Consider the following 47,961-nt stretch of genomic DNA (forward strand, 5'->3'; position numbering starts at 1 on the left):
TGGTCAAGCGGCTCTGGGGCTTTGCCAAGGTGCGCTACCGAGGCCTTGCCAAGAACGCCACGCGTTCGTTCGTGGTGCTGGGTCTGGCCAATATCTACCTGGCGCGAAAGCGCCTCGCGGCATGAGTACGCCCGCTGCGCACTCCAAGTGCGAAAGCACGGCCAGTAGGGCCGGCGAACGCGGTCAAATCGCGCTGCTTCCCAACGTCAGCGACCTCTTGCGCAGAAGCCCACTCAATTCGGCTACTTGTTCAGCGTAGCCTTAGGTCAGTACCAAGATGGAGCGGCTCCACCGCAGGAGTGCGCCAGCATCTCCCGCAAAGGCAGGCCTGCGGGCAACCGCAGCCCATTGGTCCACAACCACCTGCCCAGTTGGAACAGGCCGATGTGCGCGCCGAACGTGTGGGCGATCAGCATGAATTGCCGGCTATCAAGGTGCGCATGGGCGGGTACAGTCCAATGTAGCGATGACGCTGCCGATGAATTCCGGATTGCCCACATGACCCCGCCTGCCCCGAAACCCGACGCTGCTTGGCATGCCCTGGACGCCATGCAGGTGCTGGAGCGCCTGCAAACCGATGCGACGGCCGGGCTGGCGGCAGCCGCCGTGGCGCGCCGCCGGGCCGAGCACGGGCCCAACCGCCTGGCCGAGGTGAAACCGACCCACCCCATGTGGCGCCTGGCACTGCAGTTCCACAACCTGCTGATCTACCTGCTGCTGGGCGCAGCCAGCATTACCGCCTTGCTGGGGCATTGGGTCGACACCGGGGTCATAGTCGCAGTGGTGGTGCTCAACGCCGTGATCGGCTTCGTGCAGGAAGGCAAGGCCGAACGCGCGCTGCAAGCCATCCGCCGCATGCTCTCGCCGCGCGCACTGGTGCTGCGCGACGGCGCGCAGCACGACATCGACGCCACCGACCTGGTGCCCGGGGACATCGTTCTGCTCGCCTCGGGCGACCGCGTGCCGGCCGACCTGCGGCTGCTGCAGGCGCGCAACCTGCGCATCGACGAGGCAGCGCTGACGGGCGAGTCGGTGCCCGTGGACAAGGACATCGCTGCGGTGGACGAGGCGGCGCCCATCGGCGATCGCCTGGGCATGGCCTACGCCGCGACCATGGTCACCCAGGGCCAGGCCCGCGCCGTGGTGGTGGCCACCGGTGCGCGCACCGAGATCGGCCGTATCGGGCGCCTGCTGGAGGAGGTGCAGGCCGTCACCACCCCGCTGCTGCGCAAGATGAGCGATTTCGGCCGCGTGCTGAGCTTGGTGATCATGGCGACGGCGGCGCTGTTGTTCGGCTTTGGCACGCTGGTGCGCGACTACGCCGCCATCGACATGTTCATGGCTGCGGTGGGTCTGGCGGTGGCCGCCATACCCGAGGGACTGCCCGCAATCATGACGATCACGCTGGCCATCGGCGTGCAGCGAATGGCCAGGCGCCATGCGGTGATCCGCCGCCTGCCGGCCGTCGAGACGCTGGGCTCGGTGACCGTGATCTGCTCGGACAAGACCGGCACCCTCACCCGCAATGAGATGACGGTGCAGCAGGTAGTGCTGGCCGAGGGCTGCTTCACCGTGCAGGGCGCAGGCTATGCCCCGCACGGCGGGCTGGAGACGGCCGACGGCCCGTGCGTCGACTGGCCGCCTGCGGTGCGCGACCTGGCGCAGGCCGGCGCGCTGTGCAACGACGCAAGCTTGCGCGAGCAGGCCGGCGCCGCTGGCGGTGCCGGGCAGTGGAGCGTGACCGGCGACCCCACCGAAGGCGCGCTGCTGACGCTGGCGCGCAAGGCCGGCTTCGACCTCGCCGCGCTGGCGGCGCAGCAGCCGCGGCTGGACGTGATCCCGTTCGAGTCGGAGCACCGCTACATGGCCACGCTGCATGCCCCAGGTACAACCCCGGGTACAGGCAACGTGGTGTTCGTCAAGGGGGCCCCCGAACGGGTGTTCACCATGTGCGCGGCGCAGTTCGATGACCAGGGCCGCGAACAAGCCTTCGACGCCGCCGCCTGGCACACCCGGGTCGATGAGCAAGCCGCTGCGGGCCGGCGCGTGCTGGCGCTGGCGCGGCGCGTTCTGCCGTCGGGCCACGCACGCCTGGTGCTTGGCGACGTGCAACAGGGGCTGACCCTGCTCGGCCTGGTGGGCATCATCGATCCGCCGCGCGACGAGGCGATCCGCGCCGTGGCGCAGTGCCGCGCCGCCGGCATCGAGGTGAAGATGATCACCGGCGACCACGCCGTGACGGCCAGCGCGATCGCGCGCCAGATCGGCCTGGGCGGCGGCGACGTGAAAGCCGCCACCGGCGCCGAGGTCGAGGCATGCGACGACCTGGCGCTGCGCCGCTTGGCGATCGAGACGACCGTCTTCGCCCGTGCCAGCCCCGAGCACAAGCTGCGCCTGGTGCGTGCCCTGCAGGCCGAGGGCCAGGTGGTGGCCATGACTGGCGACGGCGTCAACGACGCTCCGGCGCTGAAGCAAGCCGATGTCGGCGTGGCGATGGGCATGAAGGGCACCGAGGCCGCCAAGCAGGCAGGCTCCATCGTGCTGGCCGACGACAACTTCGCCTCCATCGCGCATGCGGTCGAAGAAGGCCGCACCGTCTACACCAACCTGCGCAAGACGGTGACCTTCCTGCTGCCCGTCAACGGCGGCGAGTCGCTGACACTGCTGCTGGCCGTGCTGCTGGGCATCGCCCTGCCAATCCTGCCAGCGCAGATCCTGTGGGTGAACATGGTCAGCTCGATCGGCCTGGCCATGGTGCTGGCCTTCGAACCGACCGAGGCCGACGTGATGACGCGGCCGCCGCGCCGGCCCGACGAGCCCATGCTGTCGGGCTTCGTGATCTGGCGCATCGTGTTCGTCTCGACGCTGTTCATGCTGGGCATCTTCGGCATGTTCGAGCTGGCGCTGGCGCGCGGCGCGGCCATCGAGGAAGCCCGCACCGTGGCCGTCAACACCCTGGTGGCGATGGAGGTGTTTTACCTGTTCAGCGTGCGCTACCTGAAGTCGCCGTCGTTCACCTGGACCGGCGTGCAGGGCACGCCACGAGTGCTGGCCGCCGTATTCGGCGTCTTCCTGCTACAACTCGTGTTCACCTACGCACCGTTCATGCAGACCCTGTTCAACACCAGCGCGCTGTCGCTCCAGGTGGGCGCGCAGATCATCGCCGTCGGTGCCCTGGTGCTCCTGGTGCTCGAGGTGGAGAAACTGGTCGTGCGCCGCCTCGGCCTGGACGAGTGAAGTTGAAGTCGCCGACGAGCGCATGTGCCTGGACATGGCCATGTATACCTACCGCGCACGCAAGTACCTCGGGGCCTACCTCGCAGTTGTCGGGCATCGGGCCCCTCGTCGACAGCCTGCTTCAGGCGGCGCCCGCGCTGGCCAACGGTTTGACGGCGGGACCTGGGTGGTCTGGGGCATCGGGCGCGTCTTGCTCGTGGCGCTGGGTGCCTCGCCCACCTTCTCATCGCGGTGTGGCACCGTCGCGGCGGCGGCTCGGGCTCGCAGCCTGACCAGGTGCAATCGGCCGGCTGAGTGGCACTTCCCGCATTGCGCAGCGCCCATCCCGATCGCGGGCCTCGTCCATGGACACAAGCACCCTCCTCTTCGCCATGGCCGCGACTCTCGCCGGGGTGGCTTTGCACGCCCGGCACCTGAGCATCGAGAAGCGCGAAGGCGTGCTTCTCAGAGTCTTCACCGGTCTGTGCGGCGCACGCGCTGCGGTCACGGCGATTCTCAAACGTAGCACGCTGATCAACTTGCTCGTTGCCGACTGACGTCCCCAGGACTCGTGCAGCCCGAAGCTGGCACAATGTTTGCGCGACTCTGATCGTGAAGTCCGCTTGACTTGCGGCAGACTCGTCCCGTGCATGGTTCGGGGCTGAAGCACATGGATCGACAGGGCGCTGATTACGCCCCCTGGCCCGCCTCCTCGATAACTGCCGACGCTACACGATGTCCAGCCCGACCCTCGAAAAACTGTTCGCTGCAATTCCCGGTCAATGGGAAAAGGTCATTGCCACCGCCATCCTGATCGGCCTCGGGCTGGCGCTGTCTCACCTCTGGGCCCGCTATCTAGCGCGCGGCGAAATCTCCGCCGAGAAGCGGCGCATGCACCTGGTGTGGGCACGCAACGTCATCTGGTTCCTGGTGCTGCTGATCATCGTCTCGGTCTGGGCGTCGACGATCGCCGGCTTCGCTTTGTCGGTGGCGGCCGTCGCCGGTGCGCTGCTGATCGTCAGCAAGGACCTGGTGATGTGCGTGCTGGGCTACTTGTACGTCACCCTGGTTCAACCCTTCAAGGTCGGCGATCTCATCGAGTTCAACCAGCTGCACGGACGGGTCGTCGACATCGACATGTTTGCCACCACCCTGGTCGAGCTGGACCACGCCGGGCAGGTCACGGGCAAGACGGCCGAGTTTCCGAACGGGCTGCTGCTGACCATTCCCCTCAAGAACAACTCACCCACCGGCGAGTACGCCCTGCACCTCATCCGCATGCCCATTCCCAGAGGCAGCGGGTCCGACCTGGACCGGATCGAAGAGGCTGCCCTGGCGGCAGCCGATCAGGCCACCAGCGCCTGGCGCGACGAAGCCTTGGCCCACTTCCGCAAGATCTCTGCCGAGAGTTTCATCGCCTACCCTTCGGGCCGGAACAGGGTCTCCTGGGACTTCTCCGATCCGAGGCAGTTGGTTCTCGTCGTGCGCGTCACCTGCCCAGGCGCGGAACGTGCCAAGGTCGAACAAGCGGTCTTCAAGGACATCTGGCGCGTGCTCAGGCCAGCGCCGGGCCGCTCCCAAGCGTCGGCCTGAGCCTCCCCACGGGGGAGTGCCCGCGCAGCGGGGAGGGGTGGTCGATTTCACACCGACCAGTCCAGGGTAACGAAGTGCACCGGCCATTCTGGCGTAGGGTCGATGCCGACCAGCGCGGCCGCCTCGTCGTCGTAGAAGGTGCCCACTGCACACACGCCCAGCCCGAGCGCGCCAGCCTTCAGGTACAGGCGCTCGCCGATCATCCCGACCTCCAGGAACGTGTGGCAGTAGCCGCGCGCGGCACCGGCGGGGTCTTGGGTGAAGCCAGCGCGTGCGATGGTCAGCACGAACACCGTCGCGCAGCGCGCTGCGGCGGACGCGGGCGTCACGCGGTAGGGGCTCGTCCGACCAACCTGGCAATGCAGCGCGCGCGATCTCCATTGCGTCCGACAAGGGTTCCATGCTGGAGGCATTCTGCGGCCAGGCTCGCTTGGCCCCAGTCGGTCGCTCCCGACCCTTGCGGCGCGGAGTCGACATGGTGCCGTGCTATTCTTAGTTGAACTTGCGGAACCGAAGGTACTTCGCCGTTGGTGTCAACGTGTCGGCCCGTCGTACCTGTGACGCGGGGAGCGGGCTGATTGATCCCGCCCGGGCGCGAACCCGAACCCAGCCACGGGACGCAAGAACAACACATGCACGCATCCTCTAACCTCAGCGCCGATCCGGCGACGGCCGCATCGGCGCGGCCTAGCCAATGGATCGGGCGCCTCGCTGCTCTGGCGCTGCTCTGGTGGGTCGTGGCGGGCGGCACGGCGTCGTCCTGGATCGTCGGTGTTCCGACGATCGTGGCAGCGGCATTGCTTACGCCCCTGGCCCCGCGAGGGCCATGGGGCCTGAGCCTGTCGGGTGCGCTGCGCTTCGCGGCCTTCTTCCTGCGCGAGTCACTGCGCGGTGGTGTGGACGTGGCGCGGCGCGTCAGCGCGTCGCACCCGCGCGTCGCACCGGGCCTGGTGCAGTACCTAGGGCGGCTGCCCGAGGACGGACCGGCACGCTCGCTATTCGCGCTCTGCGTGAGCCTGCTGCCGGGCACGCTGGTGGCAAACGTCGGTGGGCGGGATCTGCTGATTCACGCCCTCGACACCGGCGCGCCGGTGGCCGCCGAACTGGCAGCGCTCGAAGATGCCGTCGCCGGCCTGTTCTCGCTCGCACTGCCCGCTGTGGCGCCCGGAGCGCCCGGTCAGGGCTGAGCGGATGGCCGCCGCACTGTGGATCTTGGCCGCGCTGGTGCTGGCGACGATCGCGCTCGGCCTCCTGCGCGTGGAACGTGGCCCGTCCAACGGCGACCGCATGCTGGCCGCGCAGTTGCTGGGCACCGGCGTCGTGGCCGTGCTGCTGCTGCTGGCGCGCGCGACGGACGCCCCCGCCCTGCTCGACGTGGCCCTGGTGTTGGCGCTGCTGGCCAGCGTGGCCAGTGCGGTGTTCGTGCGGCGCATTGGCGTGTCGCCACCCGAGGCGATACCGGCGTCGCCACCAGACACCGGCCCGACCCCGGTCAACGGGCCGGTACAGGGGCCGCAAGCATGACCGGCATCCCCTGGCGTGAAGGACTGTCGCTGACGCTGATCGGCGCCGGCGCACTGTTTTTCATGGCCGGCAGCGTTGGCGTGCTGCGGCTGCCCGACCTGCTGTCGCGGCTGCATGCGCTGACCAAAGCCGATAACCTCGGCCTGGGTCTCGTCGTGGCCGGCCTGATGCTGCAGGCGGCCAACGTGCAGGAAGTGCTCAAGCTGCTGCTGGTCTGGCTGCTGGTGTTGTTCGCCAGTTCGGTGGCCTGCTACCTGGTCGCACGCTCGGCCACAGCCTCGGTGGTGCGCGCGGACGACGGCTCGCCAATGCAGCCGACACGGCCGGCGCCCCCAGGCGAGCCGGCCGCAGGAGGCGACGATGGCCGCTGAGGTGCAGGTCTTCGACGCCGTGCTCGTGCTACTGCTGCTCTGGTTGGGCTGGCGTGCGCTGGCCAGCGCCGACCTGTTCAAGGCCGTCGTGCAGTTCATTGTCTTCGGGCTGCTGCTGTCGCTGGCCTGGGTGCGGCTGGGCGCGCCCGATGTCGCGCTGGCCGAGGCCGCGATCGGCGCCGGCTTGGCGGGCGCGCTGCTGCTCGACACGCTGGCGCGCCTGGGCCGCTCGGGCGCCGCTGACGAGCCGCGGCCGCTCGGCCTGACGCCGGCGCGCACCGGCATCGCGCTGGCGGCACTCGGCTTGGCCGCGCTCCTGGTCGCCTCGGCGCTGGCCCTGCCCGAGCGCTGGCCGGGCCTGGCCGAGCCGGCGCTGCAGCAGTTGCAGGCCAGCGGCGTCAGCAATCCGGTGACGGCCACCCTGCTCAACTACCGCGGCTACGACACGCTGCTCGAGATCGGCGTGTTGATGCTGGCGGTGCTGGGCGTATGGATCCTCGATGCCGAGCCGGCGCTGCCCCGCCCTGTGGCGGACCCGATGCTCGGGCTGCTGCTGCGCGTGCTGCTGCCGCTGGCGGTGATCGTGGCCGGCTACCTGTTGTGGGTCGGTGCGCACGCACCGGGTGGCGCCTTCCAGGGCGCGGCGCTGCTGGCCGCCGGCGGCGTGCTGTGGCACCTGGCGCGGCCGCTCTCGCTCGGTCCGAGCCTCGTGGTGCGGGCGATCGTCGTGCTCGGCTTCGCGGTTTTTCTGGCGGCCGGCGTGACAACGGCCCTGCTCGGCGGCGGCTTCCTGACCTTCCCGCCCGCGCACGCCGGCGCCATCATCCTGGCGATCGAGGCGGCCGCCATGCTGTCGATTGCGCTGATCATGGTGGCGCTGTTCGTCGGCCGCGAACGCACGGTGAGTGACTCGCTGGCCGCGAGCCCCACGACAGGCGCTCAGGACACGGGGGCGGTACCGTGAGCCTGGCGCTGCTGTACGGCCTGGCCGGCATCGCGCTGGTGGCCATGGGGCTGTATGCGGCGCTGGCGGCGCGGCATGTGCTGCGCCGCCTGCTAGGCCTGAACGTGCTGGGCTCGGGCGTGTTCATGATGCTGGTCGCGCTGGCCTCGCGCACGACCGACAGCGCCGCCCGCCCCGACCCGGTGCCTCACGCGATGGTGCTGACCGGCATCGTCGTCGCCGTCAGCGCCACCGCGCTGGCGCTGGCGCTGCTGCGGCGCATGCATGTGCACGAGGGCAGCCCGCGCCTGCCCGAAGACCGCGACGACGCTTCGCCATGACCGGCAGCGCAGCGCTCGTGACAGTGCTCGTGGTGCCGTTGGCCGGTGCGGTGGCGGCGCTGCTGGCCGGCCGGCGTGGCGCCGCGGCCGCCAGCCTGCTGACGAGCGCGCTCGGTGTCGCGGCAGCGTTCGCACTGGCGGCGGAGGTGATGACGGGTGGCATGCAGCGGGTCGCGGTCGGCGGCTGGGCAGTGCCGCTGGGGATCGAGTTGCGTGCCGACGGTCTGGCCGCAGCGATGCTGCTGATAACCGCGGTGATCGGCGCGGGCATCTCGGTCTACGCGTGGCGCTACTTCGGTGCCGCTGGCCACCACGCCCACCACGACCCAAACGCCCTCGCCGCCGGCCCGCCCGGGCCGGCCGGCGAAGTCGCGCCGCCAGCGCCGGCCTCGACCCAGTGGCTGTTCTGGCCGGTGTGGCTGCTGGCCTGGGGCGCGCTCAACGCGCTGTACCTGTCGGGCGACCTGTTCAACCTCTACGTCACGCTGGAACTGCTCGGGCTGGCCGCGGTGGCACTGGTGGCGCTGGCCGGCGCGGGTGCGGCCGCCGCCGCACTGCGCTACCTGCTGTTCGCGCTGCTGGGCTCCATGCTCTACATTCTCGGCGTCGAGCTGTTGTACGCGGCGCACCAGACGATGGACCTGCTGCAGCTGCGCCAGAGCCTGCAGCCCGGCCTGTCGGTGTGGCTGGCCGCGGCGCTGATGACCGCCGGGTTACTCGTCAAGACCGCGATCTTCCCGCTTCACTTCTGGCTGCCGCCGGCGCACGGCTCGGCGCCGGCGCCGGTGTCGGCAGCGTTGTCGGCCCTGGTCGTCAAGGCCGGCTTCTACCTGCTCGCGCGGCTGTGGCTGGACCTGTTCGGTCCCCTGCCGGGCGCTGGCGTGGTGCCCGCGTTGCTGGGTGCGCTGGGCGCGCTCGCCGTGCTTTGGGGCGGCGTGCAGGCGCTGCGCCAGGCGCGCCTCAAGGCCATGATCGCCTACTCCACCGTGGCTCAACTGGGCTACTTGATGATCGCGCTGCCGTTGGCGGTGGCGGGGGGCTCGGCAGGTGGGGCGATGCATGCCGCCGTGCTGCTCGCGGCCAGCCATGCGGCGGCCAAGGCCTCAATGTTCATGTGCGCCGGCTCGCTGCTGGCCGCCTACGGGCATGACCGCATCGACGCGATGGCAGGCTTCGGCTCGCGGCTGCCGATCACCGCCACCGCCTTCGCACTGGCCGCGCTCAGCTTGGTCGGTCTGCCGCCCACGGGCGGCTTCGTCGGCAAGTTCGCGCTGGTCGAAGCCGCGGTGCGCGCCGGCGCCTGGTGGGCCGTGGCGGTGGTGCTGGCCGGCAGCCTGCTGTCGGCCGCGTTCCTGTTCCACGCCCTGTCTCGGGCCTTCGCCGATGCCCCCGCCGACAAGGCCTCGGCAGAGGTGCCGGCGGCCCCGCAACTGGCGGCCCTGGCCCTGGCTCTGGTGGCCGTGGCCCTGGTTGCCGCAGGCGAACCACTGCGCCGCCTGCTCGCGGTCGGGGCCCTGCCGTGAGCGCGCAGGCCTGGGTGCCGCTGGCGGTGGTGGCGAGTTCGCTGCTGCCCGGGCTGGTCATCTTCCTGCTGCCCGAAGACCGGCGCGGGCTGCGCGCCACGCTGAACCTGGCAGGCGCCTTCGCCAAGCTGGGCCTGGTCGGCATGATGCTCTGGAACATCGGCCGCTTCCACGAGTACGAAGCGCGCATGACGGTGTTGCCCGGGCTGGACCTGGTGCTGCGCGCCGACGAACTGAGCCTGCTGTTCATGACCCTATCGGCCCTGCTGTGGCTGCTGACCACGGTCTATGCGATCGGCTACCTCGAAGATTCGCCGCACCGCAGCCGCTTCTTCGGCTTCTTCAGCCTGTGCGTCTCGGCCACCGCGGGCATCGCGTTAGCAGGCAACCTGTTCACGCTGTTCGTGTTCTACGAGATCCTCACGCTGGTGACCTATCCGCTGGTCATCCACCGCGGCACGCCGGCTGCGCTGGCGGCCGGGCGCACCTACCTCTTCTACACCGTGCCGGCCGGCGCGCTGCTGCTGCTGGCGGTAGCCGCCAGCCAGGTGCTGACCGGGCCGCAGGACTTCGTCGGCGGGGGTTACCTGAAACCTTTCGGCGCCGACCATGCCACGGCCCTGGTGCTGCTCTTTGCCGCCCTGGTGACCGGCTTCGGCGTCAAGGCCGCGCTGGTGCCGCTGCACGGCTGGTTGCCGCAGGCAATGGTCGCGCCGGCGCCGGTGTCGGCCCTGCTGCACGCGGTGGCGGTGGTCAAGGCGGGGGCCTTCGCCATCGTGCGCGTGGTCTACGAGATGTTCGGCATCGAATTCGCCGCGACACTCGGTGTGCTGACGCCGCTGGCCATGGTGGCCGCAGTGACGATCGTCTACGGATCGCTGCGCGCGCTGATGCAGGACGAGTTGAAGAAACGCCTGGCCTACTCCACCGTGAGCCAAGTCTCCTACATCGTGCTCGGCACGGCGCTGCTCGGGCCGGTGGCGACGACAGGCGCGCTGGTGCACTTGGTGCACCAGGGGCTGATGAAGATCACCCTGTTCTTCAGCGCAGGCAACTATGCCGAGACGCTCGGCGTGCACCACGTCAGCGAGATGGACGGCATCGGCCGGCGCATGCCGCTGACCACCGCCGCCTTCACAGTCGGCGCGCTCGGCATGATCGGTGTGCCGCCGGTGGCCGGCTTCGTCAGCAAGCTCTACCTTGGCGCCGGCGCGGCGCAGGCGGGCCAATGGTGGGTGATCGCGGTGCTCGCCGTCTCGAGCCTGCTCAATGCGATGTACTTCCTGCCGGTGTTGCACCGCGCCTGGTTCCGCCCCCAGAACGGCCCCTGGCCGCACGAGGACGGTCGCGGCCGCGACGCCAAGCCGATGCTGCTGGTGCCGGTGCTGCTGACGGCGCTGTTCTCGGTGGGCGTGGGCGTGCTGGCGGCGACGCCGTGGAGCCCGCTCGACTGGGCGTATCTGATCATTCGCCGGGAGTACGGCGGTGGCTGACGCGATGGCGTCTGACGCCTTCATCGCTGCGGCCGGCGGTGCGCTGACCTGGCTGGCCCCGGCGCTCGTGCCGCTGGCCGCCATGCTGCTCCTGCTGCCGGCGCTGCGCCGGCTGAACCGCCTGCGCCTGCTGCTGCCGCTGGCGGCGCTGCCCGCCCTGGGCGTGGCGCTGTTCGCAGCGCCGGGTGCCGTCGACCTGCCGTGGCTGTTCCTCGGTGCGCGCTTCGGGCTGGACGGCACCGGGCGCATCTTCCTGCTCTTCACCGCGGCGCTGTGGCTGGCCGGCGGCGTCCATGCACTGGGTTATCTGCACGACGACCCAAGGCGCAACAGCTTCTGGCTGTTCTGGTGCGCGGCGATGGCAGGTAACCTCGGCCTCGTGCTGGCGCAGGACGCGGCGAGCTTCTATGTCTTCTTCGCCCTGATGAGCTTCGCTTCCTACGGGCTGGTGGTGCACTCGCGCACGCCCGAGGCCCTGCATGCGGGCCGCGTCTACCTGGCGCTGGTGGTGCTGGGCGAACTGGCGCTGTTCGCCGCCATCGCGCTGGCCTGGCAAGCTGCGGGCAGCCTGAACTTCGCAGACATCGGCCCAGCGCTAGCGGTGTCGCCGTGGCGCGATGCGGTGATCGGCCTCACGCTTGTGGGCTTCGGGATCAAGGTCGGTGCGCTGCCGCTGCACGTGTGGCTGCCGCTGGCGCACCCGGTGGCGCCGACGCCGGCCAGCGCCGTGCTGTCGGGCGCGATGATCAAGGCCGGCCTGCTGGGCTGGCTGCGCCTGCTGCCACTGGGCGTGCCGGGCAGCGCCGCGCTGGCGGCGCCGGCCTGGGGCGAGGCGCTGGTCGTGCTCGGCCTGGTGGCCGCGTTCGCCGCGGCGCTGGTGGGCGCGATGCAGCAACACGCCAAGGCGGCGCTGGCCTATTCGAGCATCAGCCAGATGGGCTTCGTCACGGTGGCCGTCGGTGTGGCGCTGGCCGTGCCTGCTGCGGCCCCGGCGGCAGTGGCCGCGGCCACGCTGTATGCGTTTCACCACGCTTTTGCGAAGGCGGCGCTGTTCCTGGGCGTCAGCCTGGTTGGCGCAGCGACGGCGCGCGCACGTGCGCTGTGGATGCTGGGCTTGGCGCTGCCGGCGCTGGCCCTGGCCGGCGCGCCGCTGACCAGCGGCTACGCGGCCAAGGCGGCGCTCAAGGCTGCGCTGCCCGAGACCTGGGCCTGGCTCGGCATGGCCTTGAGCCTGGCCGCTGCCGGCACGACCCTGGTGATGCTGCGCACGGTCTGGCTGTTGAAGCGCGACGCTGGAAACCACGCCGCGCACCCGCCGAACCTTGCCATGTGGGCCGGTTGGGCGCTGCTGGTGGCCGCCAGCGCGGCCGGATGATTGGTGATCGGAGAAACGCGCGAACTGCTGCCCGCCACGGCCGGCGGCTGGGCGGCCGCGAGCTGGCCAATCGTGCTGGGCGGCATCCTGGCGCTGCTGGTCTCGGCATGGCGCCGCAGAAGCCCAGGCGCCGATCCGTTCACGGTACCGCCGGGGGACCTGGTGGTGCCGCTGCTGGCGCTGGCCAGAGCCCTCGCCGGGTCGAAGCAGGACGGGCATGGGGCGGCGGCGGGGCACGCCGAGCACGGCGCCGAGCCCGTGGCGCACGCCACCGTGCCGTCATGGCCATGGCTGGCCCGCGCCGAATCTGCGCTGGCTGGCGGCAGCGGCCTCGCGCTGGCCCTTCTCGGCGCCGCCATGGTCGTGCTGTTGATCGCGTCGGCGTAGGGCACCGGCGCGGCGCAGCGGCACGAAGCCGGCCTTCCGACGCGCTCGCCGCTTCGGTCAGCGCGTGCCCGCCAGCGCCGGCTGCACGCGCCGGCGCCACACGCCGACGGCCACGCTGAGCGCGACGCCGGCCAACACCAACAGCACCGCGCCGCCCCCCCAAAAGACGAGCACCAGCGTCGGCAGCCAGGCCATCAGCGCAGGTGCGCTGGCCACCGCCCACTCGATCATCGGCGCTGACGCCGCGAGCATCGCCTTGACCGCTTCCAGCGACTGCGCGGGCAGCCAGGGTGCCAGCCAGGCCGGCAGTTCGAGGGCGCCGATCCAAACCTGCCAGCCAGCGGTACCTGCGCCACCCCCCGTGGCCCAGGCCGACCACCCGGACCAGCCTGCCAGGGCATGGGCCGCCCAGGCCAGCAGCGACCACAGCAGGAGCAGCAGCAACATGGACAGCCAGACGAGGACGTGCGGCCAGGGGCTGCGACGGGGGACTACGGCGCGATCGGGGGATTCGGTGGGCATGATGGCTTGCTTTCGAATTGTGGAGTCGATGGGAACGCTCAGTTGAGTATGCGCGCACCGACGGCGTCGCCGGCGCGCTGCAGCGGACCCAGCGGATTGACCTGCCGCTCGGTGCGGTCGATGCGCGCCTCGCCGCCGAAGTTGCGGAACACGACCAGATCGCCGCGCACCACGACCAGTCCGTCGAAACGCCAGCCGGCCACGGCCGTGGTGCGCTTGAAGTTGAAGAAGTCGAGCCAGAACGAGCCCTCGCGGCGCTGCGTCTGCCCGCCCAGGTGGAAGACATAGGCCCGGCATTGCGCCTGCGCGACCACGCAGGCGCGCACACCTTCGTCCAGCGCCTCCAGCGGCACGCCGGGATGCGGCGCGAGCCGCGTCACCACCTCCGGGTACGGTACCCGCGTGACGTTGCGTCCGCCCTCCGGGTCGAAGCCCAGCCCCGCGAGTTCGGCGACCGTGGTGCGAAACGGCAGCACCTGCTCGAGCGCGTGCTGCGCCGCCTCGAAACTGTCAAAGCCCGAGGGCTGTTCACTCGAGCCCCGAGGCAGCAACGACGCACAGCCGGCCAGCCCAACACACAACAGCGCCGCCGCCGCTGCAAGCACCAGACGAGCAAGGACAATCGGCAGCCGGTGCCCGGGCGTATTTCCAGCGCAGGCGGTCATGGCGTGATGGCCACCTTGAGCACACCGTCACGCTGGTGCCCGAACAAATCGTAGGCGCGCTCGATGTCGTCGAGCTTGAAGCGGTGCGTCACCATCGGGCCAAGGTCCACCCGGCCGGCCTGGATCACCGCCATCAGGCGGCGCATGCGTTCCTTGCCGCCGGGGCACAGCGTGGTCACGATCTGGTGGTCGCCCAGCCCGGCGGCAAACGCGCCCAGCGGAATCGTCAGGTCACCCGAATAGACGCCCAGACTGGACAGCGTGCCGCCCGGGCGCAACACGCGCAGGCAGGCCTCGAAGGTGGCCTGGATGCCCAGTGCCTCGATCGCGACATCGACACCGCGCCCGCCAGTCAGGCGCAGGATTTCTTCGACCGGATCGACGCGGCTGCTGTCGATGACGTGGTCGGCGCCCATGCGGCGCGCGATCTCCAGCCGCGAGGCCAGGCGGTCGACACCGATCACCATCGTCGCGCCGCTCAGCTTGGCGCCGGCGGTGGCGCACAGCCCGATCGGCCCCTGCGCGAATACCGCCACCGTGTCTCCGATGCGGATGCCGCCGCGTTCGGCGCCGCCGAAGCCGGTGGACATGATGTCGGGGCACATCAGCACCTGCTCGTCGCTGAGTTCGTCGGGCACGGGCGCGAGGTTGACCATGGCGTCAGGCACCAGCACGTATTCGGCCTGGCAGCCGTCGATGGTGTTGCCCAGGCGCCAGCCGCCCAGCGGCTTCCAGCCATGCGCGGTGCCGGCGCCGTCTTGCGAGCCGCTGCCGCACAGGCAGGCATTGCTCCAGCCGCTGGGGGTGATGGCGCCGGCGATCACGCGCTGGCCCTCGCGGTAGCCCTTGACCGCCGAGCCGAGTTTCTCGATCACTCCCACCGGCTCGTGGCCCACGGTCAGGCCGCGCGCCACCGGGTACTCCCCCTTGAGGATGTGCACGTCGGTGCCGCAGATCGTGGTCGTGGTCACGCGCATCAGCGCGTCCAGCGGCCCCACGTCGGGGATCGGCTTGTCGTCGAGCACGATGCGGCCGGGTTCGACGAACACCGCCGCTTTCATCTTCATTGCCATGGGAACCTCCTGCCCTGTTGCGAGGGCGTTAGCTTGTGGGGAGTTCCCATCCTAGACGGCCCATCGGATCGCAGATTGACACTCGTCAACAAGCGAGCTGAAGATGTCAGCGCCACTGCCGCGTCGACCCAGACTCGCCCATGTGATTTCGACTGACGCAGATGCGTACGCCTCCCGATACCGCCCAAGCGCCGGGTAGCGAATCGTGACGCGCATGCGTTCGGTGATCCCCGCGTTGGCAACCGCCGGCTTGTTTGGCGTTGCGCCCGGCGCCACAGCCATAGAAACGACAGCCGATACCGTCACCGTGCTCGTGGTCTCGCACGGCTGCCAGAGCGGCCTCGTGATACCGGCCACCGTGATCGACAACGCATGGCCGGCTCGGCGCGACTTCCCCGATGCCGAGCACTTCGAGGCCTGCTGGGACGGGCTTATCACTAGGCCAGTGATCCGTGGCTTTGTGCCGGCCTGCTCGCGTCGTTATGGCCCAGCCCCGGCGCGCCGCGCAGTGCAACGATGTGCAGCACGCCGGCGCAACAACTCACCAACGCCGATGTCGACCCTGCACATCAGCCGCGATGGCGCGCGGCGCATCACCGCTGCCTTAGCTGCCAGCCACGCGCGCGACGCCGAAGGGCTGCCGAAGCCCTCGCTGTACGGCCGGGGGCGCTTTTATGGCTCGGTTGAGCGCTTCCACCTCTTCGTGACCTGCAACGTATGGATCGCGGCACGGCTGCGCGATACCGGCGTCGCGGTGCGCCTGGCGCTGGCGCTCACCGCCGGCACGCCCGTCGGAAGTCGGCGGCGAGGACACCCACACCACGCAGGACGACACGGCGCAGCACCTGCTGCACAAGGTGGACCGGGTGGCCGCCGAACTGCGGCAGGCGTCACGTCGCGCGGCCGCACCGGGCCTGGACAACTCGTTCGAGCGAGAATGGGGGCTAGGTGGCCTCGCGGCCTTCGGGCTGATCGGGCTCTTTGTCGGGCCGGTGATCCTGGCCATCCTGCATGCGGGCGCGATAGGGCGGCCGACGGCGAGGCCCGGCCGACTCGTCTGCAGGACTGACGCACATGATCGGTTAAAGTCCTTTCAAACCATAGCGTCGCCGCTGTCCGCCCTGCCATAGCTTGGTATGGTCAGAAGCAACGAACGTGCGGTGAACAACGACAGGAGTGGAAATGCAGTTCTTGATGTTCGCGGGTGGCCTGCTCGCTCTGGTCGTCGGCGCCGGCCTTCTGGTGCGCGGCGCGTCGAAGCTGGCGTTGTCGTTCGGCATCTCGCCACTCGTCGTCGGGCTGACGGTCGTGGCCTTCGGCACCAGCGCCCCGGAGATGGCCGTGTCGGTGGGGGCCGTGCTGGATGGGCGGGTCGACATCGCGATCGGCAATGTCGTCGGCAGCAACATTTTCAACGTCCTGTTCATTCTCGGTGTCAGCGCGCTGATCGTGCCGCTGGTCGTGAACCTCCAGCTCATTCGCCAGGAGGTGCCGATCATGATCGGTGCCTCGCTGCTGCTGCTGCTGCTGTCGCTCGACGGGCGGATCGGACTGCTGGATGCGGCGCTGCTGCTGGCGCTGCTCATCGGCTACACCGTCTTCCTGGTGGTGCAGTCGCGGCGCCAGACCCGCGCCGCGCAGGATGAATACACCGAAGCGCTTGGGCCTGCAGTGACAGCCGCCTGGGACCGTTCGCCGCTCGTGCAGATCGGGCTCGTGGTCGCGGGCCTCGCCGCTCTGGTGCTGGGGTCGCAATGGCTGGTCGAGGCCGCGGTGACGTTCGCCAAGGCGCTGGGCGTCAGCGACCTCGTGATCGGGCTGACCATCGTGGCCGCCGGCACCTCGCTGCCGGAAGTAGCTGCCTCGATCACCGCTGCGATCAAGGGCGAGCGCGACATTGCGGTCGGCAACGTCATCGGCAGCAACCTCTTCAACATCCTGGGCTGCCTGGGCGTCGCGGGGCTGGCCGCGGGCGACGCCGGACTGATCGTGCCACCTTCGGTGCAGGCCTTCGACATCTGGGTCATGCTGGCCGTGGCGCTGGCCTGCGTGCCGGTGTTCCTGACCGGCCGGGAGATCGCGCGCTGGGAGGGCGCGGTCTTCGTGCTGTACTACGTCGGCTACGTGGGCTATCTAATCCTGGCCGCGCAGCAGCACGACGCGTTGCGCACCTACACGCTGGCAATGACCGGCTTCGTGCTGCCGCTGACGGTGATCACGCTGGTGGCGGTGCTGCTGCGCCGCAGGACACCGGCCCACTGAAGCCGGGGCGGACCGCGGCGCCCCGGCCTGGAGAGCCCCATGAGAAACAAGTTCCTCGGCACGGGCGAGCCCGGCTATCACCCGCTGCGCAAGGTTGCCGTGGTCCTCGCCGGCCTGCGCTACGCCGCCCTGCACGACTTCAGCGTGCTCTACAAGGTCGTGTTGTCGGTGCTGGTGTTGGGGCTGGCACTGTGGCTGCGCGCCTGGGTGGACGCCGCGGTCATCCTGTTGGCCACTGGCGTCGTGCTGGCGGCGGAACTCTTCAACACGGCGATCGAGGCGCTGTGCGACTTCGTCGAAACGCGCCACAACGACAGGATCGGCATCATCAAGGACGTCGCGGCTGCCGCCACCGGGGTCGCAATCCTGGCCTGGGCCATCGTGCTCGTGGTGGAACTGATGGAACTGTGGCCTCGCCTGGCGGCCCTGCGGGCCGGCTGAAGCGAGGCCGCCGGGCAGCTCCGCCGAAGTCGCGACATCAGCGCCGACGTCTCGCCCACGCCCGAGCGGCCAGCGCGATGGCGACGGCGGCGAGGAGTGGCCACAGGGTCTGAGTGCTGAACAGATCGGCTACGCGACCGGCAGCCAGTGCCGCGTCGATGGCTCGGCTGTACAGCCAGGCCTTGAGGGCAGCCAATCACCGTCGAGACCAGGAATGGCGCCAGCGGCAGCCGCAACGCGCCCGCGCCGTAGTTGAGCACCGAGTACGGAAACCCGGGCGCAAGGCGCAAGGCGCATTGAAGCAGGAAGCCTCCTTCGCGCTGCATCAGCCGGTCACCTCGGCTGGTCTGCAGCCGTGCCATCGCCGTCCAGGTGAGGCGGCTCGCGAACGCATACGCACCGAGCGCGCCGATACAGCCTCCAGCCTTCAGGATCGCCGCAGCCGCGATGGGCGCATTCAGCGGCGCGACCAGCCAGAGCACGGCCGAGCCGGGCAGCGCAAACGTGGACAGCACGACCTGCAGCAGCACCAGCGCCACGGCGAGCCACCAGTGCGCCGCCAGGCCACGCGCCCAGTCCAGCAGTGCACTGGCGTCGACGAGCTCGAACGCCTGCACGGCGATGCCGGTTACGGCCAGCGCCACGAGCAGCGCCACCGGCTACAGGGGGGGCGACGGGGCGAACCGGCATCTCTGGCGGGCTCATGACAGGGTCAGCCCGGATGAACGGCGCAAAGCGCCGCAGCGGCAGCCGGTGCCGCGCGGATCATCACGCCGGGGCGACATTCGAGGCCCCGGCACATCAGTCGATCAGCGCGCTGCCGGCGAAGACTGCCGCGAGCACCGCCGGCACGACCCATCGCAGCATCCCGCGCCAGGTCATCCGAACGCCACGCTGGCGACGCCGGCAATGACGGCGATGCATGCCAGGTTCAGCACCAGACCGCAGCGCATCATCGTCGCCTGCGGCACCTGGTCGGTGGCGAAGACGATGGCGTTCGGCGGTGTCGCCACCGGCAGCATGAAGGCGCACGAGGCGGCCACGGCGATGGCCGAGGCCAGCAGCGCGCCCGGCAGCCCGAGCGCCTCGCCGACGACGAGGAAGACCGGCACGAGCAACGCCGCCACCGCGGTGTTGCTCACCAGCTCGGTCAGGAAGACGACGAAGGCCACCACGCCCAGCAACACCAGCAACGGCGGCGCGCCGTGCAACGCCTGCACCAGCACATCGGCGAGAAATCGGCTGGCGCCACTGGCTTCCATCACGCGGCCCAGCGCCAGCCCGCCACCGAAGAGCAGCAGCACGCCCCAGTGCACGCGGCGTTCGAGCTGCGGCCAGTCGATCGCACCGCCGGCCACCAGTGCCACCACGGCGGCCAGCGCGACGATGCTGTCGATGTCGGTGGTGATGCCCGACGCGCGCGCCAGTGGCCCGGCGAAGACCCATCCGGCGCCGGCGAACGCGAACACGCCGACGGTCAGGCGCCGACCGCGCGTCCAGACCAGCGGCTCGTCGCGCAGCACCGTACGGCCAATGAGGCGCGGGCGCAGCAGCAGGTACAGCACGCCGATCATCAGCGGCAGCAGCAGTGCGACGGCCGGCAATCCGATGCGCATCCACTGCGCGAACGAGATGCCGGCGTGCGCCGCCGCAATGGCATTGGGCGGGCTGCCGACCAGCGTGCCGATGCCGCCGATGCTGGCGCTGTAAGCCACGCCCAGCAGCACGAAGGCGCGCTCTCGCGGCCCGAGGTCGGCGCCCTCGCCGCCGCCATCAGGGCCGTCACCACGCAACAGACCGAGCGCCAGCGGCACCATCATCGCCGCGGTGGCCGTGTTGCTGATCCACATCGAGAGCCCGGCCGTCAGGACGAAGAGCAGCAGCACCGCCACGGTGCGGCGCCCGCCTGCCCGCCGCAGCACCGCGGCAGCGAGCGCCCGATCCAACCCCTGCTGCTGCAACGCCGCCGCCAGCGCAAACCCGCCCAGGAACAGGAAGATCACCGGATGCGCGAACGAGGCCAGCGCGGCGGGCACGGTCGACAATCCGGCCAGCACCGTCAGCAGCGGCACAAGCAGCGCAGTGGCGCTCAGGTGCAGCGCCTGCGTCATCCACAGCGAGCCGATCAGCGCAAACAGCGCCAGCCCGGCACGCAGGGTGTCGGGGGGCGGCGCGACGGCGTACACAGCAGCCCCCAGCGCGAGGCAGCCCAGCGTGCGCGCGGCCGATCCAGGCGCCGCATTCACGCGTCGCGCACGGTCGACATCAGCACATCGCCGGCTGACTCCGCGAGCACATGCTTGGTCACGCTGCCGAGCAGGAAGTCCACGCCGACGCTCTGTCCGTGTTTGCCGATGACGATCAGGTCGCAGTCGGCCTCCTGCTCCTGCTCGACGATGGCCAGCGAGGCATCCTGCATCACGAGACAGGGTTGCCAATCCCCCGGCCGCAGCCCAGCGGCCGCCGCGGTCTCGTGCAGCCGCTGGTGCGCCAGCTGCCGTGCCTGCGCGCGGTACTGCTCGAGGCGCTTCGCATCGACACCAGCCAGTTGCATGCGGCTCTCGAAAGGCACCTCCCAGGCGTGCAGCAGCACCAGGTGAGCATCGGGCGCGACGCGCCGCGCCAGCGCCAGCGCCTGTGCCGACGAGGCAGAGAAGTCCACCGGCACGAGCACGCGCCGGTACCGTTCGTGGGCCTTCTGCTTGACCACCAGCAGCGGCCGCTGCGTGGTGCGCAGCAGCCGCTCGGAGGTGGTGCCCAGCGCGATGCGCCGCACGAAGCCTGCGCCGCGCGCGCCGAGCACGACCAGATCGGCCGCGATCGCGTCGCCCTGCGCGCCCACCTCGGTCAGCACCGAACCGTTGCGCAGGCTGGTCTCGATCTCGGGTCCGCGCTCGTCGTGCAGGTCGGCCGCCAGCGCCTCGAGCTGCCGGTTGGCATCGAGGATCAGCTCGGCCTCCACGCCGACGTCCGCGCCCAGCAGGCCGCGCAGGCGGTCGAGCGCACCGGCGTGTATGACGTGGATCAGTTGCAGCCGCGCCCCATGCTCGCGCGCCAGTCGCGCCGCACGCTCGGCGGCGTGGCGCGAGGGCGCGGAGAAGTCGGTCGGGGCCAGGATCGTGGTCAAGGCTTGCATGGCTCGTCTTCCCTTGTTGCTCTCTGCGAGACCAGTATAACGGTGCCGCAGCGACTTGCCTTGTCGCCGGTCAGCCGCGGTGCCGGCCGACCGGACTCAGCGATCCGGTCCGGGTTCGACGACCGGTCGGTAGTCCCAGTCCCTCACGCCCTGGACGACCTGCTCGATGGCGTCGGGCGCCACGCGCAACATCTGCAGCGCGGTCGCACCGAGGCGCAGGCTGGCCTCGATCGCCTCGGGATGGGCCTCGGCCGCACCGGCCTCGATCAATTCGCAGCTCTCGTCCAGAGTCCGCGCACGCGCGATCACCGGCACCTGCGGGCAGGCCTTGCGCAGCAGCGTCACGGCCTTGAGCGCCGTGGCCGCCACGTCGACGGTGAGGATCACCAGCGCCGCGCGCTCGACGTGGATCGCCGCCAGCAGCTCCGGGTCGGCGATGTCGCCGTAGCCCACCGCGTGCCCGTCGGCGCGGCCCTGCGCGACACGCTTCGGGTCGGTATCGAAGGCGACGAAGGGCACGCCGCTGGCCTGCAGCAGCACCGCCACGGTGTGCCCGACACGGCCGTAGCCGCCGATCACCACGGGCGCGGACGCGTCGGCAGCCCCGGGCAAGGGCAACTCGGCCTGCGGCGCGCCGGGCGCTGCTTGCGCCGGCCCTGCCGCCCCCGCGAGAAGGCCCGCGATCACCGCGTTGAAGCGGATCAGCACAGCACCGGCCACCATCGCCAGCAGGATGGCGCTGATCGCGATCTGGCCCATCCGCGCGTCGATGGCCCGCGCGTCCAGCGCGATGGCCAGCAGCGCCAGCCCGAACTCGCCGCCCACCGCCAGCAGCAGGCCGGTGCGCCAGGCCAGGCGCGGTTCCAGCCCGATGCGGTGCATCATGGCCGCGACGATGAGCGTCTTGGCGAGCAGGATCACCAACGCGCCCAGCAGCGCCCAGTGCAGCACCGGCCAGACCGCCACAGGGTCGAAGCGCATGCCGATGCCGACGAAGAACAGGCCCAGCAGCACGTCGCGGAAAGGCCGGATCGCCGCCTCGACCTGATGCCGAAACTCGGTCTCGCCCAGGATCATGCCGGCCAGGAAACCGCCGAACGCGAGCGACAGGCCCAGGCCGTCGGTCGCCCAGGCCGCCAGCAGCGCGATCAGCAGCACGGTCAGCGTGAACATCTCGGCCGAGCGCCGCTCGGCCACGTGGTGCATCAGCGGCCGCAGCAGCCAGCGGCCGGCGAGGAAGACCAGCGCAAACGCCAGCGCACCCTTGGCCAGCGCCCAGAGCAATTCGAGTGCGAGCGCATCGGCGGCCACCGCCACCCCCAGCGCCGGGATGATCACCAGGAACGGCACCGCGGTGACGTCCTGGAACACCGACATCGCCAGCCCGAGGCGGCCGTGCGGCGCGTTGTCCTCGCCGCGCTCCTTGAGCAGACTGGCGATGATGGTCGTCGACGACTGCGCGAAGGCCGCGCCGATGACGAAGGCCGCCGCGCCGGACACGCCGGCCAGCCAGGTCGCGATGCCCACCGCCGCCGTGGTCAGCGCCACCTGCCCGGTGCCCAGGCCCAGCACCTGGTGGCGCAGCGCGCTCAGCTGTGGCAGCGAGTAGTTCAGGCCGATCGTGAACAACAGGAACACCACGCCGAACTCGGCCAGCGCCTCGAACTCCGGCGCGTGCACGGTCGGCCCTGCGGTGTGCGGCCCGAGGATGAGACCCACGAGCAGGTAACCCAGGCTGGAGGGAATGCGCAGTCGCTGGCAGGCCAGCACCACGGCCACGGCCACGGCCAGCAGCAACAGAATCTGTGTCAGGTGCGCCATGGCGGGTCGGGTTCCACGCTGAACAGACTGGCGCGCGCGTCAGGCCGACTTCAGATCGGTGGTCAGGCTGCGGATCGCCGACTCGTCCAGCGTTTCCTGCTCCAGCAGCGCGCGCGCGCCGCCTTCGAGCACCTCGCGGTTGAGCTCGAGGATCGCGGTGGCGCGAGCGAAGGCGTCCATCACGAGGGCACGGATCGCCTCGTCGATGCGCCGGCGCGTGTCTTCCGAGAGGGGCGGGCCGCTCTGGCCGAACGCGGCCGGCAGGTCGAGCATGGTCGCGCGCTGCGCCTCCAGCGCGACATAACCCAGGCCCTCGTCCATGCCGTAGCGGCTGACCATGTCACGCGCGATGTTGCTGGCCTTGGCCAGATCATCGGCGGCGCCGGTGGACAGCTCGCCGAACACCAGCTTCTCGGCCGCGCGGCCGCCCAGCAGCACGGCGATCTTGTGCTCGAGCTCGCGCCGCGTCATCAGGTAGCGGTCTTCGGTGGGACGCTGGATGGTGTAGCCGAGCGCGCCGATGCCGCGCGGAATGATCGACACCTTGTGCACCGCGTCGCTGCCCGGCAGCGCCAGCGCCACCAGCGCGTGGCCCATCTCGTGGTAGGCGACGGTCTTGCGCTCCGCGGGGTTGAGCACGCGGTTGCGGCGCTCCAGGCCGGCGACGATACGCTCGACCGCGAGCGTGAAGTCGGCCAGCGTCACCAGGTCGACCTTGCGCCGCGTGGCCGCCAGCGTGGCCTCGTTGACGAGGTTGGCGAGGTCGGCGCCGGTGAAGCCCGGCGTCAGCGCAGCCACTTCGTCCAGGCGCAGCCCCGGGTCGAGCGTCACCTTGCGCACATGCACGCGCAGGATGTCCAGCCGCCCGATCTTGTCGGGCCGGTCGACGAGCACCTGGCGGTCGAAACGCCCGGCGCGCAGCAGCGCCGGGTCGAGGATCTCGGGTCGGTTGGTCGCCGAGAGGATGATCAGGCCGACCGACGCGTCGAAGCCGTCCATCTCGACCAGCAGCTGGTTCAGCGTCTGCTCCTTCTCGTCGTGGCCGCCCATGCCAGGAAAAGCACCGCGCGCGCGGCCCAGCGCATCCAGCTCGTCGATGAAGATGATCGCCGGCGCCTTGGCGCGCGCCTGCTCGAACAGGTCGCGCACGCGCGCCGCGCCGACGCCGACGAACATCTCGACGAACTCGCTGCCCGAAATCGAAAAGAACGGCACCTTGGCCTCGCCGGCCACCGCCTTGGCCAGCAGCGTCTTGCCCGTGCCCGGCGGGCCGACCAGCAGCACGCCCTTGGGAATGTGCGCCCCCAGACGGCCGTACTCCTGCGGGTGGCGCAGAAAGTCGACCACCTCCTCGAGCTCCTGGCGCGCCTCGTCAACGCCGGCCACGTCGGCGAAGGTGACGCCGGTGTCGGTCTGGATGTAGACCTTGGCCTTGCTCTTGCCGATCGACATGAAGCTGCCCATGCCCTGCTTGTCGGCGAAACGGCGCATGAGGAAGATCCACAGGCCGAAGAAGACCAGCGCCGGAATCACCCACGACATCAGGTCGCGCAGCAGCGTGCTCTCGACGACGCGGCTGAACGGCACGCCGTGGCGCTCCAGCCGCTCGGCCAGCGCGGGCTCCACGCGGTTGGCCACCAGCGTGGTCTTGCGGCCCTCCGCCTGCTTCAGCTGGCCGGTGATGCGGTTGTCGGAGATCGTCACCTTGGCGATGCGGCCTTCCTCGAGTGCCTTCTCGAATTCGCTGTAGGGCAGCACCTCGACTTGCGTGGCCGACTGCCAGACGTCCTGCAGGCTGACGAGCAGCATCAGGGCGATGGCCCAGTAGACGATGTTCCAGGTTTGTTTCTTTTCCATGGTGGGATCAAAGACGGATGCAATGGTCGCCAGTGTGCCAGCCGCCAGGACGCTGGCGGACGTTTGCGCCGTCAACGGACTGACGGCGAACAAACTGAGATGAGGGCCGGCACGACAGGCGGGGACGACGGCTCGCCTCGATGCAACGGTTTTTCCGGATGGTTGCGCAGAAACAATCTACCTTACTCGCTCTCGCCAAGCCGGAAAATACCGGGTGTGTTCGATGCAAAGAGGTCATCTTGCTTCGCTTTGACATCCCGCTAGTCTGGTCCAACGTCGTTCGCCTCGAGGCCTTGGTCAGTACGCTCGTCTCGCCGTGGCTGCTGGGAATCCTGGTCCTGCAAGGCGCCGTGCGCGGGTTCATCGGGCATCACCGCTGCCCGTCTCACCTGCTGTGGAGGACCGCGCACGCCCGTGTCGGGTGTTCCGGACGGAAGGAAGATGCGGGCGCCAAGATGTTCGCCAACAAGATGCTGTTCTTCGCCAGCTCGATCTCGTTGGGCCTCTATGCGGCGGGCAGCGACCTCTGGGTCGTGCCTTGCACCGCGTTGATCACGTTCGCCACGGCGGAGTGGGCTTTTTCCTTTTGTGCCGCCTGCTGGGTCTACGGGGCCTGGTATCGCAGGTTCCCGCCGGCCGGAGCGTGAGCTTGTGTCGGCAGCGCCATCGCCTCCCGCACTGGCTGGAGGCCTCGGAACGCACCGTCTCGCGCGTTGATTTGGTGGCTGCACTGCGCGACTGCGTTGGCGATGTTGCGAGAGGAGGCGACGGCGACCGTGTCCTGCCACCCCGCTGAATCAACCGCCAGTGAACGCACGATGACGGCTGGCCTGTCAGCCTACACCCTCTATCCGGGCCGACGCGCCGCACTGCTCTCGCAGCACGGCAAAGAACGGGTGATCGCGCCAGAGATCGAGCCGGCCCTCGGCTGTCTCGCGGAACGGGTCCGTGGATACGATACCGATCGGCTCGGCACGTTCACGCGCAGCATCCCCCGCCCCGGAACCTAGCTCGACGCCGCGCGCAAGAAGGCCCACATCGGGATGGAGCTGGCCGGCCTGCCGCTCGGCCTCGCTCTTGGAGAGCGACCTGCGGGCGCGCGCCAATCCCACACGCATGGACATGATCCAACTCGCCGCGCGCGCCCTGGCCACCATAGTTCAGTCCCGTTGCCCGTCCAGCGGAGCCCCCGGGTTTTGGCTCGTCGAACGCATCGCTGGCCTGCCGTGCCGCGACTGAGGCGCTCCAACCCGCCAGACCCGAGCCGACGGGTCGGTTGTGTGAGGTGCGTCCATCGCTCGGTCCGCGAGCGCCCCGATGCCCTGTCCGCCGATCCCCAGCGCTGCGACGAGTGCAATCCGTGATCGGTGCTCACAACCCCGTGCTGTTCGATCGGCTGCGGCCGCGCGCGTCAGCCTGGGCAGATCAGTCGGCAGACGCCTCCAGGCGATAGCCGAGCCCGCGTTGCGTGTGGATCAGCGGCCTGCAGCCGCCGATGTCGATCTTGGCGCGCAGGCGTCCCACGTAGACGTCCACGACGTTCGTCAGCGGATCCTCGTTCACGCCCCAGGCGCCAGCCAGAATGCGCTCGCGGCTGAACAGCCGTCCTGGCGCCGACATCAACAGCTCCAGCAGCGCGAGCTCGCGCGCCGTCAGCTCGATGACGTTGCCGCCGCGGCTGACCTTCTTCGAGTCGCGGTCGAACACGAGATCGTCGACGACGAGTTGCGACGCCCGCTCGCTGGGCAGCGTGCGCGCGCGCCGCGCGAGTGCGTCGATGCGCGCCAGCAACTCGTCGAAGTCGAAGGGCTTGGGCAGGTAGTCGTCGGCGCCGGCTCGCAGGCCGGTCACACGCTCGTCGACCTCGCCCAGCGCCGTTAGCATCAGGATCGGCAAGGGATTGTTCTCAGCCCGCAGGGTGCGGCAGACCTCCACCCCATCCAGGCCCGGCAGCATCACATCCAAAAGCACGATGCATGAGGGGCCGCCCTGGCGCAGCTCGCGCGCGGCGTCACGGGCCAGGGCCAGGCCGCCCGGGCCGTCGTAAGCCACCTGCACGGCGTGGCCCTCCGCACGCAGGCCGCGTTGCAGGAAGCTGACGATGCGCGCGTCGTCTTCGATCAACAGGATGTTCATGACGTGATCGGGCTCGCCAGCGACTCGCCCAGCCACTGCGGCAGCCGAAAGCGGGCCGTGGTTCCACCGCCTGGCGTGCTCTCGAGCGTGAGCTCACCGCCGTGCGCGCGCGCCAGGGCGGCGGCGATGGACAGGCCAAGGCCGCAGCCGCCCGCGAAATGGCGCCGCGCCTGCGCACCCCGGAAGTGGCGTTCGAACACTTGCGGCAGCTCGTCGGCAGCGATACCGATGCCGCGGTCCTCGACCCGCACGTCCCACTGCGGCAGCTCACCTTGCGGCTGCAGCGGATCGACGCACAGCCGCACCAGGCCGCCGGGCCTCGAGTAGCGCACCGCATTGTCCAGCAGCACGGCGAGCAGTTGCCGCAGGCGCGGCGTGTCGCCCAGCACGGGCATGGCATGCGCCGGCAGAGGCGCCGATTCCACTCGCACCTGCTGCGCGCCCGCCAGCCCACGCGCCTGCTCCAGCGCCGCAGCGATGGCGTCGCGCAGGTCGATGGGCTCGCGCTGGACAGCGAGCGCGTCGATGTCCTCCCGCGCGACGACCAGCAGGTCGTCGATCACCTGGCCCAACTGTGCGGCGGTGTCGGCGACGCGGCGCAACGAGTCCTTGTACTCCTCGACCGGCTTGTCGCGGCCACGCAAGGCCACCTGGGCCTCGCCGCGGATGGCCGTGGCCGGCGTGCGCAGCTCGTGGCTGACGTCGGCGAACAAGCGCCGCCGGCGCTCGTCCACCTGCTGCAACGACGCCAGCGCTGCACTCAGCTCGACGGTGCGCGACCGCACCAGCTGCTCGAGGTGCTGCCGGGCCTGCGTTTCGCGCTCGCGATGCTGCAACAACTCTGCGGCCATGGCGTTCATGCTGCGGGCCACATCACCGAACTCATCCCGGCTGTCGATGTCGATGCGGTGCGTCAGATTGCCCCGGTGCAGCGCGTCCACGCCGTCGCGCAAGGCTGCCAGCGGCTGTCGCAGGGCCCGCGCGAAGTAGCCGGCCAGCACGAGCGCGGCCAGGCAGAGTACGGCCGCGGCACCCGACCACAGCAGACGCGCTTGTTCGAGCGAGGCATCGGCAGCCTTGCGTTCGCGTGCCACCGCGGCGGCCTCGCGCCGCATGCTGTCGTTCAGCAATGCGCGCAGGTCGTGCCCGTCCGGTCGGTCGAAACGATCGGACAGCGTCTGCCACGCCGGACGTGCATCGGCGTCCGCGGCCAGCGGCTGGACGTTGCGGCTCGCCAGGTCGAGCGAGTTCACGCTGCGCGCGAGCGTGGTCAGCACGCCAGCCCGCTGCGCTGCTTCGGTGCCCGCGACCACGCCGGACGCCGACCCCGGCGCCTGCAGTGCGAGCTTTTCGAGCTCGACGAGCGCACGGCGCATGTCGGCCACCAAGGCCTCGCGCTCGGCCGGTTCGGCACCCGCGTCGGCCTGCCGCTGCGCGGCCCAGGAACGCAGCCGCTGCTTGGCCACCGACAACTCGACGAAGGTGACGTGGATGTCGCTGGCCACGCGCCCGCGCAGCACCTGGCGGTCGGCTTCGCTGAGGCGCCAGAGCGCCGCCGCGCCCTGCAGGGCGGCCGCCAGTCCGAGCCCGGCCAGGGCCAGCGTGAGCTTGGTTCTGAACATGCGCCATTGTCGCTGTCGATTGCGGACATGCGACCCACAAAAGGCGCGACCGGGCCTGAATTCATGCACCGTTCATGCGCCGTTCAGCAGCCCGTCATCTGGGGTTCAGCCCGGGTTCACGGCAGCGCGGTGCAATGACTACTCTCACAACAACGCACTGGAGTGCAATATCATGAAGTTACGTTCCGCCGCCCTCGCCTCCGCCCTCATCGTGGCACTCGGCACCGCCGCCGCGCAGGCCCCCGTAATCAACAAGGCGATCACCGAAACCGAAGTGCTGGCTGCGCAGCGCGCCTGGGGTGATGCCCTGGTGGCCATCAGCACCGCGCACGAGCGCCAGGGCGCTGTGGCCGCACGCCGGCTGGCCGGGGAGGTGATCGACGGCGCCTATGGCTACCAGTTCGGCCCGGTGCTGTTCAAGCCCACGCTGACCGAGGCGCCGCAGACCTTCCGCACCACGCGCGCCGGGGCGCTGGCCTACTTCGTCGGCGGCGACCCCAGCTTCCCCAAGGACACCGGCTTCGCCCTCAAGGGCTGGCGAAAGGTGGACGTGAACAACGCGGCGATCTTCATCGCCGGCGACGTCGCCACCTCGATGGGCAACGTGTCGATCACCGACAAGGACGGCAAGGTCACCACCGTGGACAAGACCTGGAAGTTCCTCAAAGACGACAGCGGCAAGCTGCGCATCGTCGTGCACCACTCGTCGCTGCCGTACCGCGCCAACTGAGTGCGCTCCGGGCCGGGCTTTGCACCCGGCCCTGCCGCGCTACTTCTCGCGCACCAGCAGTAGCGCCGTGCGGCAGCGCGAGGCGACTCGCGCGGCCACTGAGCCCATGGCCGTGTGCCGGCTGGCGCCGAACCCCAGCGAGCCCATGACCAGCAGGTCCAGCCGGCTCTTCGTGGCGTGCGCCGCGATCTCGTCGCCGGGCACACGGCCGATGAGCCGGACTTCCTTCGATGCCAGTCCGGCGCCGTCCAGTACTTCGCGCACCGGCGCGAACACGCTTTCGAAGGCGGCCTTGTGCATCGCCTCGATCTGTTCCGGCTTGATGCCGGTCTCGACCTCGCGCTCCAACCAGCCCGGCACAACGATCTTCGTCAGTTCAGGGGCCATGTGGATCAGCGAGATCGCGGGAGCCGGGCCGAACAGCTTGCGGTGTCTGGCCACGAAACGCGCTGCCGCCAGCCCATACGGGCTGCCATCGAGCGCGATGCCGAGCTTGAGCGAATCCTTGCGCGGTACGGCACCCTCCCGCACTATAAGCAGCGGCTTGGTACTTGAGACAGCCACAGTGCTGGCAACAGAGCCGAGCAGCAGCAGCTTCAGGCCGGTGGCGCCGTGAGAGCCCATCACGATCAGGTCAGCCGGATCGTTGGCGACGATCGCCGCCAGTTTATGGGCCACGTTGCCGACGACGTACCGTGCCGTCGTTGTCGCCCCTGCACGCTTGAGCGCGGCTGTAGCGGATTTTAAAGCCCGGGCCGCCTCCGTCTCATAGTAGTTCCGCACCACCTCCTTGCTCAAGGCACGGGAAACGCGCAATGGGACGTGGTACTGGATGTTGACCAGTTCCACGTCGGTCGGCTCCTCGAAGAGAGTGGAGCGCGAGGTGACGAAAGCGACGGCGGCCTTGCTGAAGCTGCTGGCGTCGACGGGCATGAGGATGCGCATGGGGATTCTCCGTTGTAGGTGGTTTGGGTGGTTTGGGTGGTTTGGGATCGTTCAGTCGGCAGCATCATCCGCCCGTCCGCCACATCGGTGGGTATCGAAGAAATCGCACAGCGAAACCGACGACAGGAAACGCACCGCCGACTGCTCGAATTCGTACCAGCAGACGCCATGCGCACGCCACCGGGCTGCTTGCCTTTCTCCGCGCCATCGCGCGTTGGCTCGTCGCCCGCGTGCACCGCAGCGTCCACCTCCTGCACGGTGATCTGTTCCGGCGAGGCAATCGACGCCCCCGGGCCTCGTGTGCTGCGAACCAACCCGCCTCGCCGCAGCCGCGACAACAGGAATTCGAGACAGGACACGGACACACGCAAGCGTGCACTGATCATGGGCAATGGTTGATGGCCCGGCTCCTGCGCCAGCTCGAGCAGCGCGGCGACGGCCAGTCGGGCCTTCCCGGCGATGGGCATAGTGGGCTTTCGGAACATGTTGGGTCAGAATTTCTCCGGCCGCAGCACCTCGACATCGGCCACGAACAGGACCATCGAGTAGTTGTCGTAGTAGCGCTCGCGCAACGCCTTGCAGATGGCGCTGGCGGTCTGCGCGTTGCACAGCACCTCAATCCGGATGTTGGCGTGCGGGCCCCAGGTGGCGTCACGCCGACCTCGGCTGCCCTTGCCGCGCGCGTCGGTCACCGTGTAGCCACGCGCATCCAGCGACTCGAGGTCGCGCAGAAGCGTGGTCTCAAGCGCGGCCTCGCATACAACGGTCAGCAGTTTGATCATGCCTGTTTCCGGTAATTGCATTACATACTCACTGTACGACTTGCTGCGCGAGCCGGTGATACAGCGGGATGCCGACCAGCAGGTTGAACGGAAAAGTGATGCCCAGCGCCGCGCCGATCGACAGGGCCGGATTGGCTTGTGGAACTGCCAGCCGCATGGCCGCAGGCGCTGCGATGTAGGACGCACTGGCGTACAGCGTGGCCAAGAGCGTCACGCCACCGACGGACAGACCCAGCAACGCGCCGGTGGCCAGGCCCAGGCCGGCGGAGAAGAGCGGCATGACGGTAGCGAAGACGAGCAGGAATGGCCCGGCGCGGCGCAGTTCGCCGAAGCGGCTCGCCGCCACCAGGCCCATTTCGAGAAGGAAAAACGCGAGCACGCCCTTGAACAGGTCGAAGAACAGGCGATCCAGTGGCTCGATGCCGCCGGGGCCTGCGAACCAGCCGATGGCCAGTCCTCCCAACAGCAGCACGATGCTCTTGCCAGCGAGCACCTCATGAAGCACCTTTCCCCAAGGTGTGCCGGGCTCGCCGCGCCGTGCCAGCAGGACGCCGATCACCAGCGCCGGGAACTCAAGCAGCACGAGCATCACCGTCATGTAACCTTCGCCCTCATGGCCGAGGCGAGCCAAGTAGGTTGTTCCAACCGCGAAAGTGACCACGCTCACCGATCCGTAGTGGCCGGCGATCGACCCCGCATCGGCTCGCGGCAAACGGCCGAAGCGGCGCAGCACCGGGTAAGCCACCAGCGGGATCAGCGCCCCTACGGCAACCACCACCAGCGCGGGAAGCGCGACGGTGGCAAGCGGGTAGCGCGCCAGTTCCACCCCGCCCTTCAGGCCGATGGCCAGCAGCAGGAAGATGCTCAATGACTCGTAGAGGACACCTGGAATGCGCAGGTCCGAACGCAAAAAACCGGCCAGCGCGCCCAGCAGGAAGAACAGGATAACGGGCTCGAAGTGCGGCATCGTGCGGCGATCAGTCCGGGCCGGCTCAGCGAACGATCAGTACCGGCACCTTGGCGAGGTGCACGACCTTGTAGGCCACCGAGCCGAGCAAGAGCGACTCGGTGGCAGTCAAGCCGTGCGAGCCGATGGCAATACCCTGGCTGCCGAGTTCCTGCGCCAACGCGCCGACCTCCTCGGCCGCATCCCCCATGCGTGCGTGCAGCCGCCACGCAATGCCCATCTCATCCATGAGAGCGCGCGCGGCGGCGGAGGCGTGCCAGCAGCGCCGCGCGAGCTCCGCCTCGGCAGCTTCCTTGACCAGCCAGGGATGGACGTGCACCAGGTCGACCTCGGCGCGCGCTTCAGCGGCAATCAGCCGCGCCGCCATCGATGCGGCGCGCAAGGATCCTTCCGAGCCGTCAACGGCGACGAGCCAGCGGCCGGCATGAGCCTGCGGGGCTGTGCCCCAACTGGCGTACACCAGGCGGCCGTGTTCGTCACGGGCCATTCGGTCCGGGGCGGGGATCGCAGTGGGCGTGGTGTTTGTCATGTCGCAGGGCGGTCGGATTTACGGGCAGAGAATTTGAGGCTGAGCAGAATGGAGACCAGAATCACCGAGCCGACGATGGCCAGCGACCACTGCACCGGCATGTGGAACCAGGGGGCCGCCAGCATCTTGCCACCGATGAAGACCAGGACCAGCGCCAGGCCGTACTTGAGCAGGTGAAAGCGCTCGGCTATGTCGGCGAGCAGGAAGTACAGCGCCCGCAACCCCATGATGGCGAAGATGTTGGACGTGAAGACGATGAACGGGTCGGTGGTGACCGCGAAGATGGCCGGGATGCTGTCAACGGCAAACACCAGATCGCTGACCTCGATCATCATCAGCACCAGAAACATGGGGGTGGCCCAGCGCACACCGTTGATGTGCACGAAGAACTTTTCGCCGTGGAACACCGGCGTGATGCGCATGTGAGCGCGCAGCCAGCGCAGCAGTGGGTTCTTTTCCAGGTCGGGCTGCTTATCGGCGAAAACCAGCATTTTGATACCGGTCACGATCAAGAACACACCGAACACGTAAAGGATCCAAGCGAACTCGCTCACCAGCCAGACGCCGGCCAGGATCATGCCGGCGCGCATGACGATCGCACCCAGCACGCCGTACAGCAGAACGCGCCGCTGCAACTCCGGCGGCACGGCGAAGTAGCTGAAGATCATCACGAAGACGAACATGTTGTCGACTGACAGCGTCTGTTCGATCAGGTAGCCGGTGATGAACTCGAGCGTCTTGCGGTCGGCCATCTCGCGGCCAACGTTGGCGTCCAGGTACCACCACATCAGCGCCGCAAACGTGAAGGCCAGCGTGACCCAGGCCGCTACCCAACTGCCGGCCTCCTTGACGGAGACCCGGTGCGCCTTGTTGCCGCCGAGGACGAACAGGTCCAGCGCCAGCATCGCGAGCACGAAGACAATGAAACCGGCCCACATCGGGCCAGTGGCGAAGGAGTCTATGTTCATGGCAAGGCGGGAACGCGGTGCAGCCTTGCAGCGTCGGCGCTCCGTTTCGCTGGGGGTTGGGATGTTACGGGGGAACGCCACGCGCCCTGCAGCGCGGCGACGCCGATGATGTCCATGGGGCAACCGGTCACTGCCGGGCCTCCGCGCGCTGCCAACGCCGCGATGGGCCGTCTCACCGTCTCGCGCTCTACGCTTACCAGCGGTGCAATAGCGCGTCGGCGCATCGCGAGCTTGATCTGGACGCTCGAATGACCGTTGATCGACGTACAGTGCGACCATCGCCACAGGGAGCGAGTGCGCCTGAACTCGACTGCTACGCTCGCCGGCTCATGTGTTGCCGCCCCCGACGCGTACCTGCCCAGGCGGAGAGGACCGTAGCCGAGCACGCGTTCACCGCCGTCGGCGTAGGTTCGGTAGGATTTCAAAATGGCAGTGGGCATGACGTGGAGCGGCGCCAGCCCTGGCATGCCTTCATCAAAGAACATCGCCCCCGCCGGCGGGCGGCGAAACTGCAAGCTAACCGCGCTTGCGAGTGCCTTTTCACTGTCGGGCGAGCCCAATAGAACCGGTGCGCTGCTATGTCGGCGGTCTACCGGCGCAGATGGGATCCGCACGCGATACGGCGGCGCTTGGGGACAGGATGTCACGATGGGTTCTCGTCCGATCTTCATTCTCGAGGAGCAGTGGTCTCAGGGTGAGCGCGCGAATGCACCTGGAAGTCCGAGCCGTACAACATGGGTTCGAGCAGATCGTGGTCGTCGGGATGCAGACTCCAACGATCGATCGCGGCCATCAGCACGAATCGCTCGCCATCGTCAATCTGGCAGTCGGCTTGAGCGACGGCTGTACACAGGCGCAGCACGAGGCGCCGCATTCCGTCGTCGACGACTTCGTCCAGCATGCGGTCCAGCAGTTCGCTTGGGAAGCGTACTTTGTTGCCGCAGCGGGTCGGACCCAGCAAGTCCGCGCACAGGTCGTGGATCACGCCATGCCACTGCTGCCGGGTCAGGCCGAGCCGTTCACGGGCCTTGAGCGCGTCAAGCGCCGCAGTCTCGACCGTCTCTATGCGGCCGTTGGCGATCAGCGCGAGCGCAACGATCCGTGCCGCGGCCTCGGCACTGTTGAGGGGATACGCGCGGAGCAGCGGGTTGGGGGCGTTCATGTTGGCGCTCCGTTCGGAGGGGCAGCCAGGGTGCCGCCAGAGGCAGCTATCCCAGCACCAGAAGCTGGACGTCGAAATCCGGACGTGTGCGGGCACGGGTTCTCATGGGAGGGTTCGCGCAGAGAGATTGCGGAAGAATCAATAAAAAAAGACCCGTGGCGCGGAATGTAGGGCGTCGCTGGCAACGTCGGCGTGTAGCACTGTCGCCCACCCCCGGCGCCGGCGGTCACTGTGGGTGGTGGAACAGTGCCAAGCAAGCGGCGCGGCAACAGGGCCGAAGCGACCGGGGCCGCTGGGATACGGCGCTGCGCGCTCATGGCCCGCTCACCCATAACAAAGCCATGCCAACCCCCAAGCTGGCCGGGATGCCGACCCGCGCGAGCACGCCGGCCGGGGCGCCGACGATCACCTCGATCGGCACTGAGCAGTGGTCGAGCAGCCGGTTGGTGAGTGAATTCTCGACGGCGCGCACGAGCACGCTTTTGCGCGCCGTGCCGATCACAATACGGTCGCAGCGCAGTAAGCGTGCCGCGTCAGCGATACAGCGCGCCTTGTCGCCAACCTCCACATGCACGCGGTAGGCAATACCAGTTGCGTCGAGCAGTTGCCGCGCCTCGGTGAGCGCTTTGGCGGCGTCTTCGCGGTGAAAATCGGCGCGCAGTTCCCGGCTGACGTAACGCGCCACATAAGCTGAAAAGGGCGGCTGCACATTCAGCAGGTGAACCAGTTGCACGTCGCCGCGGTGAAACCTGTCGATGGCGTGCCGCACCGCCAGCAGAGCGTTGGTCGAACCGTCGCAGGGCAGTAGGAGTGTGATCATGTTGATGACTCCAGAAAGGGTTGAAAAGTGCCCGGACTTGACCGATGGCGGCAGTCCATGCGGGCGGGATACTCACTGTGTAAAAATCGACTTCGCCAGCGGCATTCGGTCTCGGGACGGCCCGGCTCGCTCATGCGGTGTCTTCGCGGGAAGGGGTGGGTGCGATCGAGGTGCTTGACGGCCAGCCGGCCGACGCGGTCTGCGGCACGGTCGATGGCGACGTACATATCGGCGCCGACGCTCTCGACCACGGCGTCGGACGCTTCGAGCAGGTGGAACTGGATGCGGCAGTGCATGTCCACCCCGCCGCACGACCCCTTCTCGTCACCGATACGGACCGAGACCGGCCGGATGCGGTCGCCGTTGTGGCTGAGGACGAAGCCCAGCTGACTTCGGACGTGCCCGCCCAGCGCCTGCGTCACTGTGAACCCTTGACCGTGAATGTCGACAACCACTGTGCACCTTTTGTTTCGCCGTCAGTGGCGATACACAGAATCTAGGGCCGGACGTCGTCCGCGAAAAGCAGATTGTTCTACTTCAATCGTACCGAAAAACCATACAATTTGACCAACATCTCCCGCAGCCTCCGACTGTGGCACTCATGAACTACAAACACCTCCACTACTTCCATCAGGTGGCCAAGCTTGGAGGTGTGCTGCGCGCCAGCGAACAATTGCACCTGTCGCCACAGACCATCAGCGGGCAACTCCAGTTGCTGGAGGAGGCGCTAGGCACGCCTCTATTTGCCAAGAGCGGGCGCGGTTTGGTGCTGACCGAAGCCGGGCGCATGGTGCTGGGCTATGCCGAGAACATCTTCTCGATCGGCGCCGAGCTCAAAGAGGCCGTGCGCGACTACCCCCGCAAGGGCAAGCTGCTAGAGTTCCGCGTTGGCGTGGCTGATGCCGTGCCGAAGACGATCGCCTGTCGGCTGATCGAGCCGGCCACGCAGTTACCCGAGCCGATTCGCATCGTCTGCCGCGAGTGGAAGCTGGACACGCTGCTGGGCGAGTTGGCCCTGCACCGACTGGACCTCGTGATCTCCGATGCGCCGATCCCTTCCGCCGTAAGCGTGCGCGCCTTCAACCACAGGTTGGGCAATTGCGGCGTTAGCTTCTTCGCGGCACCGTCGCTGCTCGAATCTTGCAAGGGTCAGTTTCCGAACTGCCTCGACGGCGCGCCTCTTCTCATGCCTGCCGAGGATTCTGCAGTCGGCCAGCGATTGCGGTCTTGGCTGCAGGCGCGCTCACTGCACCCCCGAGTCGTCGGCGAGTTCGACGACAGCGCCCTTGCAAAGGAGTTCGGGCGCCGAGGTCTGGGCATATTCGTCGCACCCACCGTGCTTGAGCGGGACATCGAGAAGCAATACGGCGTGCGCGCGCTTGGCGCGACGCACGAGATTGTGGAGGAATTTTTCGCGATTTCAGTCGAGCGTCGAATCACGCACCCGTGCGTGACGGCGATCACCGAGGCAGCACGCAACGAGCTTTTCACACCTCTCGCGCGGCGGCCGCTCGCAAAGTAAGCTATCTCACGAGCGCTTTGCATGTCAGCGTGTAGGGTCGTGCAGTCCAGTGACCTTGCCCCTGACCACTCCAATCTTCGCCGAGCTGCATTGCCAGCTCGCTGGCGATGCAGCTCAATCCCCATCAACCCAGAAACCAATCGAGTAATCTTGAACTTGTCCTTCCACTTTTGATTGGTACGTCCACAGGGGGTAGGTCAGCCTACTGATCATCCTCGTGGGGCTGTACGTCGGCTATCACGGCTGGACTGCACGTTCTCAATAAAGTGGCAATGCGGTGCCGTCACTCATGGCTGTGGCCGTGACCACCGTTTCCAAGATTGCTGAGCTTTTCGCAGCCGGCCAGTGAGCCCAGAAAGGCAACGATCAGAAGTGCGCTGAAGAAGGTTTTGAGAGTTTTCATGGTGAGTGAGATTGATTTACAAGGAGATCAGAGAATATGCATGCTGGTGGCGCCGCAGCTGTCGTCGCGGCGCCTTTTTTGAGCTCACATGGGTTTGTTCACATCAGATGCGCGTAATTCGAAACACAGAGGCGGGTGGCAAGTTGAAGAGTGAGCTTCCGATGCGCTCTGCCCTCAAGCCCATCCGGGCAAGAATCTCTGGTGCAACGGGACATTTGGTCATGTAGGTGAACTGGTAGAGAGCTGCCCCTGCACGCAGGCTCTGCATGCAGGCCCCAACCACGTTCCACTGCGCGCGCGTGCCCATGGTCAGAAGTGGCAGGCCTGAGATCACGGCCTGAGCTTGCATCGTCTTCCACGGGTCCTCCCCCCGCCGCATGCGCGTAACATCCATTTCGAGCAGGCGCGCCTCGGGGAAGCGTTGACGCAGTAGCGCTGTGAAGTCTGGACTGTTCTCCACCAGCGTGATGTTGGACTCGGGCACGCCTTTGGAGAGGATGCATCGTGTGAAAGCCCCTGTTCCTGGGCCCAATTCGATGACAGGTCCCGCATCAGGCCGGATGTCGCGAGTGATGATGCGCGCGAGGGCACTGCTTGATGGGGCCACGGCTCCTATTCTCATAGGGCGCTTGAGCCAGCTTTTGAAGAAGATAGTTTGATCAGTTGTAGAGGGCACGAACGAATCCTTTTGGGGCGCACCAATCACCCCAGCGTGGCGCTTAGGGCGATCGATGCATTCTGGAGATCGTGGCGATCCAATGCGGTGCGCGAATCGCCTTGCGGTCGATTGCGCACGCGCTGCAAGTCGCCGTTTTCTTGGACACCTGTATCGGAGATACAGGTGTCCTTGCCTATCACTGAACCCGTTTGATGTCTGTGTAGTCGCCGCGAGTGCGCAGAATGACTTTCACATCAGCCTGACCGCGGTTGCGCCAGAACCAACCGTGGTTGCCGGTGAACGCGGCTTCGAGCACGCCTTCATCGGTCGCAACACCACGGCCTTTTTCGTAGCTGATCGACTTGCCCGGTGCGTCGCCGTGGGTGTCGAAGTTGACCGCACCACCTTCGACGATCCACTGGTACTGCGCCTTGCCGCCTTCGACCATCTTCAGCTTGATCTCCGTGCCTTCGCCCGGGGTCAGCGTGAAGGGCGTCTCGTCTTTCCACGTCACCTTGGGTGCAGCAGAAACGGGAGGAGCTGCGACGGCGGGTGCCAGTGCTTGCGCTTGTGCTGCATTGGCCGAGGCCATGCCAATTGTTGCCACAGCTGCCTGTGCTGGCGCTCCTGCGGAGGCGGCTGCGTCGGCAGCAGCCTCCGCTGCCAGCTGGTTCTTGATCTCGCCCATCTCGGTCATTCGCAAGACCCGGCCGATGCCGGTGGGATCGACACCATATTCGGCCGGCAGCACGACGGCCACGAGAAGGACAACCGCCGACACAGCGGCGAGGATGGTGGAGCGCAAGAGCTGTTTGGAAGAAGGCAGCTCGGCGCGGGTGGGGGAATCGCTGTTGTACATGTTGAAGGTTCCTTGGGTGTTCACGACACGAAGTAGCCGGTGAGCTGCATGCCCACCAGAATGAAGCCCGCGCTCATCATGGCGACGTTGGCTGTGTAGGCATGGCGAATGAAACTGGGCGTGCGGCGCCAGTAGCTCATGCCGATGAGGATGACGGCCAGCGCCAGCAACTGCCCGATTTCCACACCGACGTTGAAGGCCAGCAGGTTGGGCACCAGCCCGTCGGGCGAGATCTCGTACTCGATGATCTTGGTGGCCAGACCAAAGCCGTGGAACAAGCCGAACACCAGCGTGGCCACCTTGGTGTTGGGCTGGAACCCGAACCAGCGCTGATAGGCGCCGATGTTGTCCAGCGCCTTGTAGACGACGGACAAACCGATGATCGCGTCGATCAGGTAGCTGTTGATCCCGACGTTGAAATACACGCCCAGGATCATGGTGGTGGAGTGACCCAGCGCAAACAAACTCACATAGATGCCAATGTGCTTGATGCGGTAGAGAAAGAAGATCACGCCGAACAGAAACAGGATGTGGTCGTAGCCCGTCATCATGTGTTTGGCGCCCAGGTACACAAAGGGGAGCAGGTTGACGCCCGATATTTCCTGGATGTAGCCCTTGTCACCCTCGGTGACAGCGTGGGCAAAGACCTCCGCCGTACCCAGGAGCAGGCACATGAAGAGGGCAAAGAGCAAGAAGAGACGGGGATGCCCGATCGCCCATGGCGAACGCGGCAGCCTGTCGTGGACATGGCTGTGCATGAAGACTCCATTGGTCTGAAAAAAAGAAAAGCACTGCGTGGCGCAGCGCGAAGGCGAGGGGAGAAGCCTCAGCCCATGGGTGGGCGTTCAAGCCGCGATGGTTCGACCATTTCAATCCACAGCCGCGCGTGCCCTGTCCACACGGGCAGCTGCGGAGCGGCCACATCCCATGTGATGGGCAGGGCGTGGGCCTTGTCGTGGGAATGGTCTGCGCCGTGGTGGGGATGGTCGGCGCTGCCGCCATGACTGCCCACGACCCAAGTGCTGCCGCCGTCTTCGTGCGCATGACCGTGTGCATGGTCGTGCTCTGTGTCCGGGCCTGCTGAATCGGCATGACCCGCTGATGCAATGGCCGCAATGCCATGGGAGTTCATGCTCCCCACCGACGAGATGACGGTTCCAAACAGGATCACCAGCAGCACCAGCCACCGCATGCCCAGCGCTGCCCGGTCGGGGCGCGTGGAGCGGGTGAGGCTTGAGATCATGGGCGGTGCGGCGTTCGGTGTTAGCAAAGGCGATATAGTAACCTCCCCGAGGGGATACGATCAGCCATGACACAACCGCACACACACGCCTCCCATCCCGCCATCATCAAGCGCCTTCGCAGGGCCAGCGGGCACCTGAGCAGCACCATCGACATGGTGGTGCAAGGCCGAGACTGTCTTGATGTCGCGCAGCAGTTGCAGGCGGTGGAGAAAGCGATCCAGCAAGCCAAGAAGGCCTTGATCCAGGATCACCTGGACCACTGCCTCGAAGACCTGGTGGGGCCCTTGAAATCGGGGCAACGCCATTCGCTGGACGAGTTCAGGGAAATCACGCGCTACCTCTGAGCCCGTGGCGTCCATGGCCCCGAGCGCATGCACAACGAGAACAACAGACATGCTGGACATCCTTTCCAACCGCACCTACCGCCACCTCTTCGCTGCGCAGGTGATCGCCTTGATCGGCACCGGTCTGGCCACCGTGGCCCTGGGCCTACTCGCCTTTGAGTTGGCTGGCGACAACGCGGGCATGGTGCTGGGCACAGCCCTGGCCATCAAGATGATCGCTTACGTGGGCGTGGCGCCGGTGGCTGCGGCGTTTGCCGATCGCCTGCCGCGGCGGACGATGCTGGTCGCCTTGGACTTGGTTCGTGCGGCCGTGGCACTGCTGCTGCCATTTGTCTCCCAAATTTGGGAGGTGTACGTGCTGATCTTTGTGTTGCAAGCGGCCTCGGCCGCGTTCACGCCAACGTTCCAAGCCACCATTCCCGACGTGCTACCGGATGAGAAGGATTACACCAAGGCTCTTTCGCTCTCACGCTTGGCCTACGACATGGAAAGCCTGGTCAGCCCGATGCTGGCAGCTGCGTTGCTCACCGTCATCAGTTTTCACAATTTGTTCGCCGGCACGGTGGTCGGCTTTCTGGTCTCTGCCGCGCTGGTGGTCTCGGTGGTGTTGCCCGCGCACCCGTCGCCACAGCGCCGGGGCATTTACGAGCGCACCACGCGCGGGCTGCGTATCTACCTGGCCACGCCGCGGCTGCGTGGTTTGCTGGCGATCAGTGCGGCTGTGGCGGCGGCGGGCTCCATGGTCTTTGTCAACACGGTGGTCATCGTTCAGGCCGGCATGGGACTGAGCCAGAGCGCCGTCGCCCTGGCCTTGGCCAGTTTTGGCGCGGGCTCCATGGTGGCCGCCCTGGCCCTGCCGCAATTGCTGGAGAAGCTGCCCGACCGCACGGCCATGCTGGGGGGCATTGGTCTGATGGTCGTGGGTCTGTTCGCGGGCGCCTTCGTGGTCGGACAGGCTTCGTTGATGGCCTTGTGGTTCGTGCTCGGCCTGGGCTACTCCACCGCCCAGACGCCTTCCGGGCGCTTGTTGCGGCGGTCTGCGCACGCAGAGGATCGGCCAGCGTTGTTTGCCGCGCAGTTCGCGCTGTCGCACGCCTGCTGGTTAGTGTGTTATCCCCTGGCCGGTTGGCTCGGTACCCGCTTCGGAATGGCGGCGACGTTTGTGGTGCTGGGCTTCGCAGGCGCAGGGGCCATGTGGGTCGCTTCAAAGGTCTGGCCGGCGCAAGACCCGGAGGTGATCGAGCACGAGCACCCGGACCTGCCGGCCGGACATGCGCACACCCAGGGCACGGCCGCCAGCGGCGGTCGGGTGCGCCATGCGCACGCTTTTGTGGTGGATGACCAGCATCCGCACTGGCCCAGCGTGGGTAGTTGATGCCTGAACAGTGGGCGCTTTTGTCGGGTTGACTGTCCGTAGTGGGCGGTGCTTGCGGCAAGTGAGCGCCGAGCCTAAACAGGAGCCAGGAATAGGCCCATTAACGCAACTGGATTGCATTATGATCGCCAGCTGATGCAACCCTGTTGCACTTGAGGGGCAATCCATGCCCAACTCCCATTACCACCCTCATCACGGCCCTCGCTCGCCCAGCGGCGCGCTGGGCCACCATCGCGTTGACACACTTTTGGGATCCGCCAGGTTCCGCTTGATGGGTCTTGACCTGCCCGGTTTCTTCGGACCAGTAATTTCTAGGAAGATCGCTCCCAACCCGCGAGGAGCCCATGAGAAAGAGCCGATTCACCGAAGAGCAGATGGTCAACGTGCTGCGCGAAGCAGACAAGACCAGCGTGGCCGATGCGGCCAAGAAGCACAAGGTCAGCGAACCCACCATCTATGCTTGGCGCAAGCACTTCGGTCAGATGGAAGCCGCCGATGTCAAACGTCTCAAGGCCCTGGAGATCGAGAACGGCAGGCTCAAGAAACTGCTGGCCGAGCGTGACCTGGACATCGAGGTACTCAAGGAGATCAACGCGAAAAAGTGGTGAGCCCGCAGGCCCGACGCGAACAGGTCGCGCTCGCTTGTGAGCGGGGCCTGTCAGAGCGGCGGGCCTGCGGGCTCATCGGCCTGGCCCGCTCCAGCCTGAACTACACGCTGCGCCTGCCAGTCAAGGACGCTCCTGTCATTGCTGCGATGAAGTCGCTGTCTGCCCAGTACCCGCGCTACGGCTACCGGCGCATCCGCATCTTCCTGCGCCGCCAGGGCCTGGAGCTGAGCTGGTCGCGCACGCACCGCATCTGGCGACAGGCCGGCTTGCTGCTGCCCAAGAAACGTCCGCGCAGACGCATCGCCAGCAACCGGCCCAGGGCCTACACGCCCTTCAAGGCCAACGCCGTGTGGGCGTACGACTTCGTCTTTGACACCACCGCCGAAGGCCAGCAGATCAAGTGCCTGACCGTCATCGACGAATACACGCGCGAGTGCCTGGCAATCGACGTGGCCGGCTCCATCCGCTCACGCCGCGTGGTGGAGGTGCTCTCGCGGTTGGTCAGCATGCACGGCGCTCCGCTGTTCATGCGCTCGGACAACGGACCGGAGTTCGTCAGCCACGCCATCCTCGAATGGATCTCCCAGGCTGGCATCGCAACCGCCCTGAGCGATCCTGGCAAGCCTTGGCAGAACGGGGCCGACGCGTGGTCATTGAAGCCTGGCGGCACCACTACAACACGGTGCGTCCCCACAGTAGCCTGGACTACCGCACACCCCACGAATTCAAACAGCGCAATCAACCCATTCCCAACCGGGCCGTCTTACAGGAATGAATGGCTCGAAAAAGCCGAGCAGATCAAAACTCCATCGTGGTTGTAAAAAAAGTGGGGAGGGGGAGTGGGACGTAATAGGGTGGAATGAAGTTATAGGCTGCTCAAACACACCAAACCAAGAACACCGCCAACGCCGGACATGAGCTGAACATCCCGTGCTTCGCTGCCGGTTCGATGCGCCAGCCAGGCGCCCTGCAGGCACCCGGTGATCACAGTCAACCTCGCGAGCTGAAAAGACGTCACGCAGTGCCTCCTTTGCCCAACGATTGCGAGGGACTCGGCTTGAGCAACCCGCGCTGATGGCTTGTCAAAGCAGCGACCGCCTTCCAAGAGCGCTCGGTAACCCGCCGCAACAAGGCGCCGAGCTTGCGCTGACGCTCATTGACAGTAGCAACCTGTCCGTTGGGAAAATGCACTTCCACCACGCACTCTCTGGCGGAGGAGCCTGCGCGTGGTGCATTGCTCACACGCACCACGATGCGTACGATGTTGTGGGCCAACCGCGCAAAGGTGGCCCGCAGGCGCTGTGCGATCTCCTGGGTGTGCGCTCGCGACAAGCGCGTGTTCAAGGCTCGGACGTCGATGTGCATGCTGTTTCTCCTGGGTGGATTGGTCAGTTGAAATGAAGGCCGGGTTTGTCAAGGCGCCAATGCTCTGCCAAGGCATCCACCAGGTGCTCTTCAACCTCTGCGTGGTGAAAATCGGCGCGAACGACCGCCACGCACAGCTCCAGCGTCGTGCGCTGCAGTACCGGATCGGTGACCTCCGCTGCCACCGAGCGCAGTGCATGCATGTCGATCTGGCAAGCAGATCCCCAGACGGCATACGACGCGGTCATTAGGTCTTCGGACAAATGGCGAACCACTTCGGTGAACTGGCCGCGGTTCAATCCCAGTCGGGTCGCGGCGTTCATTCGCTCCAGCAAGCCGAGCTCGGTGGTCCTCAGATGACCATCGGCCAGAACGGCCAGCGCAACCAGCCGAGCCGCAGCTTGAGGACTGTTCAAAGGATAAGACCGCATGAATGTCTCCCTGAAGAAGTGCTCACTCAAAGATGTCGACCAACCACGACTTGCGGCGATTCGATGTGCGTTTCTTGGGGTCAGGTTCGTCCAGGTCCACAAACTGGCGCTGACGAGCTTGCATGGTGGCGGCTCGCTTGAGCAGCTTTTCAAGCTCGCCCCGGTCCAGCCAAACACCGCGACATTGCGTGCAGTAGTCGATCTCGATGCCGGAGCGCTCGGTGATGACAAGTGAGGAAGAATCACAGGTGGGACATTTCATGATCGGCTCTAGCGCAATGTTGGGGGGTTTCGCGGAAACAGCTTTCTGAACTCTCCAGCACATGTATTCATGTTGATGAGCATGAGCTACTGTAGAAAAATTTCGGTTCGAGATAAATCTGTTTTTGATGTAAAACACATCGAACAAACTGATGCTTTCCCATGAACTACAAGCACCTTCACTACTTCTGGACCGTGCTGCGCGCTGGCAGCATTGCCCGCGCCAGCGCTCAGCTGCATCTCACCCCTCAAACCCTGAGCGGTCAGATCAAGCTGCTTGAGGCGCGCCTGGGAAAGCCACTGTTGCGCAAGGTTGGGCGGGGGGTTGAGCCCACCGATACCGGCCGTATGGTCCAACGGTTTGCAGACGAGATTTTTTCTATCGGTGCCGCATTGCAGGACGCGCTATCGACGGGACAGGAGGACGTCGCACGGGGCAGCCTGCGGGTGGGGGTGGTGGACTCGGTGCCCAAGTCCATAGCGTGCCATGTGCTTGAGCCTGTCCTGGCCATGCCCGACAGAGGTCGCTTGGTTTGCGTGGAAGGAAAGCTCACCGCGCTGCTAGCCGAGTTGGCGGTTCATCGGCTCGACCTGGTGGTGTCCGACGTTCCCATGCCGGCCAGCCTGAGCGTGAAGGCGTTCACACACCTTCTGGGCAAGACAGATATCAGCTTTTTTGCGTCGCCCCAACTGCTCCAACGTGAAGGGCTGACATTGCGTCAGGCTCGCTCGCGGTTTCCAGAGTGCCTGGGCAAGCTACCCTGGCTCATGCCGAACGCTGACTCCGTGCTGCGTCCCCGCCTTGATGCTTGGCTTGGCGACATGGGCGTGGTACCTCGGATCGTTGCAGAGTTCGACGATGGTGCTCTGACCAAGGCATTTGGGCGTCAAGGCTTTGGTGTGTTTGCGGGTCCCGCCGTCCTTGCGTCTGAGATCGAAGACCAATACCAAGTGGCGCGATTGGGCACAACCCACGAACTTATGGAAGAGTTCTACGCGATTTCTATCGAACGGCGCATCTCTAACCCTGCTGTAGCCGCCATCACCGCCGCAGCGCGCAGAGAGCTGTTTCCAAAAAACTGAGGTTACTGCCCTCCACGAAGCAGGGCTATTGCTGCCGTCCGGTTGATAGTAACTCCATATGAAGATCACCACCTTCGACGCCTCTCGTTGACGCAACACACGACAAGCGCAAGATCCATCCAACAAGGCCCGGCAACAGCTCGCCACTTGCGTTTGCACGAACTCCACAAAACCAGAAGATCCTGGGAGTCGAGCTGCCCTTGTTCGGCATGTCCTGATGACTGAACGACAACATCATTCCTGAGTTGACGAGTCGCCTTTCAACGCTGAGGGGCCGGCGCGGGTCACCACTGAGCTTTCGTATCGCCTCGCGGCCAGCGCTGCAATCAAGTGAGACGGCGCGACATTTGATGCAGATGTCACACGCACCCTACTCGAGTGGAGATCAATCTCAACGTCCTGAACGCCGTCAATAGGAAGTAGTGCAGCCCTCACCCGCGCTACGCAGACACCGCAGGTCATGCCCCTCACTTCTAGGTCAGCTACGTTCACGGCCACCTCCTGGGAAAACTGGGAGGCTGGGGTTTGACACGCATGCTCACATCCGCCGAATGCCTCCGCAGTAGGAGACCAGATCTATTGAAGATTGCGCGATCTATCTGGTCGGCCCTGATTTATTCAGATTGACGCCAAGGCCAAACGAGGGGCTGAGCTGGTGAGTGTGTGAACAAGCGGTTTGCGGGGCGTCCGAGACCAGTTCAGCGATAGCCCCGCGATCTCGCGCAGGCGCAAATAAGCCAGCTGCAGGAAGGCCACCCCCTTCCTTGCGATCATGCGCAGCAGCCAACGGATGTTGTAGCCCGCCGCGCACAGCACCGCGTGCAGCCGGTCGCCCTGTTCGCCCTTGAGGTGACAGCGGTCCATGCGGTGGTCGCTCTTGAGGTGGCCAATGATGGGTTCGATGGCCTGGCGCCGTTTGAGCAGCTTTCTCTCCTGCTCGCTGATCCGCTTGGCCTTGCCCCGGTGCACGATGTGCACACCGGGCAAGTCCGCGTCCACGCCCCGGTAGCCCAGATCCACGAAGGCCGTCGCCGGTCTGGCTGTGCTGTCCTGCATCAGGATCGTGGCCTGCTCCAGCTGCTCAGCCAAGGTGTGCCCGTCATACGGATTGCCGTGGAATGCCCGCGCGCCCACGATCAGGTTGCCGTGCAGCGTGCTGGCAATGCCCACCTTCAAGTCGAGGGCTTGATAAGGCGCTGATTTCTACGTTGTCCAATTGCAGCTGGATCACGCGAAAGCAGAACCTCATGATCCTCGGGCCAACGGGTGTGGGTAAAACTTGGCTAGCGTCGGCGTTCGGCCACCAAGCCTGCCGGCTGGGCATGACCGTGGCCTTCTACGTGGCCAACGACCTCTTCACCAGCATCGGTCAAGCAGTGCTCGATGCCTCGCTACCAAAACTCAAAACGGCCCTCTACAAACCCAACCTGCTGATCCTTGATGACTTTGGAATCGGGGAAATGTCCCCAATCGCAGCACAGGTCCTGCTCGATGTTGCCGACCGGCGCATGCACACGGGATCTCTGCTTTTGACCAGTCAGTACCCCTCGGACACCTGGCACGGTTTCTTCCCTGATCCAACCGTCGCGGATGCGGTTCTTGATCGCGTGGTGCATCAAGCCCATCGGGTCCAGCTGAAGGGCGAATCTATGCGCAAGATCAGAGGGCGAGCTGCTCTGAATCCTGGCTGATAAGGTCGCGCTTTCCTGGTCGTTACCTTGCAATGGGGCGGCCTGTTCCTACAGCTGCAGAGCGGCTGCAGCCATCGCAAAACTGAGCCAAGCTGGCGTTCCCATATTGATAGGTAGCCGATCGCCAGCTCCAAGGCTAGACTTCAGGAATCGGCCAGAGGCGGAAGTTCGTCATGACCTTTCCGCTTCCCTTTCCCATTGCTTTGTCGGCGGTCCCGCCCTTGCCACAGCTGCCCAGAACAAGATGCACGACGTAAAAGCACTCATCGCGTTGAACAAGACCCTGGAGGTGGCAGCCGCTCGCTTTACGTCCGCCGTCGTGTGCCCCCTGGTGCAAGGCCTGGCGCTTTTGCCCATCACGGAGGCCCTGACTCAGGAATTGGCCGGCGCTCACCCTGAGCTGGCGCATGCTTCGCCCCCGCTCGTGGAAAGCATGGCACCTGGTGTTGCCGCCCTAGCTGCTCAGTTGTCAGAGGGAGGTCCTGTTGCATTCATCTCCACTGAAATTTTTGGTGGGACGGGGGGTCAAGACGCACTTGTTTGGGAGGGGGCGGAAATCGTTTTTGCGCTGAGCGACAACGAAGACAAGATGCTGGCATGGCCCAACACGCCTATTAGCCAAGCGCTGCGCGCGATTGGTGTCCAAGCGGATGATGGGAAGGACGAGTTTGATACGGTGGGCCTCGGTACGCATCGCAGCACGAACGGATGGGCGAAGGCACACGCACCGACCAAGAGTCCAAATCCGGCCACAACGAGACGTCTCTGATGACCATTGAATTGCCGCCTGCGTACCGGGCCTACGTCGCTGCAAAAGGTCTGTTTGAAGGCCTCGTTGCGTATTCCACGCGATGGCGGACACGATTCCAGGCTGATGGCGGACAGTGTTCCACCGCCATGGCGGACACCGTTC

51 protein-coding genes and 5 pseudogenes are annotated in these 47,961 nt (G+C 67.0%); 26 read left to right on the forward strand and 30 right to left on the reverse strand.

What is annotated here, in order from left to right; genetic code table 11:
• The 4 genes and pseudogenes from ACTIF6_RS24960 to ACTIF6_RS24975 form a co-directional block, all read left to right on the forward strand.
• Window positions 1-125: pseudogene (locus ACTIF6_RS24960) on the forward strand (IS5/IS1182 family transposase); the annotation flags it as partial.
• Between the two features lie 373 nt (window positions 126-498).
• A complete protein-coding gene (locus tag ACTIF6_RS24965; RefSeq protein WP_439590447.1) occupies window positions 499-3,237 on the forward strand; it encodes a cation-transporting P-type ATPase in 2,739 nt (912 codons plus the stop codon).
• A gap of 344 nt (window positions 3,238-3,581) precedes the next feature.
• A complete protein-coding gene (locus ACTIF6_RS24970; RefSeq protein WP_439590448.1) occupies window positions 3,582-3,773 on the forward strand; it encodes a hypothetical protein in 192 nt (63 codons plus the stop codon).
• Window positions 3,774-3,951: 178 nt separating this feature from the next.
• Complete coding sequence (locus ACTIF6_RS24975) at window positions 3,952-4,809, forward strand: mechanosensitive ion channel family protein (RefSeq protein WP_322275978.1); 858 nt, start codon at window positions 3,952-3,954, stop codon at window positions 4,807-4,809.
• Window positions 4,810-4,856: 47 nt separating this feature from the next.
• Here ACTIF6_RS24975 and ACTIF6_RS24980 read toward each other — a convergent pair whose 3' ends face one another.
• Window positions 4,857-5,138, reverse strand: coding sequence for a nitroreductase family protein (locus ACTIF6_RS24980; protein ID WP_439590449.1), 282 nt, complete (start codon window positions 5,136-5,138; stop codon window positions 4,857-4,859).
• 303 nt (window positions 5,139-5,441) lie between these two features.
• Here ACTIF6_RS24980 and ACTIF6_RS24985 point away from each other — a divergent pair, with 303 nt between their 5' ends.
• From ACTIF6_RS24985 to ACTIF6_RS25025, 9 genes are read left to right on the forward strand one after another with little or no spacing between them, the layout of a single operon-like run.
• The gene (locus ACTIF6_RS24985) at window positions 5,442-5,996 is read left to right on the forward strand and encodes a Na+/H+ antiporter subunit E (protein ID WP_439590450.1); all 555 of its coding nucleotides are present in this window, start codon (window positions 5,442-5,444) and stop codon (window positions 5,994-5,996) included.
• A gap of 4 nt (window positions 5,997-6,000) precedes the next feature.
• Window positions 6,001-6,333, forward strand: a complete 333-nt coding sequence (locus ACTIF6_RS24990; RefSeq protein WP_204735627.1) for a monovalent cation/H+ antiporter complex subunit F — start codon at window positions 6,001-6,003, stop codon at window positions 6,331-6,333.
• Window positions 6,330-6,704, forward strand: a complete 375-nt coding sequence (locus ACTIF6_RS24995) for a cation:proton antiporter (protein ID WP_204735626.1) — start codon at window positions 6,330-6,332, stop codon at window positions 6,702-6,704. Before ACTIF6_RS24990 ends, ACTIF6_RS24995 begins: the two co-directional genes overlap by 4 nt.
• On the forward strand, window positions 6,694-7,668 hold the full coding sequence (locus tag ACTIF6_RS25000) for a hydrogenase subunit MbhD domain-containing protein (RefSeq protein ID WP_439590451.1): 975 nt from the start codon (window positions 6,694-6,696) through the stop codon (window positions 7,666-7,668). Before ACTIF6_RS24995 ends, ACTIF6_RS25000 begins: the two co-directional genes overlap by 11 nt.
• A complete protein-coding gene (locus tag ACTIF6_RS25005) occupies window positions 7,665-7,988 on the forward strand; it encodes an NADH-quinone oxidoreductase subunit K (RefSeq protein WP_204735624.1) in 324 nt (107 codons plus the stop codon). Before ACTIF6_RS25000 ends, ACTIF6_RS25005 begins: the two co-directional genes overlap by 4 nt.
• A 17-nt stretch (window positions 7,989-8,005) precedes the next feature.
• Window positions 8,006-9,511, forward strand: a complete 1,506-nt coding sequence (locus ACTIF6_RS25010; protein WP_439590452.1) for a complex I subunit 5 family protein — start codon at window positions 8,006-8,008, stop codon at window positions 9,509-9,511.
• Window positions 9,508-11,004, forward strand: coding sequence for a proton-conducting transporter transmembrane domain-containing protein (locus ACTIF6_RS25015; RefSeq protein WP_439590453.1), 1,497 nt, complete (start codon window positions 9,508-9,510; stop codon window positions 11,002-11,004). Before ACTIF6_RS25010 ends, ACTIF6_RS25015 begins: the two co-directional genes overlap by 4 nt.
• A gap of 4 nt (window positions 11,005-11,008) precedes the next feature.
• Window positions 11,009-12,379, forward strand: a complete 1,371-nt coding sequence (locus tag ACTIF6_RS25020) for a proton-conducting transporter transmembrane domain-containing protein (RefSeq protein ID WP_439590454.1) — start codon at window positions 11,009-11,011, stop codon at window positions 12,377-12,379.
• 3 nt (window positions 12,380-12,382) lie between these two features.
• Window positions 12,383-12,766, forward strand: coding sequence for a hypothetical protein (locus ACTIF6_RS25025; protein WP_439590455.1), 384 nt, complete (start codon window positions 12,383-12,385; stop codon window positions 12,764-12,766).
• Between the two features lie 57 nt (window positions 12,767-12,823).
• Here ACTIF6_RS25025 and ACTIF6_RS25030 read toward each other — a convergent pair whose 3' ends face one another.
• The 3 genes from ACTIF6_RS25030 to ACTIF6_RS25040 are packed head-to-tail and all read right to left on the reverse strand — an operon-like array spanning window position 12,824 to window position 15,026.
• A complete protein-coding gene (locus ACTIF6_RS25030; protein WP_439590456.1) occupies window positions 12,824-13,288 on the reverse strand; it encodes a hypothetical protein in 465 nt (154 codons plus the stop codon).
• A 38-nt stretch (window positions 13,289-13,326) separates the two neighbouring features.
• A complete protein-coding gene (locus ACTIF6_RS25035; protein WP_439590457.1) occupies window positions 13,327-13,953 on the reverse strand; it encodes a hypothetical protein in 627 nt (208 codons plus the stop codon).
• Entirely contained in the window at window positions 13,950-15,026 is a 1,077-nt protein-coding gene (locus ACTIF6_RS25040; protein WP_439590458.1) for an NAD(P)-dependent alcohol dehydrogenase, read from the reverse strand. Before ACTIF6_RS25040 ends, ACTIF6_RS25035 begins: the two co-directional genes overlap by 4 nt.
• Window positions 15,027-15,240: 214 nt before the next feature.
• Between ACTIF6_RS25040 and ACTIF6_RS25045 the strand changes: the two genes are divergently transcribed.
• The 3 genes from ACTIF6_RS25045 to ACTIF6_RS25055 all read left to right on the forward strand — a co-directional run bounded on the left by ACTIF6_RS25045 (window position 15,241) and on the right by ACTIF6_RS25055 (window position 17,729).
• Complete coding sequence (locus ACTIF6_RS25045; protein ID WP_439590459.1) at window positions 15,241-16,095, forward strand: DUF2459 domain-containing protein; 855 nt, start codon at window positions 15,241-15,243, stop codon at window positions 16,093-16,095.
• Between the two features lie 113 nt (window positions 16,096-16,208).
• Window positions 16,209-17,288 (forward strand): calcium/sodium antiporter, encoded by a 1,080-nt coding sequence (locus tag ACTIF6_RS25050; protein WP_439590460.1) that lies wholly within the window; start codon window positions 16,209-16,211, stop codon window positions 17,286-17,288.
• A gap of 39 nt (window positions 17,289-17,327) precedes the next feature.
• The gene (locus tag ACTIF6_RS25055; protein WP_439590461.1) at window positions 17,328-17,729 is read left to right on the forward strand and encodes a diacylglycerol kinase; all 402 of its coding nucleotides are present in this window, start codon (window positions 17,328-17,330) and stop codon (window positions 17,727-17,729) included.
• Window positions 17,730-17,971: 242 nt separating this feature from the next.
• On the opposite strand, the pseudogene ACTIF6_RS25060 reads toward ACTIF6_RS25055, so the two are convergent.
• From ACTIF6_RS25060 to ftsH, 5 genes and pseudogenes are all read right to left on the reverse strand, one after another.
• Window positions 17,972-18,385, reverse strand: a pseudogene (locus ACTIF6_RS25060) (hypothetical protein); the annotation flags it as partial.
• 222 nt (window positions 18,386-18,607) lie between these two features.
• The gene (locus ACTIF6_RS25065; protein WP_439590462.1) at window positions 18,608-19,975 is read right to left on the reverse strand and encodes an SLC13 family permease; all 1,368 of its coding nucleotides are present in this window, start codon (window positions 19,973-19,975) and stop codon (window positions 18,608-18,610) included.
• Entirely contained in the window at window positions 19,972-20,865 is an 894-nt protein-coding gene (locus ACTIF6_RS25070; RefSeq protein ID WP_439590463.1) for a universal stress protein, read from the reverse strand. Before ACTIF6_RS25070 ends, ACTIF6_RS25065 begins: the two co-directional genes overlap by 4 nt.
• A gap of 96 nt (window positions 20,866-20,961) precedes the next feature.
• Entirely contained in the window at window positions 20,962-22,686 is a 1,725-nt protein-coding gene (locus ACTIF6_RS25075) for a cation:proton antiporter domain-containing protein (RefSeq protein WP_439590464.1), read from the reverse strand.
• 39 nt (window positions 22,687-22,725) lie between these two features.
• Window positions 22,726-24,543 carry an ATP-dependent zinc metalloprotease FtsH gene (ftsH, locus tag ACTIF6_RS25080; RefSeq protein ID WP_439590465.1) on the reverse strand — a complete coding sequence of 606 codons (1,818 nt, stop codon included), beginning with the start codon at window positions 24,541-24,543 and terminating at the stop codon, window positions 22,726-22,728.
• 239 nt (window positions 24,544-24,782) lie between these two features.
• Between ftsH and ACTIF6_RS25085 the strand changes: the two genes are divergently transcribed.
• Window positions 24,783-25,190: a DUF4395 family protein gene (locus tag ACTIF6_RS25085; RefSeq protein ID WP_439590466.1), complete on the forward strand. Its 408-nt coding sequence runs from the start codon at window positions 24,783-24,785 to the stop codon at window positions 25,188-25,190.
• Between the two features lie 186 nt (window positions 25,191-25,376).
• On the opposite strand, the gene ACTIF6_RS25090 is transcribed toward ACTIF6_RS25085, so the two are convergent.
• The gene (locus ACTIF6_RS25090; RefSeq protein WP_439590467.1) at window positions 25,377-25,667 is read right to left on the reverse strand and encodes a hypothetical protein; all 291 of its coding nucleotides are present in this window, start codon (window positions 25,665-25,667) and stop codon (window positions 25,377-25,379) included.
• Here ACTIF6_RS25090 and ACTIF6_RS25095 point away from each other — a divergent pair.
• Complete coding sequence (locus tag ACTIF6_RS25095; protein ID WP_439590481.1) at window positions 25,666-25,782, forward strand: hypothetical protein; 117 nt, start codon at window positions 25,666-25,668, stop codon at window positions 25,780-25,782. The genes ACTIF6_RS25090 and ACTIF6_RS25095 overlap by 2 nt on opposite strands.
• 186 nt (window positions 25,783-25,968) lie before the next feature.
• Here ACTIF6_RS25095 and ACTIF6_RS25100 read toward each other — a convergent pair whose 3' ends face one another.
• Together ACTIF6_RS25100 and ACTIF6_RS25105 are read right to left on the reverse strand one after the other, a co-directional pair.
• Complete coding sequence (locus ACTIF6_RS25100) at window positions 25,969-26,679, reverse strand: response regulator transcription factor (protein ID WP_439590468.1); 711 nt, start codon at window positions 26,677-26,679, stop codon at window positions 25,969-25,971.
• A complete protein-coding gene (locus tag ACTIF6_RS25105; protein ID WP_439590469.1) occupies window positions 26,676-28,301 on the reverse strand; it encodes a sensor histidine kinase in 1,626 nt (541 codons plus the stop codon). The genes ACTIF6_RS25100 and ACTIF6_RS25105 overlap by 4 nt, the downstream gene beginning before the upstream one ends.
• A 172-nt stretch (window positions 28,302-28,473) precedes the next feature.
• Here ACTIF6_RS25105 and ACTIF6_RS25110 point away from each other — a divergent pair, with 172 nt between their 5' ends.
• Window positions 28,474-29,031: a hypothetical protein gene (locus ACTIF6_RS25110; protein WP_439590470.1), complete on the forward strand. Its 558-nt coding sequence runs from the start codon at window positions 28,474-28,476 to the stop codon at window positions 29,029-29,031.
• 39 nt (window positions 29,032-29,070) lie between these two features.
• Here ACTIF6_RS25110 and ACTIF6_RS25115 read toward each other — a convergent pair whose 3' ends face one another.
• The 9 genes and pseudogenes from ACTIF6_RS25115 to ACTIF6_RS25155 form a co-directional block, all read right to left on the reverse strand.
• Window positions 29,071-29,976 (reverse strand): universal stress protein, encoded by a 906-nt coding sequence (locus ACTIF6_RS25115; RefSeq protein WP_439590471.1) that lies wholly within the window; start codon window positions 29,974-29,976, stop codon window positions 29,071-29,073.
• A gap of 218 nt (window positions 29,977-30,194) precedes the next feature.
• Window positions 30,195-30,461, reverse strand: a pseudogene (locus ACTIF6_RS25120) (Rrf2 family transcriptional regulator); the annotation flags it as partial.
• Between the two features lie 6 nt (window positions 30,462-30,467).
• A complete protein-coding gene (locus ACTIF6_RS25125) occupies window positions 30,468-30,758 on the reverse strand; it encodes a P-II family nitrogen regulator (protein WP_137918455.1) in 291 nt (96 codons plus the stop codon).
• Between the two features lie 28 nt (window positions 30,759-30,786).
• Window positions 30,787-31,725, reverse strand: coding sequence for a sodium-dependent bicarbonate transport family permease (locus tag ACTIF6_RS25130; RefSeq protein WP_137918454.1), 939 nt, complete (start codon window positions 31,723-31,725; stop codon window positions 30,787-30,789).
• 25 nt (window positions 31,726-31,750) lie between these two features.
• Complete coding sequence (locus tag ACTIF6_RS25135; protein ID WP_439590472.1) at window positions 31,751-32,254, reverse strand: universal stress protein; 504 nt, start codon at window positions 32,252-32,254, stop codon at window positions 31,751-31,753.
• Window positions 32,251-33,222, reverse strand: a complete 972-nt coding sequence (locus tag ACTIF6_RS25140; RefSeq protein ID WP_439590473.1) for a TerC family protein — start codon at window positions 33,220-33,222, stop codon at window positions 32,251-32,253. Before ACTIF6_RS25140 ends, ACTIF6_RS25135 begins: the two co-directional genes overlap by 4 nt.
• Before the next feature lie 667 nt (window positions 33,223-33,889).
• Window positions 33,890-34,384, reverse strand: coding sequence for a TerB family tellurite resistance protein (locus tag ACTIF6_RS25145; protein ID WP_204735611.1), 495 nt, complete (start codon window positions 34,382-34,384; stop codon window positions 33,890-33,892).
• 313 nt (window positions 34,385-34,697) lie between these two features.
• Window positions 34,698-35,204 carry a universal stress protein gene (locus ACTIF6_RS25150; RefSeq protein ID WP_137918451.1) on the reverse strand — a complete coding sequence of 169 codons (507 nt, stop codon included), beginning with the start codon at window positions 35,202-35,204 and terminating at the stop codon, window positions 34,698-34,700.
• A complete protein-coding gene (locus ACTIF6_RS25155; protein WP_439590474.1) occupies window positions 35,201-35,659 on the reverse strand; it encodes an HPF/RaiA family ribosome-associated protein in 459 nt (152 codons plus the stop codon). Before ACTIF6_RS25155 ends, ACTIF6_RS25150 begins: the two co-directional genes overlap by 4 nt.
• Before the next feature lie 146 nt (window positions 35,660-35,805).
• Here ACTIF6_RS25155 and nhaR (ACTIF6_RS25160) point away from each other — a divergent pair, with 146 nt between their 5' ends.
• Window positions 35,806-36,726, forward strand: a complete 921-nt coding sequence (gene nhaR, locus ACTIF6_RS25160; protein ID WP_204735609.1) for a transcriptional activator NhaR — start codon at window positions 35,806-35,808, stop codon at window positions 36,724-36,726.
• Window positions 36,727-37,232: 506 nt separating this feature from the next.
• On the opposite strand, the gene ACTIF6_RS25165 is transcribed toward nhaR (ACTIF6_RS25160), so the two are convergent.
• The 4 genes from ACTIF6_RS25165 to ACTIF6_RS25180 all read right to left on the reverse strand — a co-directional run bounded on the left by ACTIF6_RS25165 (window position 37,233) and on the right by ACTIF6_RS25180 (window position 39,889).
• Complete coding sequence (locus ACTIF6_RS25165; RefSeq protein ID WP_439590475.1) at window positions 37,233-37,736, reverse strand: class I SAM-dependent methyltransferase; 504 nt, start codon at window positions 37,734-37,736, stop codon at window positions 37,233-37,235.
• A 247-nt stretch (window positions 37,737-37,983) separates the two neighbouring features.
• On the reverse strand, window positions 37,984-38,646 hold the full coding sequence (locus ACTIF6_RS25170) for a transmembrane anchor protein (RefSeq protein ID WP_204735607.1): 663 nt from the start codon (window positions 38,644-38,646) through the stop codon (window positions 37,984-37,986).
• Between the two features lie 20 nt (window positions 38,647-38,666).
• Window positions 38,667-39,320, reverse strand: coding sequence for a HupE/UreJ family protein (locus tag ACTIF6_RS25175; protein WP_439590482.1), 654 nt, complete (start codon window positions 39,318-39,320; stop codon window positions 38,667-38,669).
• A gap of 152 nt (window positions 39,321-39,472) precedes the next feature.
• Entirely contained in the window at window positions 39,473-39,889 is a 417-nt protein-coding gene (locus ACTIF6_RS25180) for a hypothetical protein (RefSeq protein ID WP_439590476.1), read from the reverse strand.
• A 66-nt stretch (window positions 39,890-39,955) separates the two neighbouring features.
• On the opposite strand from ACTIF6_RS25180, the gene ACTIF6_RS25185 reads away from it, so the two are divergent.
• The 3 genes and pseudogenes from ACTIF6_RS25185 to ACTIF6_RS25195 all read left to right on the forward strand — a co-directional run bounded on the left by ACTIF6_RS25185 (window position 39,956) and on the right by ACTIF6_RS25195 (window position 42,992).
• Window positions 39,956-40,234 carry a metal-sensing transcriptional repressor gene (locus ACTIF6_RS25185; protein ID WP_291131926.1) on the forward strand — a complete coding sequence of 93 codons (279 nt, stop codon included), beginning with the start codon at window positions 39,956-39,958 and terminating at the stop codon, window positions 40,232-40,234.
• A gap of 49 nt (window positions 40,235-40,283) precedes the next feature.
• A complete protein-coding gene (locus ACTIF6_RS25190) occupies window positions 40,284-41,609 on the forward strand; it encodes an MFS transporter (protein ID WP_439590477.1) in 1,326 nt (441 codons plus the stop codon).
• A gap of 344 nt (window positions 41,610-41,953) precedes the next feature.
• Window positions 41,954-42,992 (forward strand): annotated as a pseudogene (locus tag ACTIF6_RS25195) (IS3 family transposase).
• A gap of 239 nt (window positions 42,993-43,231) precedes the next feature.
• On the opposite strand, the gene ACTIF6_RS25200 reads toward ACTIF6_RS25195, so the two are convergent.
• The 3 genes from ACTIF6_RS25200 to ACTIF6_RS25210 are packed head-to-tail and all read right to left on the reverse strand — an operon-like array spanning window position 43,232 to window position 44,338.
• Window positions 43,232-43,582, reverse strand: a complete 351-nt coding sequence (locus ACTIF6_RS25200) for a hypothetical protein (protein WP_204735858.1) — start codon at window positions 43,580-43,582, stop codon at window positions 43,232-43,234.
• 23 nt (window positions 43,583-43,605) lie between these two features.
• On the reverse strand, window positions 43,606-44,013 hold the full coding sequence (locus ACTIF6_RS25205) for a TerB family tellurite resistance protein (protein WP_204735859.1): 408 nt from the start codon (window positions 44,011-44,013) through the stop codon (window positions 43,606-43,608).
• A 22-nt stretch (window positions 44,014-44,035) separates the two neighbouring features.
• The gene (locus tag ACTIF6_RS25210) at window positions 44,036-44,338 is read right to left on the reverse strand and encodes a zf-TFIIB domain-containing protein (RefSeq protein WP_439590483.1); all 303 of its coding nucleotides are present in this window, start codon (window positions 44,336-44,338) and stop codon (window positions 44,036-44,038) included.
• 98 nt (window positions 44,339-44,436) lie between these two features.
• Between ACTIF6_RS25210 and nhaR (ACTIF6_RS25215) the strand changes: the two genes are divergently transcribed.
• On the forward strand, window positions 44,437-45,357 hold the full coding sequence (gene nhaR / locus ACTIF6_RS25215) for a transcriptional activator NhaR (protein WP_204735861.1): 921 nt from the start codon (window positions 44,437-44,439) through the stop codon (window positions 45,355-45,357).
• A 234-nt stretch (window positions 45,358-45,591) separates the two neighbouring features.
• Here nhaR (ACTIF6_RS25215) and ACTIF6_RS25220 read toward each other — a convergent pair whose 3' ends face one another.
• A complete protein-coding gene (locus tag ACTIF6_RS25220) occupies window positions 45,592-45,855 on the reverse strand; it encodes a heavy-metal-associated domain-containing protein (protein WP_439590478.1) in 264 nt (87 codons plus the stop codon).
• Window positions 45,856-45,975: 120 nt separating this feature from the next.
• A pseudogene (locus ACTIF6_RS25225) lies at window positions 45,976-46,551 on the reverse strand (transposase); the annotation flags it as partial.
• Here ACTIF6_RS25225 and ACTIF6_RS25230 point away from each other — a divergent pair.
• Complete coding sequence (locus ACTIF6_RS25230) at window positions 46,476-47,048, forward strand: ATP-binding protein (RefSeq protein ID WP_439590479.1); 573 nt, start codon at window positions 46,476-46,478, stop codon at window positions 47,046-47,048. The pseudogene ACTIF6_RS25225 and the gene ACTIF6_RS25230 overlap by 76 nt on opposite strands.
• A 244-nt stretch (window positions 47,049-47,292) precedes the next feature.
• The gene (locus ACTIF6_RS25235; protein WP_439590480.1) at window positions 47,293-47,817 is read left to right on the forward strand and encodes a hypothetical protein; all 525 of its coding nucleotides are present in this window, start codon (window positions 47,293-47,295) and stop codon (window positions 47,815-47,817) included.
• Window positions 47,818-47,961 lie beyond the last annotated feature (144 nt).

The organism is Hydrogenophaga sp. (genome assembly GCF_051860785.1).
Lineage (GTDB): Bacteria > Pseudomonadota > Gammaproteobacteria > Burkholderiales > Burkholderiaceae_C > Hydrogenophaga.

What these genes read in the sequence shown, in the direction of transcription:
- ACTIF6_RS24965 (WP_439590447.1), top strand. Translation starts at nt 499, where the DNA reads ATGACCCCGCCTGCCCCGAAACCCGACGCTGCTTGGCATGCCCTGGAC.
- ACTIF6_RS24970 (WP_439590448.1), top strand. Translation starts at nt 3,582, where the DNA reads ATGGACACAAGCACCCTCCTCTTCGCCATGGCCGCGACTCTCGCCGGG.
- ACTIF6_RS24975 (WP_322275978.1), top strand. Translation starts at nt 3,952, where the DNA reads ATGTCCAGCCCGACCCTCGAAAAACTGTTCGCTGCAATTCCCGGTCAA.
- ACTIF6_RS24985 (WP_439590450.1), top strand. Translation starts at nt 5,442, where the DNA reads ATGCACGCATCCTCTAACCTCAGCGCCGATCCGGCGACGGCCGCATCG.
- ACTIF6_RS24990 (WP_204735627.1), top strand. Translation starts at nt 6,001, where the DNA reads ATGGCCGCCGCACTGTGGATCTTGGCCGCGCTGGTGCTGGCGACGATC.
- ACTIF6_RS24995 (WP_204735626.1), top strand. Translation starts at nt 6,330, where the DNA reads ATGACCGGCATCCCCTGGCGTGAAGGACTGTCGCTGACGCTGATCGGC.
- ACTIF6_RS25000 (WP_439590451.1), top strand. Translation starts at nt 6,694, where the DNA reads ATGGCCGCTGAGGTGCAGGTCTTCGACGCCGTGCTCGTGCTACTGCTG.
- ACTIF6_RS25020 (WP_439590454.1), top strand. Translation starts at nt 11,009, where the DNA reads ATGGCGTCTGACGCCTTCATCGCTGCGGCCGGCGGTGCGCTGACCTGG.
- ACTIF6_RS25030 (WP_439590456.1), bottom strand. Translation starts at nt 13,288, where the DNA reads ATGCCCACCGAATCCCCCGATCGCGCCGTAGTCCCCCGTCGCAGCCCC.
- ACTIF6_RS25035 (WP_439590457.1), bottom strand. Translation starts at nt 13,953, where the DNA reads ATGACCGCCTGCGCTGGAAATACGCCCGGGCACCGGCTGCCGATTGTC.
- ACTIF6_RS25040 (WP_439590458.1), bottom strand. Translation starts at nt 15,026, where the DNA reads ATGGCAATGAAGATGAAAGCGGCGGTGTTCGTCGAACCCGGCCGCATC.
- ACTIF6_RS25045 (WP_439590459.1), top strand. Translation starts at nt 15,241, where the DNA reads ATGCGTTCGGTGATCCCCGCGTTGGCAACCGCCGGCTTGTTTGGCGTT.
- ACTIF6_RS25050 (WP_439590460.1), top strand. Translation starts at nt 16,209, where the DNA reads ATGCAGTTCTTGATGTTCGCGGGTGGCCTGCTCGCTCTGGTCGTCGGC.
- ACTIF6_RS25055 (WP_439590461.1), top strand. Translation starts at nt 17,328, where the DNA reads ATGAGAAACAAGTTCCTCGGCACGGGCGAGCCCGGCTATCACCCGCTG.
- ACTIF6_RS25070 (WP_439590463.1), bottom strand. Translation starts at nt 20,865, where the DNA reads ATGCAAGCCTTGACCACGATCCTGGCCCCGACCGACTTCTCCGCGCCC.
- ACTIF6_RS25075 (WP_439590464.1), bottom strand. Translation starts at nt 22,686, where the DNA reads ATGGCGCACCTGACACAGATTCTGTTGCTGCTGGCCGTGGCCGTGGCC.
- ftsH (WP_439590465.1), bottom strand. Translation starts at nt 24,543, where the DNA reads ATGGAAAAGAAACAAACCTGGAACATCGTCTACTGGGCCATCGCCCTG.
- ACTIF6_RS25095 (WP_439590481.1), top strand. Translation starts at nt 25,666, where the DNA reads ATGATCCAACTCGCCGCGCGCGCCCTGGCCACCATAGTTCAGTCCCGT.
- ACTIF6_RS25090 (WP_439590467.1), bottom strand. Translation starts at nt 25,667, where the DNA reads ATGTCCATGCGTGTGGGATTGGCGCGCGCCCGCAGGTCGCTCTCCAAG.
- ACTIF6_RS25100 (WP_439590468.1), bottom strand. Translation starts at nt 26,679, where the DNA reads ATGAACATCCTGTTGATCGAAGACGACGCGCGCATCGTCAGCTTCCTG.
- ACTIF6_RS25105 (WP_439590469.1), bottom strand. Translation starts at nt 28,301, where the DNA reads ATGTTCAGAACCAAGCTCACGCTGGCCCTGGCCGGGCTCGGACTGGCG.
- ACTIF6_RS25110 (WP_439590470.1), top strand. Translation starts at nt 28,474, where the DNA reads ATGAAGTTACGTTCCGCCGCCCTCGCCTCCGCCCTCATCGTGGCACTC.
- ACTIF6_RS25115 (WP_439590471.1), bottom strand. Translation starts at nt 29,976, where the DNA reads ATGCGCATCCTCATGCCCGTCGACGCCAGCAGCTTCAGCAAGGCCGCC.
- ACTIF6_RS25125 (WP_137918455.1), bottom strand. Translation starts at nt 30,758, where the DNA reads ATGATCAAACTGCTGACCGTTGTATGCGAGGCCGCGCTTGAGACCACG.
- ACTIF6_RS25130 (WP_137918454.1), bottom strand. Translation starts at nt 31,725, where the DNA reads ATGCCGCACTTCGAGCCCGTTATCCTGTTCTTCCTGCTGGGCGCGCTG.
- ACTIF6_RS25135 (WP_439590472.1), bottom strand. Translation starts at nt 32,254, where the DNA reads ATGACAAACACCACGCCCACTGCGATCCCCGCCCCGGACCGAATGGCC.
- ACTIF6_RS25140 (WP_439590473.1), bottom strand. Translation starts at nt 33,222, where the DNA reads ATGAACATAGACTCCTTCGCCACTGGCCCGATGTGGGCCGGTTTCATT.
- ACTIF6_RS25145 (WP_204735611.1), bottom strand. Translation starts at nt 34,384, where the DNA reads ATGAACGCCCCCAACCCGCTGCTCCGCGCGTATCCCCTCAACAGTGCC.
- ACTIF6_RS25150 (WP_137918451.1), bottom strand. Translation starts at nt 35,204, where the DNA reads ATGATCACACTCCTACTGCCCTGCGACGGTTCGACCAACGCTCTGCTG.
- nhaR (WP_204735609.1), top strand. Translation starts at nt 35,806, where the DNA reads ATGAACTACAAACACCTCCACTACTTCCATCAGGTGGCCAAGCTTGGA.
- ACTIF6_RS25170 (WP_204735607.1), bottom strand. Translation starts at nt 38,646, where the DNA reads ATGTACAACAGCGATTCCCCCACCCGCGCCGAGCTGCCTTCTTCCAAA.
- ACTIF6_RS25175 (WP_439590482.1), bottom strand. Translation starts at nt 39,320, where the DNA reads ATGTGCCTGCTCCTGGGTACGGCGGAGGTCTTTGCCCACGCTGTCACC.
- ACTIF6_RS25180 (WP_439590476.1), bottom strand. Translation starts at nt 39,889, where the DNA reads ATGATCTCAAGCCTCACCCGCTCCACGCGCCCCGACCGGGCAGCGCTG.
- ACTIF6_RS25185 (WP_291131926.1), top strand. Translation starts at nt 39,956, where the DNA reads ATGACACAACCGCACACACACGCCTCCCATCCCGCCATCATCAAGCGC.
- ACTIF6_RS25190 (WP_439590477.1), top strand. Translation starts at nt 40,284, where the DNA reads ATGCTGGACATCCTTTCCAACCGCACCTACCGCCACCTCTTCGCTGCG.
- ACTIF6_RS25200 (WP_204735858.1), bottom strand. Translation starts at nt 43,582, where the DNA reads ATGCACATCGACGTCCGAGCCTTGAACACGCGCTTGTCGCGAGCGCAC.
- ACTIF6_RS25205 (WP_204735859.1), bottom strand. Translation starts at nt 44,013, where the DNA reads ATGCGGTCTTATCCTTTGAACAGTCCTCAAGCTGCGGCTCGGCTGGTT.
- ACTIF6_RS25210 (WP_439590483.1), bottom strand. Translation starts at nt 44,338, where the DNA reads ATGTGCTGGAGAGTTCAGAAAGCTGTTTCCGCGAAACCCCCCAACATT.
- nhaR (WP_204735861.1), top strand. Translation starts at nt 44,437, where the DNA reads ATGAACTACAAGCACCTTCACTACTTCTGGACCGTGCTGCGCGCTGGC.
- ACTIF6_RS25230 (WP_439590479.1), top strand. Translation starts at nt 46,476, where the DNA reads ATGCCCGCGCGCCCACGATCAGGTTGCCGTGCAGCGTGCTGGCAATGC.
- ACTIF6_RS25235 (WP_439590480.1), top strand. Translation starts at nt 47,293, where the DNA reads ATGCACGACGTAAAAGCACTCATCGCGTTGAACAAGACCCTGGAGGTG.